This window comes from Alcanivorax sp. IL2, from assembly GCF_047495475.1.
Lineage (GTDB): Bacteria > Pseudomonadota > Gammaproteobacteria > Pseudomonadales > Alcanivoracaceae > Alcanivorax.
The window spans coordinates 1,824,728-1,880,307 of record NZ_CP179932.1 but is presented as its reverse complement, the minus strand read 5'-3'; the positions used below and the strand labels follow the sequence as shown (position 1 = coordinate 1,880,307).

Here is a 55,580-nt window from a genome sequence, read left to right as displayed (position 1 = left end):
GCGAACAAGGCTTCGATACCGAACGTCACCCGGCTGGTGCCGCCCCAGGGCGAGCCGGTGACTCTGCCGCGCAGGTAGATGCCCTGCTCCGGGGGCTGGTGAGCGGGAGTCTGGCCGCGCCAAAGCTCGCCGTCCTGTTCCAGCGGCAGGTAGATCTCATCGCCGGGGCGAAAGCCCGCCGTGGGCAGGGTGCTGAAGTCATAGCCCAGGCGGGCATAGTTGCCGCGGAACAGATCCCGCGGGTCCACCGGGCGGGTTTCCAGGCGAATTTCCTTGCCCAGCCATAGCGGGTAGAAACCATTGACGAATACCCCGGCGAGAATCGCCACCTGCAGGGTAAGTGCGGCCAGCAAGGCCAGACCTAGAGTGCGCTGCTTCATGCCTGCCCCTCCCCGGATGCCTGCCCCGCAAGGCGTTGCTGGCGACGCCAATAGCGCGCCGCGCCGTAAAGCACCGCCGCCGCCACCAGGAACATGGCCGCCGCGCCCAGGTAATCACCGAACAGGTCCAGATAGCGCATCACCGCCAGCACCAGTACCAGGGCAATGCCGCTGTAGAAGAACTGGCTGAGGCCTCGCCGCAAACCCTCCTGAATCAGCACAATGGCCGACAGCAACGCCAGCAGGTTGACCGCCACCGCAAACAAAGCGGCGTCATCGCGGCTCAACAGGCCATGAATGCCCAGCATGGCAAACGGCAACAGCATTACCAGCAACCGCCCACCAGTCTGCCCCAGCCGCCGGAACACCAACAGTGATGACGCCAGCAAGGCGGCCAGCAGCCCCAGCCACAACCCCGGGTCCGTCAAACCGGCCTGTTCATGCAGGTAGCCTTCGGAAAATGCGCTGAAAGTGAACGGTAGCAACAGCAGCAGATAGCCCCGCAGGGTCCATAGTCCGATCAGACTGCCGGCACGTTGCCAGTGCAATGCGCTACGACTGCCCAGCCAGCACACCAGCGCATAGAGCAAGGCCAGCAGGCCCAGATTCAGGGTCAGATGACCGGCCTCGAAATCCGGGCCACGGGGGTAGCCATAGGCCCAGCCCAGCAACAGATTCAGCCAGCTCACCCCCACCGCCGCCAGCACCAGCATCAGCCCGGCGGACCGGGCCTGCACCGCCACGGTCAGCCCCACCGCCATAAACAGTGCCATGGCCCAGGGCGGCGCAAACTGCCCTTCGGCGAACAGCCAGAGCATGGCCACCGCCAGCATCAGCAAGGCGATCACCCGGCTGCGTACCAGCCAGGCCATGGGCGCCACGCCCAGCGCCCAATAAAACAGACCGTCGGGAAAGTGTTCGCCCAGGTGATAGATCTGCGCGATCAGCATGATGGAAGCACCGTAGCTGATGCTGCCGAGAAACAGCCAGCCAATGCCTTCACGGCGCTGCAGGTATTGATAGATCCCCACCCCGTTCAACGCCACGGTGGTGGCAATCAGTCCCAGCATTCGCACCGCCCGGGGAATCGCCTCCCAGTTGGCCGACACCAGTAACAGGATAGCCATGCCGACAAATAACAAGGCCACGGTCACCAGCACCTTGTAGGCCAGTGAGCTGTCCGAATCGTCGTCCAGACGGGTGCCGTAGCGAGCCAGGATCCGGTTGCCCTGGTCTTCACTGATATCGCCGTCATCCACCCACTGGCGACATTCGCTGCGCAGCTCGCGACGCAATAAACCGAGAAGTTGCATGCAGAGTCCCTTGTGCTTTTCTTCGATCAGACCTGACGAGGTGGCGAAAGGCAACGCCAGGGTGTTGCGAGAAATGAGCCAAGCCGTTCAATAGCGGCCCCTGTAGGAGCACCTCTTGAGGTGCGAACCGCGCTTGCGCGGAAATCGCCCGGAGGGCGATCAGGAATATCAGGTCTCGACAGGTTCCAGAAAGAATCTCGGACAACCTGGATTTCTGTTGCCTCGCTACGCGAGGTTCGCACCTCAAGAGGTGCTCCTACATTACTCCTCGCCAATACCCGAATCGTGCCGCCAGCGACGCTCCTACGGAAAGGGCTGGGTCACACCGGCAGGCCGATGCGCTTGGCTTCCATGCGGCGCAGGAACTCCAGCATCACCTGACGGTAGAGGTCCTCACCCAGCCAGGCGTCTTCCACCCCGGCATCGATGTTCGGGTTGTCGTTCACCTCGATCACCACCACCTGATCACCGGACTGTTTCAGGTCCACGCCATAGAGGCCATTACCCATCAGCTTGGCGGCCTTGAGCGCAGCCTTCAGCACCTTGGGCGGCACTTCCTGTACCGGCAGGGTGCGGCTGTTGCCGGATTCGGTCTTGCCGCCGCTCTGGTGGTGATAGATCTGCCAATGCCCCTTGCTCATGAAGTACTGGCAGGCAAACAGCGGCCGGTTGTTGAGCACGCCGATGCGCCAGTCGTAATCCGTGTACATGAAGGCCTGGGCCAGTACCACCGACGACTGCTTCAGATAATCACGCAGGCTGGCGGCCAGCTCTTCGCGGGTCTTCACCTTGCTGATACCACGGGAAAAACTGCCGTCGGGAATCTTCAGCACCATGGGCAGTTTCAGTTCTTCGATCAGCCGGTCGATCTGCTCGTCGTCATCGCTGAACACAAAGGCGGTGGGTGGCACCGGCACCCCATTGGCCTGCATCAACTCCGCCAGGTAGATCTTGTTGGTGCAGCGCAGGATCGAGCCCGGGTCATCCATCACCACCATGCCCTCCTGCTCCGCCTTGCGGGCGAATTGATAGGTATGGTGATCCAGCGCCGTGGTCTCGCGGATAAACAGGCCGTCGTATTCTCCCAGGCGGGTATAGGCATCACGACCAATCTGGTCCACGCGAATACCCAGCTGGCGACCGGCACGGATAAACCGTTTCAGCGCCGCCTTGTCACTGGGCGGCAGCACCTCTTCCTCATTGACCAGCATGGCCAGCTCGTAGCGATCGCTGCGGCGACGGCGCGGGTTGCGCCAGACACGAGCATTGAACTGCTCCAGAGACTGGGCAAAGGCATCTTCTTCCGCGCCTTTCAGCTGCTTCAGGGCCAGCGGTTTCAACGCTTCGATGGTCCACTGCTCACGGCGACGAAAATCCACCTTCAACAACGGGCAAGGCAACTGATCGAAAATCTGCCGACCCAGATCGGCCAGGCCTTCCTGGGTGGTATGGCCGAAGTACAGCATCAGCGAGAAGTGATCACTGCCACTGCCCTTGCGCTTCATGGCCTTGTCCAGCGCCGCCTCGAACTGGCCGAAATGCAGGCCGTAGAGTGCCTTGCGGCTCAGGTCATTCACCGTGCGCACGGATGGCAGCACCCGCTGCCCACGGGCTTCCGCCAGCAGGGAGCAGTAATAGCCCGGGCTCAGGTATTTATAGCTGCGGCACAGGTTGATCACCTGCACTTTCTTGTCGGTACAGACCGATTGCTGTGCCTGCAAATACTCCCGGGCAGAGAGCAGATGGCGGGCGGGATAGTAGGCGGCCCAGTCTGCGGGGTCGTCGACCAGAATAATGACCTGACTCATGAAAAGCCCTGAAAAAGGGAGGCACCGGAGGTGGCGCCGATAACCGCGAATGTAGGGCCAGAGAGGGAGAGGTAGCAAGCGGTTTTATTCAGTTAACAGTGAATAGTGAACAGTTAGCAGCGGCGCGGTCCAGCTCCTGTTCAGCCACAAGCAAAGAGGCCGCGTCCATGGCATGGGCGCGGCCTCTCATCTTGCAAAGCAGGACCAGGCCCACTCGCGAACTGTTCACTGTTAACTATTCACTGTTAACTGCCTTCGCCCCCGGATGCCCGGCCTTTTCCAGCGCATCCTGCACTTCCGGTGGCATGTAGGTTTCATCGTGCTTGGCCAGCACTTCCTCGGCTTCAAAACGGTTGGTGCTGATCAGGGTGCCATTGGCGACGATGCCCTGCCCTTCGCGGAACAGGTCCGGCAGGATGCCCTGGTAGTGCACGGTAAAGCTGCCCTTGCCGTCGGTGAGCACGAACTGCACGTCCAGGGTCTGCTGGTCGCGTACCACACTGCCCTCTTCCACCAGGCCGCCCACGCGCATCTGGGTATCCAGCGGGGCCTCACCGGCCATCACCTGCTGGGGAGTGAAGAACAGATTGATGTTCTGGCGCAGGGCGTAAAACATCAGCCCGCAGGCGATGGCCAGGCCCACCAGAATCGAAATCACCAGGATCAGTCGCTGCTTGCGTACGGCGTTCATTGTTCAGAATCTCCCAGAGTGTCACGGCGCTGTTGCCGTGCCAGACGTTGACGCACCTGTCCCTGAGCGCGAATCGCCAACGCCATGTTGGCGATAATCAGAAGCGCGCTGACTCCATAGGCGCTCCAGACATAAAACCCGTGTTTTCCCATGGCCAGGAAGTCGGCAAAGCTTTCAAAAGCCATCAGCGATTGTCCTCCTTCACCAGTTTGTTCACCCACTTGCTGCGTCGTTCCCGCCAGATGACTTCGGTGCGCGCACGCAGCAACACATTGACCGCATACAGCAACCACAGCCCCAACATGCTCAACAGCAGCGGATACTTCATGGCCGGATCGATGGTGGATTCCCCGAACATCTTCAGGGTGGAACCCTGATGCAGGGTCTGCACCCATTCCACGGAATATTTAACGATCACCACATTGATCACTCCCACCATGGCCAGCAGGCCAGCGGCACGAGCGGCCTGGCGAGGATCACGGATCACCGCCTGCAGGGCAATCACCCCCACATACATGAACAGCAGGATCAGCATGGAAGTCATGCGCGCATCCCACTGCCAATAGGTGCCCCAGGTGGGCTTTCCCCACAGGGCGCCGGTGACCAGGGAAATGGCCGCCAGCGCCGCACCGAAGGGGGCGATAGCCTTGAGCATCACTTCCGCCATCTTCATGCGCCAGACCACCGCCACCAGGCCGGACACGCCCAGGGCCATGTAGCCCATCAGCGCACCGCTGGATGCGGGCACATGGATAAAGATGATCCGGTAGCTGTTGCCCTGTTGGTAATCACTGGGGGCAAACGCCAGCCCCCACACCAGGCCGGCAGCCAGTGTCAGCACGGCAATGGGCACCAGCCAGGGCAATACCCGGGAGCTGAAGGTGTAGAAATAACGCGGTGACCCCAGCATGTGGTACCAGCGCTTCAATGTTTGCCAAACCATTTAATTACCCGAACTGATTTTGAGACCGGCGCTCACCGCCAGCGGTCCCAGACTGATCGTTAATGCCAGCAAGGCACCCAGAATCGCCAGAATGCCATCCACATTGGCGCCACCGGCCGCCGCACTCACCGCCCCGGCGCCAAAAATCAGCACCGGGATATACAGCGGCAGCACCAGCACGGCGAGCAGGATACCACCTCGGTTGAGCCCCACCGTGAGCGCCGCGCCAATGGCACCGACTATGGTCAGCGCCGGGGTGCCCAGCAGCAGGCTCAACATCACTGTCCCCAGGGCCGCATCCGGCAGCTGCAGCATGTGCCCCAACAGCGGCGAAATCAGCACCAGCGGCAGACCGGTCAGCAGCCAGTGGGCCAGCAATTTGGCCAGCACCGGCACCACCGGCATCACCGGCGCGGTAAGCAGCATGTCCAGCACACCGCTTTCCTGGTCCCGGCGGAACAGACCATCCAGCGACAGCATCACTGCCAACAGGGCCGCCACCCAGAGTACGCCCGGTGCCACTGTGGCCAGCAATTCCGGTTTCGGAGAGATTGCCAGCGGAAACAGGCTGATCACCATGACGAAGAAAAACAGCGGATTGATGATCTCCGCCGGGCTACGCCACAGCACCAGCAATTCCCGACCCAGCGCTGCACGAAAGGCATTCATGACAGCACCTCGGCACGGCCATTCTCCAGATGCAGACGCTGCACCCCCTCGCCAACCCGGTGGTGAGAGGTATAAATCACCAGGGAGCCGGCCTCGGCGGCCTGCTGCATCTGCGCGTCCAGTTGCGCCACGCCATCCTGATCGATGGCGGTGTAGGGCTCGTCCAGCACCCACACCGCTTTGCGCTCCAGCCACAACCGCGCCAGGGCAACGCGCCGTTTCTGCCCCGCGGACAGATGCGCTGCCGGCACATCCTCGAAGCCCCGCAACCCCACCGCAGCCAGGGCCGCCATGGGGTCGCCGGCCTGATCACTAAGGGCGCAGGCGTAGCGCAGGTTTTCCAGCGGATTGAGCTCTTCGCGGACACCGGGCTGATGTCCCAGATACAGCAGGTCCTGCTGCCACTGGGGCTTCCACCAGCGGCGCTCGCCCTCGAAGAAACCATGCAGCCCCACCAGAATCCGCAACAGGGTGGTCTTGCCGGCGCCATTGGCACCGGTAATCTGCCAGATTTCCCCGGCGCGGGCGGTCAGGCTCAGGCCACTGAACAGCATGCGATCGTCGCGCTCGCAGCCCAGTTGCACAAGCTCCAGTCTGGTGGATGAATCGGACAAAATTGCCTCCATGGAACAGCGCGGCAGTATAGCATGCCCATTCATGTCAGGCTTGATTCAGGCTAGCCTGTCACTCTACCTAATAAGAGGAAATCTCCATGCGCCTGATACCGGGATTTTTTGCCCTGCTGCTTGCCGGCCTGCTCAGCGCCTGCGGCGCAGATAAACCCCTGGCCACCGTCGACCAGGTGGACCTGGAACGCTACAGCGGTACCTGGTATGAAATCGCCCGGCTGCCCCAGTGGTTCCAGCGCGGCTGCTACAATTCCACCGCCAGCTACTCCCTCAATGAGGACGACACCGTACGCGTGGTGAACCGTTGCCAGCGAGAAGGCAAGGAACCCAGCGAGGCGGAAGGCACCGCCCGGGTGGTCCCCGGCTCCGACAACGCCAAACTCAAGGTGCGTTTCGACAGCTGGATCTCCCGGCTGTTGCCCACCATCACCGAGGGCAATTACTGGATCATCGCCCTGGATCAGGACTACCAGACCGTGGTGATCGGCGAACCGAGCCGGGAATACCTGTGGATTCTGGCACGCACCCCAACACTGCCGGATGATCAATATCAAGCTTTGCTGCAGCTGGCCGAGAACAAGGGCTTTCCGGTGGACGAGCTGCAACGTAACCGCGACCTGCAACCGGAACAGTGATCCATGGAACACCATGTCTATTTTGCGGTGTTCGGCTTTGACCATGATCCCCGCCAACTGGATCTGCTGCTAGGACAAAGTGCCGACGACTACTGGCATGAAGGCGAAACCTTCAGCGAGGCCTTCCCCGAAGCCCGCCGCCGGGAAAATCGCTGGATCCTGTCCAGCCAGCTGGATCACACCGCCAGCCACCGGGACCATTTCGAGAAACTGCTCTACAAGCTCAAGCGCCTGGCCCCGCAGCTACAGACACTGGAGCCGGACTACCGTTTCGGTATCGGCGTGTCACACTACTTCGTGATGGACGACCCGGCGTTCTACCTGCCCGCCGAGATTCTCGACGGCTATGAAACCCTGGGCTTTGCCATCACCTTCGATCAACTGGGACTGGACGGCAGCCATGGCACAGGAAATTGAGCGCAAGTTTCTCATCAGGGACGCAGGCATCGTGGATTCACTGGCCGGCGAGCGACTGACTCAGGGCTATCTCAGCCACGACAAGAACGCCACCGTACGCGTTCGCATTGCCGGCACCACCGGCTGGCTGACCATCAAGGGTAAAACCGTGGGCGCCACCCGCAGTGAATTCGAATACCCGGTGCCTGAGGAAGATGCCCGGCAAATGCTGGATGAGCTGTGCAACGCCGGCGTCATCGACAAGACCCGTTACCGCCTGCCCCAGGGCGAGCTGTGCTGGGAAATTGATGTATTTCATGGTGATAACGATGGCCTGATCGTCGCTGAAATCGAGCTGCCCAGTGAAGACACCCCCTTCGACAAACCCGACTGGCTGGGCGAAGAAGTCACCGGTGATCCCCGCTATTACAACAGCGCGCTGAGCAGCACGCCCTTCAACCAGTGGGCCGATGACTGAGCACCGCTTTACCCTCTGGCGCCAGGACGATAACGGCATCCGGGCGAGAGTGGCTGACTACCCGAGTCGCCAGGCAGCAGAACAGGCCCGCCAGCACTATGAAAACCTGGGGCACAAGCAGCTCTACTGGGTGGAAGAAAACCGTCAACGCGACAACGAGTGAATTCGCAGATTGCCCCAGGACATCACGACGTAGTCATAATGTCCCGACAGACTCAGGAGGAGGACGGAGGGAACCATGGACGAGAACACGCTGGTTGCACGGCTATGCCAGCAGGCCATCCACATCAATGAGCAGGCACTGGCGGATCTGCAGCATCAGCCCCTGCCCGCCAACGCCGTGCATGACTGCCGGGTGGCCGTGAAACGGCTGCGTGCACAGTGGCAACTGCTGCGGCCCTGGCTAAGCCGCGACGACCATCGCACCTTTGATCATGGCATCCGCAGTGCCGCCCGGCTGCTGGCCGGCGCCCGGGACAACCACGTCATGGCCGCCACCTTGCAGAAACTGGCCAGCAAAGCCGACAAACCTCAGCGACACTCCCTGAGCCGGGTGGCAAGCACACTGTTCAGCGACCCGGACCCGCAGCCGGAAACCCTCCACCATCAGGAAGCCATCACCGCCTTCGCCCAGGACCAGCAATATTGGCAGTCACTGGCACTGAGCATCAGCGACCATGAGTTGCTGGTCAGTGGTCTGGCGCGCACCTACAAGCAGTGCCGCAATCGCACCATCAAGGCCCAGGGCGGCAGCGATCCAGAGCCCTGGCATGACCTGCGCAAGTGGGTGAAATATCTGCTCTATCAGCAGCAGGCCCTGGCCGATCAGCACATCCACACACCGTGCCACGATGCGGACCTGGAGCGCCTGGGCAAGACCCTGGGCAAACTCCACGACCTGCACATGCTCCGCGAACATGTGCTGACACACAGCCACGCCATCGAGAAAAAGAAGGACCTGACCCATACGCTGGACGCCATTCACGGGCGGGAAAAGCGCTTGCTGAAGAAATGCCAAAGCCACAGCCAGCACCTGTTCCAGACACCCACCAAAAAATGGATTGCCCGGGTAGCCACCCACTGACCGCTCAGGGGAACTTTTCCTTCCTTGCCCACTTCCAAGGGCTTGATACAATCACCAATCCGGTGCCCGAGGACGACCTCGATCACGGCATCCACGGGCAGGCTGTTGAAAAGCCTGCCAGGGGACGACCCCATGCAGGAGTTTCTCATGGCATGGGTACTGGTTATTCTCGCAGGCATTCTCGAATCCGGCTGGGCACTGGGGCTGAAAGCCAGCCACGGCTTCACCCGCCCGCTTCCTTCCCTGTTAACCGTCATCGGCATGGCCGCCAGCTTCTGGCTATTGGCCAAAGCCATGCAGACCCTGCCCGTGGGCACCACCTACGCGGTGTGGACCGGCATGGGCACCATCGGCACCGTGCTGCTGGGGATTGTGCTGTTCCAGGATGCCGTCAACGCGCCGCGTTTGCTGTGCCTGGGGCTGATTCTGGCCGGCATTATCGGGCTGAAAATCTTCAGCCCGTAAGCCCGGCCCCTCTGAAGCGACACAATAGGGGCGTGTCCCGGTTACCGGTTCCCTGTAACATGGCGGCCACGCCCTCTCTTGTCGCTCACTACAGGTTTTCCATGCTCAATAATGACGTTCTGCGCCGCGCTCGCTATATCTTCGACTTTGACGATAACCGCATGATCGGCGTCTTCGCCGAAGCCGGCGAAACCGTGACCCGGGAACAGATCAGCGACTGGCTGAAAAAAGATGACGATCCGGCCTTCCAGAAGTGCAACGATCGCACCCTGGCCATTTTTCTCAACGGCCTGATCAATGCCCTGCGCGGCAAAAAGCCCGGCCCACAACCGGAACCCGAATCCCGCCTGACCAACAACATGATTTTCATGAAGCTGAAAATCGCACTGAACCTGCAGGCCGAGGATGTGCTGGCTGTGCTGGAGCTGGCCAACTTCCGCATGAGCAAACACGAACTGAGCGCCTTCTTCCGCAAGCCCGGCCACAAGCATTACCGGGAATGCAAAGACCAGATCCTGCGCAATTTCCTGGCAGGCTTGCAGGTACAGTTTCGCGACGGCGAATAAACCCTTACCTGAGAGGTAATGGCGTTACCCAACCATAACGGGTTTCATGGCAGTGACACTGGAGACATGCCATGAAACCCGACCTGCCCCAGAGCCTTTTCCTGCTCAACAGCACCGTCCTGCTCACCCATCAGATCGATGCCGCCTACTGGAACGAATGGAACCTCTTCCACTTACCCGGCGGCAACCAACTCAACCTGATACTGAACCTTCCCATCATCGCCCTGGTATTACTGGCCTTCCTGCAAGTCGCCACACACAGCCCCCATCAACGCCTTTGCCATCAGTTCCTGGCTGGCTTGGGACTACTGACGGTGGCGATTCACAGCGGTTTTTTCCTGGCCGGACATCCTGAGTTTCAGCAGCCCATGTCACTACTACTGCTGGCGGCCACGTTGATCTTGTCTCTTACTCAATGGATGACATTGCCACCTGCAAACCACAGCAACCAAACCTGAGGAAAATTGGGCCGCCAGCGACGTTATTCACTTCGCGAACCACTCCGGGCCGAACGTTTCTAATGTAGGCCTGCCAGCACCTTCAGGTTTTATGTTTTCGCTATTAACTATTCACTATTCACTGTTCACTATTAACCAACCCGGCCTACAGAAACAGTTGTAGGAGCTATGCTTGCATGGCGAGCCTCCTTTACGCCGTGTTCGCCATGCAAGCATAGCTCCTACAGGAAAGGGTTAACTGCCTTTCACCGCCCGCACACCGCTCAATGTCTTGAAACACAATTCCTTGGCGGTTTCCCAGAATTCCTGCATGTACGGGGTGTGATCATCCTCCACCCGCACGGCCGCATACAGCGTGCGCCAGACGCCCTTCTCACCCAGCCGCACGGTTTTCAGCAGGTCGTGCTCGGTGTATTCGGTGAGAGCCCAGTTCGGTAACGCGGCCACGCCACGGCCCGCCGCCACCAGTTGTGCGGTCATGGGGGTGAGCTCGGCGGTGCGGATGGCGGCGGGTTCCGCGTTGGCCGGGTTGAGGAAGGCGGTGAACACGTCCAGCCGCTCCCGCTCCACCGGGTAGGTAATCAGGGTCTGGTCGGTAATATCTTCCGGTTCAATCCACTTGCTTGCCGCCAGCGGCGACTGCCGCGACACCGCCAGCACCAGCTCGTAGCGGAACAGGGGCAGGTATTTCACCGCCTCGTTTTCCACCGGGTCAGAGGTGATCACCATGTCCAGATCACCACGCACCAGCGCCGGTAAGGGCGCAAAGCTGAACGCCGCAGACAGATCCAGCTCCACCTCCGGCCAGTGTTCACGGAACGCATCCAGGGCCGGCATCAGCCACTGGAAGCAGGAGTGGCACTCAATGGCGATGTGCAGGCGCCCGGTCTGGCCAGCTGCCAGCCGTTTCAGCTCCCTTTCAGTTTGCTGCACTCTCGGCAACACCTCCCGCGCCAGGGCCAATACCCGCAAACCGGCAGTCGTGAATCGCACCGGTCGCGTGCGCCGGACCAACAAGGCCGCACCGAGCCTCCCCTCCAGATCCTTGAGCTGATGAGACAGCGCAGACTGGGTCACATGAAGGCGTTCCGCCGCTTCCATCAGAGAACCGGCCTCTTCGATGGCCAGCAGGGTGGTCAGGTGTCGCACTTCCAGCATGAGAATATCTCATATTCATAATTAGATATTTGATTTTGCCTCAAGTGGCATCGCGCACACAATAGCCCCATCGATGTCTGCACGTGGACTCACTCCGGTGTGTCCTCGTGCAGACCTGTTGCGTACAAGCAAACCAAGGATGTCATCATGACCACCCTGCACAACCTGGGATTTCCCCGTATCGGCGCACGCCGGGAACTGAAACAGGCACAGGAAGCCTACTGGGCCGGCGATCTGCAACAGAGCGAGCTGGAGCATGTGGGCAAGAGCCTGCGTGAACGGCACTGGACGCTGCAGGCCGATGCCGGCCTGGATCTGGTGCCGGTGGGCGATTTCGCCTGGTATGACCAGATTCTGGAATTTTCCTGCCTGTTGGGCGTGGTGCCAAACCGCTTCCAGCAGAACAACGACGAACCGGTCAGCCTGGACACCCTGTTCCGCATGGCCCGTGGTCGTGCCCCCACCGGCACGCCGGCGGCAGCCTGTGAAATGACCAAGTGGTTTGATACCAACTACCACTACATCGTGCCGGAACTGGCGGCAGACCAGACCTTCCGCATTGCCCGGGAAAGCCTGTTCGATCAGGTAGAAGACGCCAAAGCCCAAGGCCACGCCCCCAAGCCAGTGATCCCCGGCCCACTCACCTATCTGTACCTGAGCAAGGGCGACAGCTTTGATGGCGCCGACGACAGCAGCAAGCTGGCCCTGCTGGACAGCCTGATCCCCGTGTACCGCCAGATCCTGCAGCGGTTTGCGGATCAGGGCGTGGAATGGGTACAGATCGATGAACCGATCCTGGTGCTGGACCTGCCCGACAGCTGGCAGCGCAGCTACCTGCGTGTCTACGACCAGCTCGCCGCCGCCAGTGACTGCAAGTTGCTGCTGGCCACCTACTTCGGTGGCCTGGAAAACAATCTCTTCACCGCCCTGGAACTGCCCGTGGATGGCCTGCACCTGGACCGGGTGCGCGGCAACGATGATCTTGGTCAGGTGGTGCCGCGACTGGGTGACAAGGTGCTGTCGCTGGGTTACATCAATGGCCGCAATATCTGGCGCACAGATCTGGATGCCGCTCTGGATGCGCTGATTTCCCTGCGCAACGAACTGGGCGATCGCCTGTGGCTGGCGCCCTCCTGTTCCCTGCTGCACAGCCCGGTGGATCTGGATCAGGAAGACAAGCTGGATAGCGAACTGAAAAGCTGGCTGAGCTTCGCCAAACAAAAACTGCAGGAGCTGGCCCTGCTGGGCGGCGCGCTCGATGGCGACAGCAGCGTCAATGCCGGCTTGCAGCGTCAGCGCGAAGCCCTGCAGGCTCGCAGCTTGTCCAACCGCATTCATAACCCGGTAGTCGCCAAACGGCTGGCCGCCGCTGGCGAGATATCCCGCGACCGCCACAGCCCCTTTGCCGAACGCATTGCCAAACAACAGAAGTCGCTGCAATTGCCCGCCTTCCCCACCACCACCATCGGCTCCTTCCCGCAGACCCGGGAGATCCGCACCGCCCGCCGCGACTGGAAAACCGGTCGCCTGGACGACGCCACCTACAACGAGCAGATGAAGCAGGAAATTGCCCGCTGCATTCGTTACCAGGAAGAGGTGGAACTGGATGTGCTGGTGCACGGCGAAGCCGAACGCAACGACATGGTGGAATACTTCGGTGAACTGCTGGATGGTTTTGTCTTCACCCGCTTCGGCTGGGTGCAGAGCTATGGCTCGCGCTGTGTGAAACCGCCGATCATCTTCGGCGACGTGCAACGCCCCGAAGCGATGACCGTGGCCTGGGCGCAATACGCCCAGTCACTCACCGACAAACCGGTAAAAGGCATGCTCACCGGGCCGGTGACCATTTTGCAGTGGTCTTTCGTGCGCGATGACCAGCCTCGCGCCGATACCTGTCGCCAGATCGCCCTGGCCCTGCGCGATGAAGTGCAGGACCTGGAAACCGCCGGCATCAAGGTGATCCAGATTGACGAACCCGCCCTGCGCGAAGGCCTGCCGCTGCGCAAGGCAGACTGGGGCCAGTACCTGGACTGGGCCGTGGACTGTTTCCGCCTGGCCACCGTGGGCGTGGCCGACGACACCCAGATCCACACCCATATGTGTTACTCGGAGTTCAACGACATCATCGAGGCCATCGCCGCTCTGGATGCAGACGTGATCACCATCGAAACGTCCCGCTCCAACATGGAGCTGCTGGATGCCTTCCGGGATTTCCAGTACCCCAACGACATTGGCCCGGGCGTGTACGACATCCACTCCCCCAATGAACCGGATGTGGGCTGGATGGTGCAACTGATGGAAAAAGCCGGCGAGCGACTGCCGAAGGAACGGCTGTGGGTCAACCCGGACTGCGGCCTGAAAACCCGCAAGTGGGAAGAAACCCAGGGCGCGTTGGCCAACATGGTGGATGCGGCCAAGCAGCTGCGCGAAGCGGGTTAAACATCCTCTAACGAAACCGAAACCAACGCCCCCGTTGGAGCCTTGCTCGCAAGGCGAAAGGCAAGAAGCTGGCTCAGTGCCAAACCAAACGCCTTCGCTTTGCGAGCAAAGCTCCAACGGGGCGGGTTCTATTCGGCCGCCCCCTCCTCCGCTTCAATCACTTTCAACAACCGGTCCGGCCCCAGCTCTACCGGCTTGGGTTCGCCGGGTAACTGCCAGTGGCCTGCGTGGCGCTCGTCCGGTTTGCTGTCCATCAATGGCAGGCTGGTGAGGTCCGCCAGGGCGTCGCGGAACAGGTCGGTGCGGTAGCATTGGGCAGCAAAGGTCTGGGTTTCTTCCAGGCTGCACTGACGCCAACGCTGCATTTCTTCCAGCAGGAAACGGGCGTCAGATCGCCAGGGGAAATTGGCGTGGAAACCGGCGAACACATGGAAGTGATGGGCCGGAAACGGTTGTCCGGTCAAGCCACCGGGCAGGCGCTGGCTGAACGGTGCGCGAATGATTTCCGCCGGCACATCCAGCCAGGCCGGATGCGCCAGTAGCGACAGGCTCTCCAGCAAATGCTCGTCGGCATGGCGAGCGGCCTTATAGAGTGCCCGCAACATGGCGCGATGAGGCCCGGGATTACGGGCCACCCAGTCACGGGACACCGCCAGCACTTTTTCCGGTGCGTTTTCCCAGATCTGGTAACCGGAAAGAATGCAGTGCCCGGCGCCGGTTAACGCCGCCAGACTGTTCCAGGGTTCGCCCACACAGAAACCATCGATATGCCCCATGCGCAGGTGATCTACCATCTGCGAGGGCGGCAACACCACCAGCTTCACATCGTGGTCCGGATCCAGCCCGGCGACGCTCAGCCAGTGACGTAATTGATAGGCATGACAGGAAAACGGAAACACCACCGCCAGCACCAGCGGCGACTCGCCACTACTGGCACGGGCCGCCACCAGCTTGTTCATGGCACTGGCCATGTCGTTGGGCGTGGGCCCTTCAGACAAGGCACACAGCCCCTGAAACAACATGGGTGACACGGTAATACCGTTGCCGTTCAGCCCCATGGAGAATGCCGTGGCCAGGGGTTTCTTGATACACCCCAGCCCCAGCGACGTGGCCATCATCATGGGCGCCAGCATGGGGGCTGCATCGAGCTGGCCCACCAGCAAACGATCACGCAGGCTGGCCCAGCTCCACTCCGGCTGCAGCTCCACATCCAACCCTTCCGCCGCGAAGTAGCCCGCTTCCTGGGCCACAACTAACGGCAAGCTGTCGGTGAGCGGCATATAGCCGATACGGATTTTCATGGGGTTGGCTCCGCAAGGGGCTGACGACGAACGCTGGATGCCTGACGCTTGACCACCTGAACACCTTCAGCCGGTGTAGCACGCCATACTTTTTTGCTGGGTGCCTCGATCAGGCTGCGTGATTTTTTCAATGGGCTCACTCTTCTCATGCTCGCTCCGTTTTTTGTGGGGCCAGTCGTTTGCTATGCCCTGCGGGTGCGACCGCGACTCTCAACCGACAAGGGCAAGATAATTCGCGATGGAACCATCACTCCCACAGGGAAAGCTGGCCAATTCCATCACCCCTGCGCTTTCAGCATCTCGGCATAATCCAGCACTGATCTGGCCACCTGGATTAATGGCTGACCGGTATTCATGGCCTGGCGCCGCAGGGTGCTGTAGGCATCCTGCTCATTGAGGCGGCGGCGTTGCATCAGCAGGCCCTTGGCCCGCTCGATGATCTTGCGTTCCGCCAGCGCTTCGCGGGTCTGTTCCAGCTCTTCGCGCAGTGCCTGGTATTCCCGGAAACGGGCGGTGGCCACGCGCATCACGCCACGCACCCGGGCCAGATCGGTTTCCCCGGCCACATAGGCACTGACGCCGGCACGCAGGGCCGCCACGATCAGATCCTCATCGTCCTGGTTGCAGAACATGACCATGGGCCGCGGCATATCCCGCTGCACCAGTGCCATGCTTTCCAGGGTGTCCCGGTCCGGCGCGTCCATGTCCACAATCACCACATCCGGGTTACTGGAATGCACCTTCTCCGCCAGCCCCGCGGCACTGGTCAGGCGACAGAGGATCTCGTGCCCTTCGTCGATCAGGGCACGTTCCAGAATGGCGGCGCGCGGTGGCTGGTCATCCACCAGCATGATTTTCAGGGCCATAGTGTCGGAAGCATCCAGGGATTGAGTGTTACTGGAGTGGTTTGCAACGGTTGTGCCAGTCATGGGTGGTTTAACTCGCTGTTTTTGTTTGCTATTCCTTATTCACCACAACAGCACCCGCAAAGCGCACCATGACAGTGCACTCTGCGGCGCTAAAACGGCGCTGTATTGGTCAGAGCTTCAGTTCGGCCCAGGCCCACAGTTTTTGTGTATCGGCACCGAAATCATCGGCGTTGTAGTCGGCGTATTTCAGGCCCACCACGTAGTGCTTGCCGATGGGCCGTGCCACCAGCAGGTTGGTTTCCGTGCCGTAGTCACTGCTGCCTTCTTCGGCCTGGAAGTCGTGATACACCGCCGCCAGCTTGAACCCGGCCAGTTTGGTGCCGACACTGACAAAGCTGTCTTTCAGACCATCCGCCGGGGTGACCAGGAACTGGTCCGCCCAGCCGTTGAAGGCGTGCTTGGTGGCCAGCGGCGTCTGGAAAGCAATCTGGCCGTCATCAGAGCCCAGCACTTCCTGCGCCATTTTCACGGTGACCCCGGCCATTTCTGCGCCCACTTCGGCGAAGTAGTACTCGGTATCGCCGGCTTCCACCTCTTGCTGGGCGCCTTCCAGGGTGAGAAGCAGCTTTACGGCATCCAAATCGAAGGCACCGGCATACCGCAGGCCGTAGGTGTCGTTATCGGAATCGGGCACGTTATCGGTTTCCAGCAGGTAGCCGTAGGCGGTGAGTGATCCCCCTGGCATTCCCGCCCAGCTGGCGTTAAACAGGGTATTGGACACATTGGCATCGAACTTGGGCGTAATGCCGTTTACCTGGGTGAGATAGGCCGTTGAGAAAGAAAAATCACCGGTCCCGTAATCCAACTTGGCGCCATCAAAGGTCTGCTCGTCCTGGCGCCAGCCCACGTTGCCGACGAAGCGGGCGTTATCGTAAATGATGCGCTGGCGGCCATAGGTGGCCACCAGGCCGTCGAGGGCATCGCTACCGGTATAGCGTACCGCCGCCCGGTTCAGCTCGGTGACTTCCGGATCGGCAATCACCGGGTAACCCGTCATGTGCGGTGCAAAGTTATCGACTTTTCCAACAATGCGGGTGTCTTCAAACTCCCCCAACACATCAAAACCGTGCAGCGTGCCGCTTTGATAGCCCAGCCGGGTGCGCAGGGTGAGTGCCTGGGCGTCTTCCGCGGCACCGTCGCTATCCACTTCCTCATGGCGCAAGCGCAGATTCAGTAGCGGCTTGCCCTCTTTCAACGCAGTGATAAACGCATCGTCTTCGGCGTGAGCCGTCCCCGAAAAGCCGAGCGTGGAAAGGATAACGCCGGCAGCAATGGCAGAATATTTCATGGTCATTTCCTCGATGTAACGTCCCAAAATAAAAAACAGTGATGTGCTGAAATCAGGCACACCTTCCCCCTGCCCGCTTTTCCGTGTGCGAAAAAGCAGGCGAATCAAATCAGTCATGAACGGTTATCAGGCCCGTTTTCGCACGGCGCCAGTCTCAGCGTCAGTACGCTTGGGCAGCGGCTCCACCTTGCGCTGTTTCTCGTACAGGAATTGCAGCACCTGCTGACGACAACGGACGAAGGTGGGATCGTCGGCCAGGGCCAGGCGGTCCCGTGGACGCGGCACCTTCACATCCAGAATCTCGCCGATGGTGGCGGACGGCCCATTGGTCATCATCACAATGCGGTCTGACAGCAACACCGCCTCGTCCACATCGTGGGTAATCATGATCACCGTGGTGCCCAGCTGAGCATGGATCTCCATCAACGAATCCTGCAGGTGGGCCCGGGTCAGGGCATCCAGCGCCCCGAAGGGTTCGTCCATCAGCAACACCTGGGGCTGCATGGCCAGGGCCCGAGCGATGCCCACGCGCTGCTTCATGCCACCGGAAATTTCATCCGGCTTCTTGTGCATGGCATGGGCCATGTGCACCAGCTCCAGGTTGTGCTCCACCCAGTCGCGAATTTCCGCCCGGCTCTTGGTCTTCTTGAAGACCTGCTTCACCGCAAGCTCCACGTTTTCAAACGACGTAAGCCAGGGCAGCAGCGAATGGTTCTGGAACACCACGGCCCGCTCCGGGCCGGGTTCGGTGACTTCCTGCTTGTCCAGAATCACCCCGCCGTCGGTGGAGTGCAGCAGGCCGGCGACGATATTGAGCACCGTGGATTTCCCGCAGCCGGAGTGACCGATCAGGGACACGAACTCACCGTCGGCAATTTTCAGATTCACATCCTTCAGGGCTTCAAAGCTGCCCTTCGGGGTATCGAATTGCATGCCCACGTTGGACAGTTCCAGTAAGGCTTTCATGTTGATTCTCCTTTCAGCTGCTAGCGTTGTGCTGAAGCTTTGTCCCACACCAGCGCGCGCTGCAGCATCAGCATCAGGCGGTCCAGCAGGAAGCCGATCAGGCCGATGACGATCACCGCCACCATGATCCGGCCCAGGGACTGGGAACTGCCGTTCTGGAATTCATCCCAGACGAATTTCCCCAGGCCCGGGTTCTGCGCCAGCATCTCGGCGGCGATCAACACCATCCAGGCGATCCCCAGGCTCAGACGCAGGCCGGTGAACATCATCGGCAGCGCCGACGGCAGCACGATCTTGCGCACATGGCTGAGAGCATTGAGTCGCAGCACTCGGGATACATTGGTCAGATCCTGGCTGACCGAGGTGACCCCCACCGCCGTATTCATGAGCGTGGGCCACAGGCAGCACAGGGAAACCGTGAACATGGAAGTGAGAAAGGATTTGGACACCATCGGGTCATCGCTCACATACAGCGCACTCACCACCATGGTCACCAGCGGCAACCAGGCCAGCGGCGACACCGGCTTGAACAGCTGCACCAGCGGGTTCACCGCTGCATGCACGGTGCTGCTCAGGCCGATGACGATGCCCAGCGGAATGGCGATCATCGACGCCAGCAGAAACCCACTCATCACCGTGATCAGGCTGGTACCGATCTGATCAAAGAAGGTAGGCGCACCGGTGTAATCCCGGGTGACCGGCTCCCAGTCCGGCTGCTGTTGCAGCCGGGCGGCAATGTACTTTTCCTGCCGCTCATAAAACGCCACTTCCCGCTCACGGGACTGCTGGTGTTCACTGACCAGATTGCCCGCCTGCTCCCAGACCTGGGCCGGGCCGGGGAACTGACCCAGCGAGGTATCAATACGCTGGGCCGCGAACTGCCACAGGAGCAGGAACAGGCCTATCCCCAGCACCGGCCACAGCAGCTGGCGCATCAGCGCTTGCCACTGGTCACGGGATACCTTGCCCGTGGCCAGTGCGCGGTAGGGTTCCATCCAGGTCGGAAATGTCAGGGTCACCATGGTTGTCTCCTTCCTCTCGGGTCCCCGGTTACAGGGTGTCGCCGTCTTTCAGGCCGATGGGGAACTTGCTCAGGTACTCGTTGGGCTTGCGGCCGTCATAGGTGACGTTGTCGATGAACTCGCTCTGCGGCGGCTTGAAGCCATCTTCGCTGGCGAAGTCCGGGAATTCATCGGCGCTCATCTTGCCTTCGGCAATCAGTGACTTGGCCGCCTGGGTGTAGATGTCCGGGCGATACACTTTTTTCGCGATATCCATGTACCAGCTGTCCGGCTTGCTCTCGCTGATCTGTCCCCAGCGACGCATTTGCGTCAGGTACCAGATGGCATCGGAGTAGTAGGGATAGGTGGCGTTGTGACGGAAAAACACGTTGAAGTCCGGAATCTCCCGCTTGTCGCCTTTCTCGTACTCGAAGGTGCCGGTCATGGAGTTGGCGATCACGTCATAGTCGGCGCCCACATAGTTGGGGCGGGACAGGATCTTCACTGCTTCCGGGCGGTTGGCGTTGTTGTTTTCGTCCAGCCACTTGGCGGCGCGGATCATCGCCTTGACCACACGGATGTGGGTGTTGGGATATTCCTCCGCCCAGGCCTTGCTGACCCCGAAGACTTTTTCCGGATTGTTTTTCCAGATTTCGTAATCGGTAATCACCGGCACACCGATGCCCTTGAACACGGCTTGCTGGTTCCAGGGCTCACCCACGCAGTAGCCATGAATGGTGCCGGCTTCCAGGGTGGCGGGCATTTGCGGCGGCGGTGTCACTGACAGCAACACGTCTGCCTGCAACTGGCCGCTGGTATCGCCCTTGTGCGGCGCGTAGTAGCCCGGGTTCAGGCCACCGGCGGCGAGCCAGTAACGCAGCTCGTAGTTATGGGTGGACACCGGAAACACCATGCCCATCTTGAAAGACTTGCCGGCGTCCTTGTATTGCTCCACCACCGGCTTAAGGGTGTCGGCCTTGATGGGATGCACCGGTTTGCCATCCTTGCTGGGAATATGCTTTTTCATTTCTTCCCAGACGGAGTTGGAAACGGTAATGCCGTTACCGTTCAGATCCATGCTGAAGGCGGTAATGATATGGGCTTCGGTGCCATACCCGATGGTCGCCCCCAACGGCTGGCCGGCCAGCATGTGAGCGCCATCCAGCTGACCATCAATCACCCGGTCCAGCAGCACCTTCCAGTTGGCCTGGGCTTCCAGGGTCACGAACAGGCCTTCTTCCTCGAAGTAGCCTTTCTCGTAGGCAATGGCCAGCGGCGCCATATCCGTCAGCTTGATAAAACCGAACTTGAGGTCGGCCTTTTCCGGCCAGCCCACCGCATCATCCGCCACGGACGTTGCCGACAGGCCCAGTGTCATCGCGGCCAACACACCACAGAATGTTTTCTTGAAACCTTTCATCATCCTTCCCTCTTCTGCCCGTTTTTTTCGGGCATAAAAAAAGCGCTCAAAGCGTCCCGCCACCATTGGCAGGAATCTTTGAGCGCCTTTGCTCGCATCGGAGTGTGGTCGCCGTTGACCACACAGATGGTTATCTCGCGCACAACGCAGTGGTTGTGCTTACCCTGTCATAAGGCAAATGCTGTGCCAGTTTTGAAAAGGCTGATTTTTCATGACGTTACCGATACCGGGTGCAAGCCGGGCCGGCTTCAGCGCCCGCTTATTGCCCAGCCGGCACCGTTGTGAGTCAGTCCCGCCTCACCAAAATGCATCACGCTTTTGCTGCAACATCACTTTCGTGCCGCAAACCCCGGGTTTTGCCCCGACCTGGTGAAAAAACCACGCACTGCTTGGGAGCCTTTGCGACCAAAGCCGCATTTATCACTGCGGTGAATGATGAACATCATTCGAATGATAAAGCCGACGACGCCATGGCCTGTTAGGCTGCGCGCTGGATTACCGGAGAGACCCGGCACGTCGCCCTGTATTGGTTTTCCCGAGTGCGCCTTCCCATTTGATTACCTGCGAGACACTGCGTGACGACCACCGAAAGAGATCACCTGCTCACCGCCATAGCCGGCGCCTTCAGCCTGGTGATTGCCCTGGGCATTGGCCGCTTCCTGTTCACCCCGGCCCTGCCCGACATGATTGCGGAAAGCACCCTCACCGCCATCAGCGGCGGCTACCTGGCGGCGATCAACTATGGGGGCTACCTGGCCGGCGCCATGCTCGCCATGGCGGTACCCGCCCACCGGGCCCGCACAGCGTTCTGGCTGGCACTGTGGGTGAGCGTAGTCACCAGCCTGCTCATGGGCCTGAGCACCACCTTCACGCCCTGGGCTATCAACCGGTTCCTGGCCGGGGTAGCCAGCGCCATCATCATGGTCAACGGTTCCGCCCTGGTGCTGGGCGCCATGCCCAATCATCTGCGGGCCCGGCTCGGCAATATTCACTATGCCGGCATCGGCCTGGGCATCAGTATCGCCGCCCTCACCGTTGCTTTTATTGAAACCCTGCACGGCAGCTACGCCACCATGTGGCTGGCCTGTGGCGCCCTGGCCCTGGTCCTGCTACCACTGCTGCGCCGCATCCCCGCCCTGCCCCACGCCAAACACAGTCAGCACGAACGGGCGCCGGTGAACCGCTCCGCCCTGGGCTTTCTGATCGCCAGCTACACCTTGGCCGGCTTCGGCTACATCACCAGCACCACCTACCTGCCGGTGATCGCCAAAGCGCAATTGCCGGGCCTGGACAGCGCCGCCTTCTATACCTGGCTGGCCGTGGGCCTGGCCGCCGTGCCCGCCAACCTGCTGTGGGGCAAACTCGCCAGCCACACCAGCGAACGCAACGCACTTATGACCGCACTGGTGGTTCAGGCCCTGGGCGTCAGCGCCCCCGCCTGGCTACCCGGCCTCACCGGGCTGGTCATCAGCGGCCTGCTGGTGGGCGGCACCTTCACCGCCGTGGTCGCCCTGAGCATGTACTGCGGCCGCCAACTGGCCCCCCACGCCGCCAGCGCCGCCCTGGGCGCATTGACGGCCTGCTATGGGGTCGGGCAGATACTGGGGCCGGTGGTGACGGCGCGGTTACTGGAAAGCAGCGGGAGTTTTGCGCCCGGGTTGCTGGGGGCGGCAGTGGCGTTGATTGGGGCGGCGGTGTTGTTGGTGCCGTTGGGGAAGGTGCGGTTTTAGAGCCGGTTCACGGCCTGCTGGCGGACTAACAACGGCATGGCTGCAAACAGCAGCAAAGAAAAGAGATAGGCCATACCGGATACCGGGTCGCGTCCGGCCAGATACTCGCCCAGACTCTGCCCTTGAAACCGCATCACCGCCAACTCGGCACTGAGCATCATCAACAGGGCCGGCAAGCCAGTGCCAATACACTGCATCACCGTCACCAACCCAAATCGCCGCACCAGCCAGCGGGCCACCAGAAAACTGGCCAGCAATATGAAAGGCAATTCAACCAGCTCAGCCCAGCGTTCCCCAAGTCGCGGCACCAGGAAGGGAATGCGGATCATGGCCAGGGCGAAGCCTGTGGCAAAGATCAGGGTGAAGTAGATGAGAGCGGGTTTTATCAGTCGCATTTGGACAACCGTCTTCGTATTACTCTATGCCTTAACAGTGCGACAACAGCATCCAAATAAAAAGTCTAAAATCCCGGTCTCGCCTTTCTCAATCCTGCACTTCTGAAAACGAGTAAAACGGGAAATGGTAGACCTGACCCTAGATCCGCTTGCTGTTGTTGGTGCCGCTGGGAAAGGTGCGGTTTTAGGGTTTTGGGGCAGGAAGAAGGTGTCCGCTAAAGGGGGAGAGGATCAGTCCTTGCTTGAGCGCCTTGTTATAACGCTTTTAATTAAGCTCATAATTAACAAAATTATTCCATTCATCAATGGCATCACTGGCTGCTTCTTGATGCCTCCGAGCGGCTTCGTTTTGCTCATCAACAAAATCTGAAATGCACCGCTTGAAACTTTGAACCTCATCATTGAAATTATCTAACTCCCACTGAGAGTTGAACTGATATGGTTTATAAGGCGTGGAGCAAGAAAGGCTAGGAGTAAACATATCGGCCATAACTGGGAGCGCTATTGCCAACATCGTTGCGCCAATTAGGATCGCTTTATTGATTCTCATGTGTATTGCTCCATTGCGTTATAGTCCGGCTCACCGGGTGAATTTTTGATGGCGGCTTTTGTGCCGTATTCTGCACAAAAGGTGACAGCGGAAATTTATCCGGTCCAGCCGTTTGTTATGTTCACTTCGCACCGATTACATCAAGCGCCTTAAGCATGGAGCCAATATCTTCGCGCATACGGTCAGTGACGGTTAAATCTGAGTAGTACTGTTTTCCCTGGAAGCGAATTATTGCCTCCTTGGAAGAAACGATTTTATCAGCCAAGGCGCGATACTTTTTCTTGCTCAGATCAAGATATGCGGTCTCCCAAGCATTGCCGCCATAGTTATCTCGATTGAATCTCACGGCTGGTGATTGAAACGGAACACCGTCTGTTACTACCTTGAAGCTTTTGGCGAAAAGCCAAGAATCATCGTAGTAGTGAAGTTTAAGAAATACAGTTGCCTTTTCAGGGCGGAGAGTCCCTACCACAGCCACATAAGATTTCTTTGCATATGGCCCGGACATATAGCGGACTGGCTCAAAACGAATGAATCCTTCGACTTTATCGTAGTCAGTTACATGCCGAGTAATGCCCTCAAGGATTGTGTCTCGCTTTTCCGGCGGGAATGAATCTACATATGCCTTCAAGTATCCGTTCCAATCATCACCGCGAAGCAGCCTCTCATTACTGAGCTTCATTTCCGAAGGGTGGTACTTGTAGTTCTCGTCGTAGTTAAGCTCCGCTCCTTCTGTCAGAGACACCCATTTCGGCTCGACGGCTATTGGTGCCGGCGCCGCTTTGGTTACGACATCATGCTTTGCGCTGGTGGTGCCTGTTGCCGCGCAGCCAACCGCAAATGCGGCGGCCGCCGCAATGATTGTTACTTGAAGCTTCACCGCACTCTCCTTAGTGAACATGGCAGCGTATTCAGTCGAACGATTCGACATATCTTTCTTCGACATAATTCTTTTATGAATTCCGGGAGAAACACTTAAATTCGCAAGGCCGTCAAACAAGAACTCTTCTCGTCTGAAAAAACGCGAAGAAGCGGCCTATTTCCTGACTTCCCCCGATATCACCCCGTTCTGAAAACCACTCTATATCAACCGTTTAGCATTTTCTGTAAGCCATATCCTACAAAGATAGGGCTCGTTCTGTTGAGCACGGGATAGTCCGGATACCGGTTTGGAGGGGTACCGCCCAAGTGGGTCTGAATGAACCACTGGGCCCAGCTTACGAAGACGCAGAGGGTTTCGAAGGCACGGCAGTGACTTCAGCCCCTTCGCCTTGCGAGCAAGGCTCCAACGAGGGTTGGGGGGTTGAGGCGTTGAAGAGTGTTGGGGTAAGGGCCGCTTGGGAGCCACTGAACTCAGGGTGTGATGGTGAAGCGCATGACGCCGATGATCTGATTGTCAGCTGTGCGCACTTCCACTCGCCAGCGGCCTTGTGAGGGCACCGGGATATGGCGTTTGTGGGACCAGGTGCGAAAGCCGGATTCGCGGCCGCCGTAGAGCTTGAGGGGAATCCGGTCGACCTGCTCGCCGTTCTGGAACCAGTAATGATAAATCTCCTGACCCAGCCCCAACGGCGCCTTGATGGCGGTGTAGGCATAGAGGCCCGCGGTCACTTCATCGCTGGAGAAGCTGTGCCCGGTCACCAGTGGCTGGCGTTGCTCACGGTTGAAGGACAGCGCCATGGCCCGCTCTTCCAGGGACAGGGTAAGCGGCGGCACCAGCGGTGCCAGCCAGCGCGGTGCGAAGGCGATCAGGCAAGACACTGCCAGCAGCCCCAGCCAGCGAAACCATTTTCGTGGCCCGCCCACGCGCCAGAAACTGGGCAGCGCAAACAAGGCGGTGAGCCAGCCGGCCCAGGTGAGCGCGGCATCGGTGCTCCAGTGGAAGATCAACGGCAGCAGCACCAGCAAGGCCACGAATAACGCCCAGGCGTGAAAGCCGAAGTACAGGGCCCGGTGCCGGGCCAACCAGAAGTACAGCGGGTCGATGATGCTGACCAGGGCGGCACTGATCACCAGGGTAGTGAAGAAGATGTATTCCGCGCCGCCGGACCATTGCAGCAGCACGAACGGCAGGCTGAAGAAGAAGGCCTCCTGGTGAACCGCCTGTAACAGCAGCTTCAGCATGCCCTGGGACATGCCCTCCATGGCGGTGCCGGCCAGGCGTTGTTGCCACAGGCTCTCGGTAATCAGCAGCAACCAGCTGAGGATCAGAAAGCCGGTAAGTACCGCCGCCAGCCAGGGCTGGCGCTCCACCAGAAAATAACTGCTCAGCCCCAGCGCAAAGCTGATCACCGCCCACAGGTGGCGGATCCGGTAGAGCTTGTTGGTGAGGGTTTGGGGGGTGGGTGGCAAGGGTGTGGCTCCGTGGGGGTTTGGCTCTTCGACGTACTATAGGCGTTGGGGTTCCCGATGGCTGTAGATCAGCGGCCCGTTGGTCGCCTCTTGAGGTGCGAATTGCTTAGAGGGAAGCGGAAGAATCGGCTATGCCTGATCGCCCTCCGGTCGATTTCCTTGCTGCGCAAGGTTCGCACCTCAAGAGGTACTCCTACAGCGGCTTCGTAGAAATGCCAAGATCCGAGGAACTCGCCACCCTTTCCCTATCCAATCGAGCGTAGCTCGTAGCGGCGCGGCCTGGGGCCGCGCCGGGTTAGCCTGCGAAGTTGAGGAGGACGCCGGCGGCGACGGCGGAGCCGATGACGCCGGCCACGTTGGGACCCATGGCGTGCATGAGCAGGAAGTTGTGGGGGTTGGCTTCCAGGCCCACCTTGTTGGCCACCCGTGCTGCCATGGGTACGGCGGACACGCCGGCAGCGCCGATAATGGGGTTCACCGGGTGGTGACTGAGGCGGTTGAGCAGCTTGGCCATGAGCACGCCGGTGGCGGTGCCGATCATGAAGGCCACCAGGCCCAGCACCAGGATGCCCAGGGTTTCCATGACCAGGAACTGTTCGGCGCTGAGTTTCGCGCCCACTGCCAGGCCCAGCATGATAGTGACGATATTGATCAGCGCATTGCTGGTGGTGTCCACCAGACGGCTGACCACGCCGGATTCCTTCATCAGGTTACCCAGGCAGAACATGCCCAGCAGCGGCGCCGCATCGGGCAATACCAGCGCCACCAGCACCAGCAACAGGATGGGGAAAAGAATCTTTTCCGTCTGGCTCACCGGGCGCAGCTGCTCCATCTTGATGGTGCGTTCCTTGGCGGTGGTGAGGGCGCGAATGATGGGGGGCTGGATGATCGGCACCAGGGCCATGTAGGAATAGGCCGCCACGGCAATGGCGCCGAGCAGTTCCGGGGCCAGCTTGGTGGTCACGTAAATGGAGGTGGGGCCGTCTGCGCCGCCGATGATGCCGATGGCTGCGGCATCCGCCAGGGAGAATTCCATGCCCAGGAAGTTCAGTGCCAGGGCCCCCAGCAGGGCCGCGAAGATGCCGAACTGGGCTGCGGCGCCCAGCAACAGGGTGCGCGGGTTGGCCAGCAGCGGGCCAAAGTCGGTCATGGCGCCCACGCCCATGAAGATCAGCAGCGGGAAGATGCCGGTCATCAGGCCCACGGTGTAGATCAGGTAGAGGATGCCATCGCCGTAGTTGGCTTTTTGCGCCAGGTGGTGGAGTTGGTCCTGTACTGCTGGCCCGGCGCCTTCAGCGGCTTTATAGAGCGCTTCTCGCCCTGCATCGGCATCCATGCCGAGCACCTGGGCCATGCTGGCGAGCAGATCCTGGCTGCCGAAGTGCATGGCCTGGCTGATGGCGGATTCCGCCAGCCCGGCCACGGGGATGTTGGCCAGCAGGCCGCCGAAGCCGATGGGCAATAATAATAGCGGCTCGAATTTTTTGTTGATGGCCAGCCACAGCAGGCCGAGGCAGACCAGCAGCATGATCAGCTGGCCCCCGGACAGATGAAACAGGCCGGTGCTGTGCCAGAGCGTCTCCAGTTTATCCATGGGCCGGCTCCAGGCTGAGCAGGGTCTGGCCGACGGTGACCGCATCGCCCTCTTTCACCGCCATCTCGGTGACGATGCCCGCTTCCGGGCTGGACACGTCGGTTTCCATTTTCATGGCTTCCAGCACCATGATTTTCTGGCCTTCGGTGACCCGGTCACCGGGCTTCACCAGCACCTTGAAGATGTTGCCCGCCAGGGGCGCGGGGATCGGGGTGCTCTGGGACGGGTTGTGCACCACCGGCGGGTTGGACTGGGCCGCCCCTGCGCTTTCACCCAGGGCCTTGATGCCGGTCACGTCGCCACCGTCGCTGACTTTGACGGTGTACTCCCGGCCATCCACGTCCACGGTATAAACGCCGTCGCTATTGCCGGCAACAGGCAACACCTTGCCGTCGGGGACCGGCTCGAACGCGGAGGGGTCGCCCCGGTGCTCCAGGAACCGCAGGCCGATTTGCGTAAACAGCGCATAGGTGAGCACATCATCAATGCGGCGCTTGCCTTCCGCCAGCGTCAGGCCTTTTTCGCTAGCCAGGGTTTCCACTTCCCGGGTCAGGCTGTCCATTTCGTCGTCGATCAGGTCCGCCGGGCGGCAGGTGATGGGCTCGTCGCCGTCCAGGGCACGGGCCTGCAATTCGCTGTTGAAGGCCGCTGGCGCCGCGCCGTATTCACCGCGCAGTACGCCACGGGTTTCCTTGCTCAACGCCTTGTAGCGTTCGCCGGACAGCACATTGAGCACCGCCTGGGTGCCGACGATCTGGGAGGTGGGCGTGACCAGGGGAATAAAGCCCAGGTCTTCGCGCACGGCGGGAATTTCCTGCAGCACTTCGTCGAAGCGGTCGGTGGCGCCCTGCTCTTTCAGCTGGCTTTCCATATTGGTGAGCATGCCGCCGGGCACCTGGGCCACCAGGATGCGCGCATCCACACCGCGCAGGCTGCCTTCAAACTGGGCGTACTTCTTGCGCACTTCACGGAAGTAGCCGGCGATGCGATTGAGTTTTTTCAGATCCAGGCCGGTATCCCGGTCGGTGCCTTCCAGCATGGCCACCACGGACTCGGTGGGGCTGTGGCCGTAGGTCATGGACATGGACGAGATGGCGGTGTCCACATTATCAATGCCGGCCTCGGCGGCTTTCAGTGCGGTTGCCGTGGAAAGACCGGTGGTGGCGTGGCACTGCATGTGAACCGGAATAGACAGCGTCTGCTTGAGGCGGCTGACCAGCTCAAAGGCCACATTGGGGCGCAGCAGGCCGGCCATGTCCTTGATGGCCACGGAATGGGCGCCCATCTGTTCGATCACCTTGCCCTGCTCTACCCACATATCCAGGGTATGCACCGGGCTGACGGTGTAGGCGATGGTGCCCTGGGCGTGTTTGCCCTGTTTGATGACGGCGGCGATGGCACGCTCGATGTTGCGCATGTCGTTCATGGCATCGAACACCCGGAACACATCCACGCCACTTTCCGCAGCGCGTTCCACAAACGCATCCACCACATCGTCGGCGTAGTGCCGATAGCCGAGCAGGTTCTGGCCGCGCAGCAACATCTGCTGAGGCGTGTTGGGCATGGCCTTTTTCAGCTCGCGGATACGCTCCCAGGGGTCTTCGCCCAGATAACGGATGCAGGCATCAAAGGTGGCGCCGCCCCAGGATTCCAGGGACCAGAAACCGATGTCGTCCAGTTCTGCGGCAATGGGCAACATGTCGTCCAGACGCATGCGCGTGGCAAACAGGGACTGATGGGCGTCGCGCAGCACCACATCGGTGATGCCCAGAGGCTTGTGATCACTCATGGAAAAATTCCGGTTATTGCTGGGACTGCCGGTGCTGACGCACCGCCTTTTCAATGGCCTTGATAACCGCAGGGGACGGCATGTCTCCGGCGGGTGCTGCGGTCGTTGTCGCGGCGCTCACGGCTGGCGCCTGCCCGAAGCGTTTCACCAGCAACGACATTAACGTCGTTACGGCCACGAGAATAATCAGAAAGGAAAAGACCACACCCATGCCGATCAGCATGAGCTCCAGGCCCTGAGCCATCAGTGTGTTCATGGAACACTCCTTTACGGTTCCGGTGGCGGTTTGAGTAACCGCAGGCGAGAGGCGGCGGCCTGCCGTGTCAGCGGGCGTCACGGGAACACTCCCAGGGTTATTGGGAAGCGCTCCAGGTCTCTCTCGTCGATTTCTGGGAATGTAGAGGGATTGTCGACAACCTGCAATGAGGCCAGTGTACAGGGGGGGTGATTGATTTGATCAATTGGCGTGGGCCCAGACGCTGCCGGACCACTGCGAAAGGGAGATGGTGCGGTTTATGTTGTGCCAGCCAGAAACGAAAAAGGGCCCGCTAACTAGCGGGCCCTTTTAGGGATATGGCGCACCGGGGAGGATTCGAACCCCCGACCTACTGGTTCGTAGCCAGTTGCTCTATCCAACTGAGCTACCGGTGCATGTCTCGTTGCTGTATCGCCCCGAGAGGCTGCGCATTATTCCCAAAGCCCCGCCGGGAGTCAAGCGCCGGTCGCTCAAAACTTCAGCAATCAGTCTTCTGCGGTTTCCATTTGTTTTTGCAGGTAATTTTCAATGCCCACCAGCTTGATCAGGCTAAGCTGGGTTTCCAGCCAATCGATGTGCTCTTCCTCGGATTCGAGAATGTTCTTGAGCAGGTTACGGCTGATGTAATCCTGAATGGATTCGCAGTAGGCAATCCCTTCACGCAGATCCGGTACCGCCATTTTTTCCAGCTTGAGATCGCACTCAAGCATCTCTTTGGTGTTTTCACCAATCATCAGCTTGCCCAGATCCTGCAGATTGGGAATGCCTTCAAGAAACAGGATGCGCTCTACCAGCCAGTCCGCGTGTTTCATCTCGTCGATGGACTCGTGGTACTCCTTCTCATAAAGCGCCTGGAGACCCCAGTCCTTGTACATTTTGGCATGCAGGAAGTACTGGTTGATGGCTACGAGTTCGTTGCCGAGTGCCCGGTTCAGGTACTCAATCGCCTTGGCGTCGCCTTTCATGGGGGTGTCTCCGTCCGATGAACTTGGGTCTAAACTTGGGTTAATCCCCATTGTTCAGCAAGCGGATGACAGAGACAAGGCAGGAATGCAAAAAAGCGCTTGCAATACAAGCGCTTATGCAAATGAGAACGATTAGTTATGCGGTTTGCGGCCAGTAGACCACCACACCGTCAGGGGAAGGGTGCGAGAATGAGGGGGCCTCGTTGGCGCTACGGGCTTCACGCATCACTTGGCGGGCATGACGGGCACATTTACCACACTGACTTCCAACCCCAAGTTCCCGACGAAGATCACGCAGGCTGTCGCAGCCGTTGCCGACCGCTTCCCGTATATGGTTGTCAGTAATGCCCTTACAAATGCATACATACATAAGAATGCCATCCCTCAATCTCTAGTGGGCATGCTAACCCTAACGCGAATCATTATCAACTGCTTTCAAGAAAGAAAACATTGGCCTGACAGCACTTCGTCATGGTCAAGCCAGCCACTAGTCACATTTTTGCTTACGCCCACTCCTGCCCTGCCCTATCAACGCGCGCACGGATATAGACAGAGGGAGCAACCAGTCAGTGAGGGTTGTTTTGCCAGGAACAGGAATCAGGGGGTTTGGCGGTGATTCAGGACAAGGCGCCCGGTAGCTGCTCCTGACTGCCACCAATTGCGTAGGGTGCACTGAGCCTGGGGCGAACTGCACCGATCGGGCGGTTGATGGTGCAGTTCGCCCCAGGCTCAGTGCACCCTACGTTTTGGAAAGACGCGGGGTTTTGCGTTTGCGGCCATAAAAAAAGCCCCGCGATTGCGGGGCCTTTTTAAATCAGTCCGGATCGTGAGATCAGGACGTTTTTTTGGCGGCTGGACGCTTGGCTGCCGCTTTTTTCTTGGCCGGGCTCTTGCGAGCGGCGGCTTTCTTGGTGGCTGGCTTGCGCTTGGCTGCGGCTTTCTTGGCAGGAGCCTTACGGGTGGCCGCTTTCTTGGCCGGCGCTTTGCGAGTGGCCGCTTTCTTGCGAGGGGTGGTTTTTTTCTTTACGGCGCGCTTGGCTTTAGCCGCGGCTTTCTTGGCAGCAGCCTTGGCTTTCTGCTCGGCTTTCTTCTGCTCGGCCTTGGCTTTTTTCGCCAGCTTACGCTCGTGTTCACGCAGCTTGGTCTTCAGGTTGCGCTCGGCGGTGCGGAATTTTTTCACCTCGCGAGTGACCACTTTCTTTGCCGCCTGGATTTCTGCACGAATCAGCTTGGCTTCACCACGCAGATCCTGCAGTTTCAAACGAACGGTATTCATGCGACCGCGTGCCGTATCCACTGCACGCTTGGCGGCGGCAGTCGGAGTGGCCTTCGCTTTGTCACGTTTGGCGGCAACATCAGCACGCATTTTGGACAGCTTGCCATTCTCGGTATCGATCTTGGCGCGGTGCTTGTCCAGTTTCGCCTGAGTCTGTTCGACTTTTTTCTGCGCCTGATCCACGGCTTTCTGTTGCAGTTTTACCTTGGATTCAGCGTTAGTGACGGACTTTGGCAGAGCCGGTGCTTTTGCAGCGGTAGCCTTCTTTGCTGCGGGCTTGCGCGCCGCAGTTTTTTTCGCGGCGGCTTTCTTTGCTCGAGCCATGATTGATCTCCTAAGCTATGGCGTTGTCATCAGTACTGCGACAATTCGAAAAATAGCATAAAAAAAAATCAGTTGGTACATTATTTGACCAATTCGTTTTTGTTTTTTTCATTTTCCATGCTCTCGATTTATCCATGCCCCTTTTCTGATTCCTTTTCTGTTTCTGCAAAAACATTTTCAGCGGGGGTTCTGACAGGCTGATGAGCCAGCCTAAAAACCCCAAAGGAATATTTTTCCTGCTGATTTACGTACTTTTGTTAAATAAAACCCGGCACCATCACGTAGAAAAATCATCAAGCGACAGAGGCGGCTGGCGCACGAAGCGCTGCCTTCATTGCATGGCAAAACCCCCCAAAAGAGAACGAACATCCGCCAATGCCAGAACAACAACGACTCCACCCCAAGGCGACACCACAACCCCATGCCCGCTTTCCTGTGTAGAAACGTTACATTTTCGGGCCTTGTTAAAGACACACTGTGCTTGAGAAACACTGCACCAAAATGGGCGCCCCGGCATGACCGCTGACGGCACACACCGATAACAACGTCGTGCCCACAGATCAGGGAAATCCGCGCACAGGGTCAAGCGGCATTAGCGGATCATGCGTGTCCCAGTCATCGTCGCAGCCATCAAGAGGGTAACCGCCACACTTTCGCCCTCCCTTGCGCGTTACCTTTCAGAAAATCAGAAAGCGCAGGCAAAGTGCCGGGCATGGCCGTCGTTTAACAGAACGAGAAAGAAGCAACGCAAGGAAGAAGAGACGACGAGATCGGCAAGGGCGAGTGACGGTTGGCAAAAAATCACTGGCTCGCCAGGTGGCTGGAGAGCCGGCATCCCCCTTCGCAGAACCTCGAAATTATGCAATTTATGTCGCCAGACAACCGCTGAGAGCGACGAGCCGGCACAACTCTCGGCAAAGAAGAAAACCTCTTGCTACCGCAAAGCGTTGTTTGCATCGCCAAGGAAGGGTGTAACGCTGCCCTGAGGCGGCGCGATGCCAGGGAATGCTCAGAGCCTTTCAAGCGCTCCCTGGCGCTGCCAGGGAGGCTGACCGCCTGCTGAAACAGATATTGGCGCCCCGCCAGCGAATTCAGCACAAAAAAAAGGGAAGCCAGTGGCTTCCCTTTCTCTTTATCGCTGTTGTGCAGAGGCTCAGGCTTGCAGAGCTTCCAGCACGCGATTGCGGATATCATCCACCGAGCCAACACCGGCCACTCGCACATAGCGGGGCGCCTTGGCATCGTGCTTTTTCGCCAGGTCCTGATAGAAATCTACCAGCGGGCGGGTCTGGGACTGATACACCTCGAGACGCTTGCGAACGGTTTCTTCCTTGTCGTCATCACGCTGAACCAGCTCTTCACCGGTTTCATCGTCCTTGTCGGCTTCTTTCGGCGGATTGTATTTCACGTGGTAAACCCGGCCGGAAGAGGGATGCACACGACGACCGCTCAAGCGCTCGATAATCTCTTCATCGTCCACATCGATTTCGACCACGAAGTCGATATCCACACCCTGCTCCACCAGCGCTTGCGCCTGGGGAATGGTGCGGGGGAAGCCGTCGAACAGAAAACCGTTGGCGCAGTCGTCTTCGCTGATACGCTCTTTGACCAGGCCCAGAATGATGTCATCGGATACCAGACCGCCAGCATCCATCACTTTCTTGGCTTCCAAACCCAGGGGAGTGCCTGCTTTAACAGCAGCGCGCAGCATGTCACCGGTGGAAATCTGAGGAATATTGAACTGTTCCTTGATGAACTGCGCCTGGGTGCCCTTGCCCGCACCGGGGGCACCAAGCAGGATGACACGCATAGGATTCTCCATCTTTCTGTGGTCGAAAAGGCATCAGAAGGCCAAGTGAAATGCTCTGCCACAAAGAGAGCCGGCCAGAGCGCTCACATCAAGGCAATAAAGCGCTGAATCAGAGACCTGATTCAGGCGTTTCCATGCAGAGCTGGGCACTTTGACGACGCGAATATTGTTGCAGAACCTTCCGTTTGGGCCACTCAGGGGCCTCCGAAGGGGTGCAACTTTACCCTGAGGCCCGGTTCTTCACAAGTAATAGGAGGGTGCTACCTTGGTAGCACCCCGGGGAGTTGGCGGGATCAGGGGCGTTCGAGAACCAGCATGGCAGGGCTGCCCTGGGGCAGTTCCAGGGGTTTGACCGGGGCCATGATGGCAGCCTGGTCCACTGCGCCGCCGGGCGCCGGGGTGTAGCGGGCACCAATGACCAGCGCCGCATTGTCATCCGGATAGCGTTGCAGCCAGTCCTGGGCGGACAACGACACGGTGGCGGGAAAATGGGGCACCACCTGGCGACGGGCAGCGAGAGGCTGGCCGCTACTGCCGGCCTCGCGGAGATAGACAAACACAGTGCCCCCCGCGGGCAGGTCCTCCGCCGTGACGACGGCCTGGATACCGGCAAATTTTTCCTGGCGGGCCTTTTGTTCACGGGCATTTTCCAGGCCGCGACGCAGCAGGTCGCCGGTTTCACCCTGACTGTGCCGGGACAACAGCGCTTGCCAGCCCTGCTCGGCCAGGTCATAGCGCCCGGCCCGGTCCGCAGACATGGCCAGCATCATCCAGGCGCCATCGTGTGTCGGCTCCCTATCCAGTACCCAGCGCAGTTCGGCCAGGGCCGGGTCGGTTAATTTGCCACCGGCTTTCTGGATCAGCGCCCGGGCCAGCAACAGATGCATGGCCGGTTCCTGCGGGCTCTTCGCCACCGCCTTGCGGGCCGCCTCTTCGCTCTGCTCAGGCGCGCCGAGCTGATCGTACAGCGAACCCAGTGCATACCAACCCATGGCTGACGGGTTCTTCACCAGCTCCGCCTGCAATACACGCACCAGGGCGCCGACAGGAACCTCTGACGCCGCCCGCTCCGGCGACTCGCCAGCGATAATGGCTCGGGCCACCGACCGATATTCCTGCTGGTCGTTGAGCCAGTCACTGGTATGTTCATTGTAGCCAACCAGACCATACCCGGCGGCGGCCAACACCAGCATGATCAGGGGAATGCCAATGGCACCCCGCATCACCTTGCCCGCCTTGCGGGCTTCGCGCTGCCACAACAGCCATAACAAGACACCCAGGGCCAGTAGCAGAACCAGCGCAATCACAATCCACATCATTACCGGTCTCCCCCCTGGTTAACGTCGCTCTCATCAGCGGCATCATTGTCATCCACTCTGGCGCTAGCACGGCGCAGAAGAAGGACGATGACCACAGCGCCACTGCCCAGTAATAACAATGGCGCCAGCCAGAGAATGGAAGTGGTGGGCGTTACTGGTGGGCGGTAGCTGACAAAGTCGCCATAGCGGGAGACAAAATAATCGACAATTTCTTCATCGCTTTTGCCTTCCTTGATCATGCTCTCTACCCGAACGCGCATGTCCTGGGCAATGCCGGCATCGGAATCGGCCAGGCTCTGATTCTGACATTTGGGACAACGCAGCTCATCCAGTAATACGCGAAAACGCTGTTCCTGTTCGGGAGTCTCAAACTCATAGAGGTCGGTAGCGGCCATTGCCGACAGGGAAAGGCAAAGCAGAAACACGGTACGCAGGATCATGGTCATGCTCCGCCCTCCTGCGTGCTTTGCTCAAGCAAGGGAGCAAACTTTTCCTGCCAGACGCGCGCATTCAGGTCGCCGGCATGGCGCAACACAATCTCGCCGTCCGGGTTGATCAGGAAAGTTTCCGGGGCGCCGTAAACCCCCAGGTCCAGACCCAGCTGGCCATCGGCATCCACGATCACATGGGTAAAGGGGTTGCCCTGTTCCGCCAGATACTGGCGGGCCGGTGCACTTTCATCCTTGTAGTTCAGGCCGGCAATGGCAACGCCGCGGGCGGCCAGTTCCAGCAGAAAGGGATGCTCTACATAGCAGGTGGGGCACCAGGTAGCCCAGACGTTGAGCAACTGCCAGCGACCTTTCAGAGAGTCCTGGGTGAGCGTTTCGTCGGTCATCAGCGACGGCAGGCTGAAGGTTGGCACCGGTTTGCCCACCAGTGCCGATGGCAATTCCTGCGGATCGCGCCCCAGACCACTGGCCAGCAGCAACGCCAGCAACACAAAGCCGACCAGCGGCAGGAATACCCAGGGAGAATTAGCTTTCATGGGACACTCCTTCTTCGCTGTTCGCAAATCGCTGACGACGGTAGCGCTTGTCAGACAGTGCTACGGCACCACCCATCGCCATCATCAGCGCACCCAGCCAGATCCAGCGAATACCCGGTTTGAAATAGATACGCACGGCCCAGGCGTTGCCGTCTTCCAGCGGTTCGCCCATGGCGACATAAAGGTCGCGCCAGAAGCCGGCATCGATGGCAGCTTCCGTCATGATCTGGCCGCTGGCGTGATAGGTACGTTTTTCCGGATGCATGACCGCTTCCGGCTCTCCCTGATAGGTCACATGAAAGTGGCCACGGGTAGAGTCGAAGTTGGGACCGACATAACTGTCCAGGCTGTCAAAAACAAACGCATAGTCACCGATGGATGCCTGATCCCCGGGCGCCATACGAATATCCCTTTCCACTTCGTGGAAACTCACCAGGGTAATACCTGCCACCATCACCGCCAGGCCACAGTGAGCCATGACCATGCCCCAGTAACCTCGACCCAGCTTGCCCAGGCCATTGAGGAAACCCTGGTTATAGGCTCGGGCCCGACGCACCACGTCATCCATATGAGCAAACACCAGGAACAGGGCCAGCATGATCGCCAACACGCCCTGCCACGGGGATGGCTCGGGGAGCCGCGCGGCAAACCAGCCGGCAATGATCGCCGCCGGGGCCAACAGTGCCATGCGCTTGAGCAGGCCGTTGCCATCCTGACGCTTCCAGTTACTGAATACCCCCGGCACCATCAACAGGATCAGTACCAGCGTCAGTGGCACAAAGAACCCGTTGAAGTACGGACTGCGGATGGAGATTTTCAGGTCCATGGCCTCGAAGAACAGCGGGGCCACGGTGCCCACCAGCACCACAAAGGTAGCAGTGAGGAGAATCAGATTGTTGCCCAGCAAGAAGGCTTCCCGGGACACCGGCTTGAAGCCCTTGTTGTTGGTCAGGGCGGAGGAACGAAACGCAAACAGGGTCAGTGCGCCGCCAGCCACCACGCTCAGGAAAGCCAGAATAAAGGTGCCCCGCTCCGGATCATTGGCGAAGGCATGCACCGAGGTCAGCACCCCGGAACGAACCAGGAAGGTACCCAGCAGGCTCAGTGAGAAAGCAATGATGGCCAGCAACACGGTCCAGGCCCGGAACATGTTGCGTTTTTCCGTTACCGCCAGGGAATGGATCAGGGCAGTGCCCGCCAGCCAGGGCAACAACGAGGCATTCTCCACTGGATCCCAGAACCACCAGCCGCCCCAGCCCAGCTCGTAGTAGGCCCACCAGGAGCCCAGGGCGATACCCACGGTGAGAAAGCTCCAGGCGACGGTGGTCCAGGGCCGGGCCCAACGCGCCCAGGCCGGGTCCATATTGCCTGCCAGCAGACCGGCCACGGCAAAAGCAAAGGCCACAGAAAAGCCCACATAACCCATGTACAACATGGGCGGGTGAATGATCAGGCCCGGGTCCTGCAACAGCGGATTCAGATCCGCCCCGTCCAGCGGGAACCAGGGCAAGATTCGATCGAAGGGATTGGATGTGAGCAGCATGAACAACAGAAAGCCCACCGAGATCATGCCCATCACGGACAACACCCGGGCCACCATGTGCAGGGGAACACTGCGACTCAACACCCCGACCATGGCCGCCCAGCCGCCCAGCATCCAGCCCCACAGCAGCAGCGAGCCCTCGTGCCCACCCCATATGGCGGACAGCCGATAGGCCAGCGGCAACGCGGAGTTGCTGTGATTGGCCACATAGGCCACAGAGAAGTCGTTAATGTAGAAGCTGTAGCCCAGGCAGACCATGGAAAGAGTCAGTGCCAGCCACTGCACCCAGGCCAGTGGGCGGGCATACCATTGCAGGGCAAGAATGTTACGATGCACCCCGATCAACGGGAATACTGATAAACACAGGGCTGCAGCCAGTGCCAACCACAGGGATAGATGCCCGATTTCTGCCGCCACGAGAGCTCCTCAATCCGCTTTTTACTGTCCGATGCCTGTCAAACCGCCGTTACGCGCGGTCCGGCGCGCATAGCATCGGTACATGGTCCGGCAATTGCAAGTCCGTGGCGTGGGGGGAGTGGCTGAACCACATATAATGAATTTCAGCCGTTCCCGAGCCGCAATTGATTGTCACAGATCATAGACAAGGGTCTTTATTGTCCGTTCATCGGTCATTTTCGGTAAAGCCATCCTTTCGACATATTTTGAGACGCTTGCTATTCGTATGCTTTCACTTGGCTTTGCTAGTATGCGTTCGATCATGACACCGTAGGATCGTCATAACGGTGAAGATAAAACGTCATAAATCATCCATATACTCGGAATGTGCCATCGGGCCTTCACGGAGTAAGACTTTGAGCACTACAACAGAACAGAAATCCTCCTACGAACGCGAGGACCTGCTTGCCTGCGCACACGGCGAGCTTTTCGGGCCCGGCAATGCCCGCCTGCCCCTGCCCAACATGCTGATGATGGATCGTATCACCCATATCAGTGATCAGGGCGGCAAGTACGGTAAAGGCGAAATTATCGCCGAGCTGGATATTCGCCCGGACTTGTGGTTTTTCGAATGCCACTTCGAAAGTGATCCGGTAATGCCCGGCTGCCTGGGCCTGGATGCCACCTGGCAACTGCTGGGCTTTTTGCTGGGCTGGCTCGGCCACCCGGGCCGCGGCCGCGCCCTGGGCGTGGGGAGTGTGAAATTCTCCGGGCAGATTCTGCCAACGGCCAAGAAGGTAACGTACAAACTGGACGTGAAACGGGTCATTTCCCGCAAGCTGATTCTGGGCATCGCCGATGCAACGGTGAGCGTGGACGGCAAGGAGATCTATCTTGCCGAAGACCTGCGCGTAGGCCTGTTCACTTCCACCGACGGATTTTAGGAGCCAATCATGCGCCGCGTAGTCATCACAGGAATGGGCATTGTCTCCTGCCTGGGCAACGATACCGATAGCGTCACCCGGTCCTTGCGCGAGGGCCGTTCCGGCATTCGCTTCAAGGAAGACTACAAAGAGCTGGGCATGCGCAGCCACGTTGCCGGCACCCCGGAAATCGCACTGGAAGACTTCATCGACCGTAAACCCCGCCGTTTCATGGGTGATGCGGCGGCCTATGCCTACATCGCCATGCAACAGGCGATCACCGATGCGGGCCTGGAAGAAGATCAGGTCAGTCACGAGCGAACCGGTCTGGTCGCTGGCTCCGGTGGCCACTCCTCCTTTAATCAGGTGGAAGCTGCCGACATTGCCCGCAATCGCGGCGTAAAACGCGTTGGCCCCTACATGGTGCCCCGGGTGATGGCCTCTACCGTTTCTGCTTGCCTGGCCACGCCGTTCAAGATCAAGGGTATCAACTACTCCATTGCATCGGCCTGCGCCACCAGCGCCCACTGTATTGGTAACGCGGTGGAACAGATTCAACTGGGCAAACAGGATGTCGTGTTTGCCGGCGGCGGCGAAGAAGAGCATTGGACCCTGAGCTGTCTGTTCGACGGCATGGGCGCCTTGTCCAGCAAGTACAACGACACACCGCAAACCGCCTCCCGGGCGTACGATGCCAACCGTGATGGCTTTGTCATTGCAGGCGGTGGCGGCATGGTCGTCGTTGAAGAGCTGGAACATGCCAAAGCCCGTGGCGCAAAAATTTATGCCGAAGTGATCGGCTATGGCGCCACCAGTGATGGCCATGACATGGTCGCGCCCAATGGCGAAGGCGCTGCGCGCTGCATGCGCCAGGCACTGGCCACCATGGATGGTAACGTGGATTACATTAATGCCCACGGCACCAGCACCCCGGTAGGGGATGTGGCCGAGCTGAAAGCCATTCGTGAAGTGTTTGGCGACAATTGCCCGGACATCGGCTCCACCAAGAGCCTGTCCGGTCACAGCCTGGGCGCAGCCGGGGTTCACGAAGCCATCTACAGCCTGCTGATGATGCAGCATGACTTCACCGCCCTGAGCGCCAATATCGAAACCCTGGATGAAAAGGCCGAAGGACTGCCGATTCTGGTGCAGGGCAAGGATAGCGGCCCGACCACCGTGCTGAGCAACAGCTTCGGTTTTGGTGGCACCAATGCCAGCCTGGTACTGCGCAAGTGGGAAGGGTGAAAAAGGCAGTGAATAGTTAACAATTAATAGTTAACAGCGAAAAGAGCTCGGCATTGCCGGGCTTTTTTATGGTCGCAAACCCCGTAGCTTCTCGAAACGTAGGGTGCACTGAGCCTAAGGCGAACTGCACCGTTCCGGCGTTTGATGGTGCAGTTCGCCTTAGGCTCAGTGCACCCTACGCAATTAGCGGTGGCAGTCAGCGATTCTGGATTAAGGTTATTTCATCCAGAAGGACGCCCCAGGGTAAAAGAATTTTTCAGAGACTCCCTGACAAAAAAGCAAAAAAAAGCCTCCACAGAGGAGGCTTGAAAATACCGTCATAGCTATTCCTGCCTTGGCAGGTCCCGAGCCTGATGACGATAGGCACACAATGTTGCGCAATCAGAACCAGCGATTGTCCATGTTGATAAAGGTATCGTCGGCATCAATCAGCCGTTGCGCGTCCAGTTCCACACGGGGCAACTCCCAGTGGAAAAAGTACTGCGCTGCCTGCAATTTACCCTGAGCAAAATCCGTATCTTCAGGGGCATCCAGTGCCGCTGCCGCATTGGCCTGGCGCAACCACATCCAGGCGGCCACGGTATGCCCCATCAGTTGCAGGTACGCATTGGCGTTGGATAGCGCCATGCGCGGCCCCTGCTCCGCCATCAGCTTGCCTGCGGCTGTGGTGGCGGCTTCAACGCGCGGCAACATGGCTTTCAGTGCCTGAGCAAACGGCTGGCAGCGATCATCGGTGGTGCGTTCCACATCCGCCAGGATGCGCCGGGCCAACAGTTGCAGACCCTTGCCGTTGGCCATCCATACCTTGCGGCCCAGCAGGTCCATACCCTGCACACCGGTGGTACCTTCGTGAATGGGATTGAGGCGGTTGTCACGCCACACCTGTTCCACCGGGTATTCGCGGGTATAACCGGCACCACCAAACACCTGAATGGCCATGTCGTTGGCTTTGACACCGAACTCCGAGGGCCAGCTTTTCAGTACCGGCGTAAGCAGGTCCAGAAGCAGATGGGCATCCTTCGCTGCCGCCTCATCACCGGTCTCGATGTCATCCACCAGACGATAGCCATACAGGCTCATGGCGATGGCCGCTTCCGCGTAGGCTTTCTGGGTCAGCAGCAGACGCTTCACATCCGCGTGTTCGATGATGGGTACCTGCGGTTTGCTGAAATCCGCCTGATCCGGATGACGCCCCTGCAAACGATCGCGAGCGTAGTCCAGTGCGTAGCGATAGCCCCGATAGCCGAGCACCGCCGCGCCAAAGCCCACTCCCACTCGCGCTTCATTCATCATCTGGAACATGTAGCGCAAGCCCTGATGGGCTTCGCCGACCAAATAGCCATGGCAATCATCGTTATCGCCAAAGGTCAGCGCGGTACTGGTGGTGCCACGGTAACCGAGCTTGTGGATCAGACCGGCCAGCACCACGTCGTTACGCTCACCCGAGTTGCCCTGCGCATCGAGACGGTATTTGGGCACCACAAACAGGGAGATCCCCTTCACCCCTTCCGGGCCACCGGGAATCTTGGCCAGCACCAAGTGAACAATATTATCCGCCAGCTCGTTATCACCGCCGGAGATGTAGATCTTGTTGCCCTTGAGGCGATAGCTACCGTCTTCCTGAGGCACCGCGCGGGTGCGAATGTCGGCCAGGGAAGAACCGGCGTGGGGCTCGGTGAGCGCCATGGTGCCGGTAAAACGCCCTGCCATCATCGGTTCGAGAAACTGTGATTTCAGCGTGTCACTGGCGAAATTGCGGATCACATTGGCCGCCGCTGCGGTCAAAAAGGCGTACGCGGTAGAACTGGGGTTCACGCAGGTGAACATGCCCTTGCAGGCCGCCGCCGCGATTTCCGGCAACTGCATACCGCCCTCTTCAAAACTGGCACGTGACGAGAGAAAACCGGCATTGATATAGGCATCGAAGGCGGTTTTCACTTCCCCGAGCATGGCCACTTTGCCGTCCACAAAGGTCGGCTCGTTCTTGTCCGCCAGGCTGTTGTGATTGGCGAATTTTTCCCGGGCCAGTTTCTCTGCCGTATCCAGTGCTGCCTCGATGGTCTCCCGGCTGTGCTCCGCAAAACGGGGGCGCTGGAACAGGGCGTCGGTGTCCAGTACTTCGAACAGCTGAAAACTGAGATCACGACGATCGAGAATCACATCACTCACGGTTTGGCTCCGGTTGGTTTGAACCTGAATTCCTGGCTGCCCATGGATTCAGGTTGAACAGCTTGCCATCCCCCCTTCCGGTCTGGCATTGTCGCCTATGACTTATTCATGGTGGAATACGACACGATGTACCGAGTAGCCGTATTAGCCTTCGATGGCGTTTTTGCTTCTGCCCTTACCGGGGTGGTGGATTTGTTCAACCTGACCGGGGTGACCTGGAACCGCATCCACGACCAGCCGCTGGACCGGCAGTTCGAGGTGCGCGTTGTCTCCCGGGGCGGCAACCCGGTGCGCTGTACCAACGGCATTCGCATGGCCGTGGACTGCTCCCTGGAACAACTGGATCAGGCAGACCTGGTGATCGTGCCAACCATCGGCGGCAAGCTGGAAACCGTACTGGCCCAGGAGCAGGACGTTCTGCCCTGGCTGCGCTTTCTGCATCAAGGGGGAGCGGACCTGGCCAGCAACTGCACCGGCGCCTTCCTGCTGGCCGAAGCCGGTCTGCTGGACGGCAAGACCGCCACCACCCACTGGGGCTTCAGCCAGCAGTTTCGTCATCACTATCCGCAGGTAAAACTCAACGAACGCGAACTGATTACCCGCGATGGCAATATCTTCTGCGCCGGCGGCGGTACCGCCTGGCGGGACCTGACCATCCTGCTGGTAGAGCGTTACTGCGGCGCCGACCTGGCCAGGGAACTGGCCAGGGCCTTTGTCATTGATGTGCGCAACGACCTGCAAAGTATTTATGCCGGCCTGCCCGCCCACAGCTATCACCAGGACGACCAGGTACAGACCATCCAGGCGTGGATTCATGAGCACTACAAGGAAAGCACCAGCCTTGGCCAACTGGCGGAAATGGTTCACCTGAGCCCACGCCAACTGCAGCGACGCTTTACCACCACCCTGGGCGAACCACCGTTGCAATACCTGCAGCGGGTACGCATTGAAGCAGCGCGCAAGATGCTGGAGCGAGGCACCAACAACCTGGCACGGCTCTCAGAACAGGTGGGCTACCAGGACGTGAGCAGTTTTTCGCGCCTGTTCAAACGCCATACCGGGCTGTCGCCAAGCCACTACCGGCAGCGCTTTGCCCGCACCGGAACGCTCACTGACTGACAAAACCACTGCGGCGACGAACGTGAAGAACCTTGACGGGTTATTGACGACTCGGGCCTGATGATAGCCATAATCAAAAAAAGGAGAGCGCCCGTGGAAAACCTGTCCATCATACTCGTGGAAGACCATCGCCAACTGGCCCAGACCGTGGTGGAATTTCTGGAACAGGAAGGTGCCACGGTGGACTATGCCGGCAACACCAGCCTGGCCCGGGAACTGGTTCAGGAGCATCATTACGACCTGATGCTGCTGGATGTGATGCTGCCCGGCGAAGACGGCTACAGCTTCTGCCAGTACCTGCGCAAGGATCTGGCCCTGGACCTGCCGGTAATCTTCATGACTGCCCGTGACCAGTTGGAAGACAAGCTGGAAGGTTTCGACCGCGGTGGTGACGATTACATCGTCAAACCCTTTGCCCTGCCGGAACTGGCAGCCCGTGTCTCCGCCCTGATTCGCCGCCAGCGCAAGGAAGTCACCGCCAACACCTTGCAGGTGGCAGATCTGGAACTGGACCCGGCCCGTCAGGAAGTGCGCCGCGATGGCCAGCTACTGAAGCTTTCTCCCACCGCCTTCCGTATTCTGCGCATCCTGATGCGCGAATCTCCCCGGGTTGTCAGCCGCGAACAGCTTGAGCATGAGCTGTGGGGTGATCTGGTGCCGGACTCCGATGCCCTGCGCAGTCACCTGTACAATCTGCGCAAGGCGGTGGACAAGCCCTTCGAGAATGCGTTGCTCAATACCCTGCCCGGTGTCGGCTTCAGCATTCAAGCGGACCGCCCTACTGCTGTATAGTTGGCTTCTGGAAAACGCCCTGTGTCCCGCAGGGCTTGCACTGTGTGCCTCAAGGGCCTGACAATGTGCAAAAATAACAATATGCCTAGCCTTTATGCCAGCCGACGTGATTCCTCTACCGACCTATACCACCTGCCAATCCCTGCTTGATGCACATCTGGCGGAGCTGCAAAACCGCTTCGGCATGGCCACCTGGATGATTACCCGCCTGACCGGTGAAGATTTGATCCTGTTACGAGTGCGTGATGGCCATTACGGTCTGCAGCGAGGCGAACGACTGCAATGGCAGAACAGCTACTGTGTTCGTATGGTGGAAGTGGGTGAACCCCGTATCACCACGGATGTGAGCACGGACCCGGACGACCAGTTCGCCTCACTGAACCACTCTCTGGATATCGGTGCCTACATCGGTTTGCCGCTGGTAGACAGTGACAACCGCCTGTTTGGCACACTGTGCGCCATGGACCCGCAGGCCCAGCCGGCCGATCTTGCCAACGCCCTTCCCTCTCTGACCCACGAAGCCGCCCTGATCAGTTTCCTGCTCAACAATGCGGTGCGCGAAGCCAGGGAAAAACGGCTGACTACCTTTGTGGAACACCCGGACCGCTGTGACGATACCGGGCTGCCGGGCCGTAAGGGCTGGGAGGATATTTGTCGACAGGAGGCCAGCAATTGCCGGGATTTTGGTCTGCAGGCATCGCTTCTTTATCTACAGGCACCGGAAGACGGCAACAGCCTGACCATTGCCGACTCCCTGGCCGCACTGCTTCGCGAACAGGACAGCATTGCCCACCTGGGAAATAACCGTTTCGGTATTCTTCTTGCCGACACCGACGAGGAAAAATCCCGCCGCGTGGCAGATCGGATCCGTGATGCGCTGAATGCCAAGCAATTGTTGGTGCGTATCGATCAGGAAATGCTGGTTAGCGGCTGATCCTTAGGAAAAACGGATCGCCACTTCGGTACCGCGACCAGGGGCACTGGTTACCATCAGGTGCCAGTGATAGCGCTCACACAGCCGTTGCACGATGGCCAGCCCCAGGCCATGGCCCGCTTCCTGGCTTTGCCCACGTTCGAAGGGTTTCAGAATGCGCGCCAACTCATCCGCATCCATACCGGCCCCGTAATCCACCACGTGCACCATCTTTTCCGCCACCAGGATGGTGACGTCGCCAGAGCCGCTGTAGTTGATGGCATTGCGCACCAGATTGGTCAGCACAATGGTCAGCGCCACTTCCGGGCTATGGACCGTCAACAGGGCCGTCTGCCGTACTTGCAGGCGAATCTGCTTACGGTCTGCCAGCGGGCTGAGACGCTCCATCAGGTTGACCGCCAGGTCGTTGACGATCACGTCCTCGCTATCGGGCTGACGCTGCTCCGTACGCGCCAGCATCAGCAACGTTTCCAGCGTCGCTTCCATGTCCTCCACGGTATCTTCCATGCGGCGGATCAACGGGCGATCACCGATCTGGCTGACCAGCAATTCCAGGTTGGCACGGAACACGGCCAGTGGCGTGCGCAGCTCGTGACTGGCATCACGGGTAAACTGTCGTTCGCGCTCCACAAAGCTCACCAGCCTGTCCGCATAGGCATCCAGTGCCGACACCAGCACCGCCACCTCACTGTCGGTATCCGCATCAATACCACTGAGATCCGGCCGTGCAATACTGGGGTCTTCCACCGGTGTGTGCCGTAGCCGGTCAGCCAACTGCACTAATGGCGACAACAGATCGCGGGATTTTTTCCAGCCCAGAAACGAGTTGATATAGATCACCAGCAACACCCCGGTGAGCGGCAAAATGCCAAACAGAAAGGCCAGTACCGACACCCGCTTTTCATCGAAAATCAGATACAGCCGGGCATCTCCTTTGCGCTCCAGATAAACGATCGGACGCTCGCCGGCCAGGTCCGCCCGCTGGTAACCGTCGGGTAAGGACTGCAGCACCTGCGGGATGTCATCGTTGACCTTTTCGCTGGTCAACAATCCCAGCAGGTGACGCGTGTTGGGGCGAGGTTGCTTCGGGTTGTCATCCAGCAGGGTCCAGTAGTGCTCGGCTTCCTTGATCAGTGCCTGCTTCACCAGAACCTGTTCGATAATGTTGGCCGTGGCCCACACGCCCAGCACCGTAGCCAGACTGATCAGCAACAACTGAAGCAGGTAGACGCGGGTTATACGATGCTGGACGCCGGTTTTCTTCATGCAAGATGCTCAACGGTTTCAGCCGGCAGTATTCGCCGGACGGGAAAACAGATAATGGGCCACGAACCATTCTTCCCCGTCACGATAATCAAACAACTCCGCGCAGGCCATGAAAAACATGCGCCAGCGTTGCAGCCATACCTTGCCGTTGCCCTTGCCATAGACTTCATCCAGCAAGGGGATCAGCCGGGATTGCTTCTGGTCCGCCAGTTCCAGCCAGCCTTCCAGCGTCCGCGCGTAATGGGTTCCATTAACGGCCCAGCGCTGTTCTTCCTCCAGTTTGCCCGCACAGTGGGGCAACCAGTCATAGGAGGGCATCATGCCGCCGGTAAAGAAATACCGTGCCATCCAGTCGCTGCTGCCCTCGTCTTCAAACAGGTAGGTCAGATTGAGATGGCAAAACACATGAATGAACAGCTTCCCGCCCGGTTTCAACCAATCATGAATCCGTGACATCAGGGCACTGTGGTTGCGCATGTGCTCGAACATCTCCACGGAGACGACCCGGTCAAAGGGCTGATCAGGCTGAAACAACGACGCGTCTGCCGTTATCACTCGCACATTGGTGAGGCCCTTTTCCTTGGCCCGCCCCATGATGAAGGCTTTCTGGGATGCCGAGTTGGAAATGGCGGTAATACGGCTGCCCGGGTAGTGTTCTGCCATCCACAGGGTCAGTGACCCCCAGCCACACCCCATTTCCAGGATATCCTGGCCGTCTTCCAGTTCGGCACGCTCACAGGTCATCGCCAGCATGGCGCGCTCGGCCTCCGCCAGGTCGTTAACCCCGTCCGGCCAGTAGGCGCTGGAATACTTCAGATAGGGGCCGAGGACCTGTTCATAAAAACGCGAATCCACCTCGTAATGCTGCTCGTTGGCTTCATTCTGGCCCACTGCCACCGGGCCCTGCTTCAGCGCGCTTTCCAGGTCATCGCGATTGTGCTTCTGTCGCTCCTGTTCAAGCCGCTTTCCCAGCAAACGCCGGATACCGAAACGTACCAGGGCATCCGGCAACAGGCCGGACTCCGCCATTTGAATCATCATGATTTGGGTCTCCAGGGAAAGAACGCACTGGTAGTGCGCTGATAGTCTCGATAATCGTCGCCACGGGATTTCAGTGCCTGCTTTTCCGTATAAGGAATGCCGGTGACGAACCAGAGGAAAACGAACATGGCCAGCGGCAGACACCACAGCCAGGCCCCCTGACTGGCGCCAATGGCAATCAGCGGGTAGCTGCACCAGTGCAACCATTCAAAGAAATAATTGGGATGGCGGGAATAGCGCCACAACCCCTCACGGCAAGTGCGCCCGGCACTGTCGGGCTTGTGCTTGAAGCGCGACAACTGCCTGTCGGCCAGGCTCTCGCCGGCAATGGCCAGTACGCCAAGACAGGCGCCCAATACGACCGTAATGCCGTAACTGTGTTGCTGACTGCCAATCACCCAGAATGTGAGGGCAAAGCCCCATGCCAGCAGAGCCTGGCCCCAGTAGAAGAGCAGAAATACCGGCTGCGTTTTTTCCTGCAGGGCTTCGCGCATGGCCGCGTAGCGACCGTCTTCGTGGGACTCACTGGCCACCCGCCGAAAAATATGGCTGCCCAGGCGCACGGACCAGAGCAACAGCAATGCACCGGCCACCCAGCGCGGCAGGGAGTCGCCACTGCCCATCACCAGAAAAATCAGCCCGACCACACCCACTGACCAGGACCAGAACACATCCACCCAGCCCGCATTACGAGTCTGCAACTGCTGCAACCACAACACCGAGGCCACAATCAGCAGGGCGATGAGTAGCAAATAGTGAATCTCAGGCATGATGATGTTCCCTTTCACCGGTGAGTTGTGCTCCGTAGGCCAGCAGCGGCACCGCCAACGCCCAGACCACACCATAGGTCACTGCGATCGGCAGCCAGTCGAGCGGCGCGCTGGCCGCCCCCAGTCTGATGCCCATGGTGACGGAAAAGATACCACCTACGGCGCCAAAGGCGGCACCCAGCCAGGGCCTGCCACATAACCAGCGCAGGCTGTAGTGAAAGCTCACGGCAAATCCCAACCACAATGCCCAGATCCATCCCGGTGCCAGCCAGGGATGATCCCAGCTGGTATAAGCCAATAAACCGCTACTCAGCCAGATCGGCTCAAGCAAAAGACACAGCACAAGGCCCCATAGCAGCATGGACGTATTCTTGAACCAGCGGGGGTCAAACCACCACTGCCCTGCCAGCATCACTGCCAGCACAGCCCAGGACGGCCAGGACATGTCCCTGGCACCGCCAAACACAGCCGCCGCCCACAACAACTGGAAGCCGACAAAATTGATAATCAAAGGGGCGGGTAATCGTTTCATTCGCGAACAGTGCGCCACCACTCGTCAATGGCCTGTGAAATTCCTTCACAGGCGAATCACCCACCTGGGGGCACAGTTGACTGATGAAATCATTACTGATGACAAGCGTCCTCCTCGTGCCGCTGCTGCTAACAGGCTGCAGCACGGCACCACTTGGCCCCTATGGCTACACAGACCATTACCTTGAGCGCAGCAGTGATGCTACCCAGGATGCTGTGCTACCTGACGACGAGACCCTGTCCCGCTTTATCAGTTTCTACAATCCCCTGGACCGGGATCAGATTGCCGACAGCGTGGATAAGATCTACGCCGAGGACCTGTACTTCAATGACACCCTGGTCACTCTCCTCGAGCGTAATGCGCTTCAGGAGCATCTGCTGGCTACCGCCGACCGGTTGAGTCAGATGTCACTGCAGCCGGTGAATGTGATCCGCGACGATAACCAGGTTTATCTGGTCTGGGTGATGGAAGCACGCTTCTCCTTGCTGGGCAGAGAGCGCCTGTCGCGGACCATCGGCATCAGCCAGCTACGGTTCAACCGTAACGGACAGGTTTTCTTCCACCAGGATTTCTGGGACAGCAGCCAGGGCCTGGACCAACATCTGCCACTATTAGGACCGATGACACGATGGCTACGCGATCACTGACACGCCCTCTTCTGCTTTCACTGGCCTGCCTGCTGGGTAACACAGCCCACGCGAGCGACTGGCAGCTATGCCACCGCAGCGATGTAAAAGCATTGCGCTTTATCACCGTGGGAGAAGCCCGCCTGCTTCGTCAGGACTGTAATGTCGATGATCTGCTGGCAGCGCCAATGAGACTGGAATTCAGTTACCACCGTGAGGTTCCCGGCGATGCCTTTGCCAAGGCGGCCATGAACTTTCTGGAGAAAAACCTCAACGACAGCGATTTTGAGCAACTGAAACCGCGATTTGAACGTTTCAACAGCCATTACCGGGATATTGGCGATGGCGACACCTATGCCATGGTCTACCAGGATCAGCAGCTGCAGCTGATGCTCAATGACGAGCCCCTCACGGATGAACAGGGAGATCGTTTCGCCAAGGCCTACCTGCGAATCTGGTTCGGAGAGAGACCCTACTCAAACAACCTCAAGCAGGCCCTGCTGGGTAACCCCTGACTGTGCTTCCACTATTGCGCCTGGGCAGGGCAATCGGGATACTGATTAGATAAAAATCAATATCTTGTTTGGGGATATCACAGCATGTCCAAGCTGTTCCATGTGGTGGCCTCTTCTGCTAGGCAGACCAGTCGGCACGACCGTGCCTCCTCGCTGAAGGGCACCCTGCTGATTACGCTCAGTGCCGTGCTACTTTCTCTGGTGCTTACCAGCATCGCCATTCTTGTGGTTGGCGAAAGGGACTGGCTTTCCGCTCTGGTACTGGCCACTCTGCTACCGCTGCTGCTGCTGCCGCCCCCTCTCTACCTGGTAGGCAGCCGGTTGATGTCTCTGGATCGACAGAACCACCAGCTGCAACAGCTTGCCCGGGAAGACCATCTCACTGGTCTGTTTAACCGCCCTCACCTGCTCAGCATGCTGGAAAGAGAACTGGCGCTGAGTCAGAGACACAACTACACCGTGTCCATCCTGCTGCTCGAGATCAACGACTTCACCCAGTTGCTGGATGAGTACGGACGTCACACTGGCGAGAAGGCGCTGCGCCTGTTTGCCGACTGTATTCGTGAAAAAATTCGCGAAAGCGACCTGTTCGGGCGCTTCGACGGTGCCCAGTTCCTGCTGGTACTCCCGCACACCAGCTATGACGATGCCGCGCGCATGGGCGAAGGTCTGCGCGCTCTCACCGCCGGCATCAGGCTTACCAGCGAGCAACCTGAAGACATGCAACAGGAAAATGTCAAAATAAGCGCAAAAATCGGCGTTGCCAGTACAGAAAACAGTGGTCGCAGTATCAACCCGCTACTAAACGAAGCCGACTACGCGCTTTATCAAAACCGAAACGAAGGACGCGACCGTTCTGATCCGCCAAGAAACAACCTTTAAAGCTTACCCAAAAAATAGAAAGTAATGCTTTTACACTAGATAATTACAAAATAAAGACCTCCCGCTACCAAACAATTTCCATATTTGTAAATTTTTTTATTAATCTGTCATGTGAGGATTTACATGGGAGACAGGCTGCACAACACTGACCCCGTGTTTGTACTGCCTATTTGGACAAAACAAGGAAGGAGCTTATGAACGCTAAACATTTTTTGGCGGCTAGTATTGCTTGCGCATCCGTCACTGCGACCACTGCGGTCACTGCTGACGAAATCCCCGAGCGTTATTTCTACTTTGGTGGCCACATCAGTGAAAACTTTTTAGACCTGGGTGATCACATTAATGGTGACACCAGCGACAACTCTGTCACTTTGCCGGGTGCCCAGATGGGTTACCGCTTCAACCGTGACTGGTCTGTTCAGGGTTGGTGGGAGCGTAACAACTCCAACACTGCACTGCTCGGCGAGGCAGACATCAACATCGCTCACGGCACGCTGCGTAAGCACTTTGCCGGCAACTCCGCGTTCGAACCCTATGTGGGTATTGGTGCCGGTGAGTTCCGCACCGAGCCGACCAGCGACAGCTCCAATGATTTCAAGGAAACCATCGGTACTCTGGAAACCGGTTTCCAGACCATGCTGCACCCGCACTTCATGCTGGACGTGGGCGCTCGTCCCTACTACAGCTTCCGTACCGAACGTTGGGACGCTGAAGTCTATGCTGGCCTGAACTTCCTGATCGGTGCATCCGAGAAAGAAGAAGAACCCGCTCCGGTCGTTGAGAACGTGGTAACCGACAGCGACGGTGATGGCGTGCCTGATGATCGTGATCAGTGTGCCAACACTCCTGCAGGTGCCCAGGTTGATGCAACTGGCTGCGAACTGGACGACGACGGTGACGGCGTAGTTAACAGTGCCGACGAATGCCCGGACACCCCGGCTGGTGCACTGGTAGACGACAAAGGCTGTCAGCAGTATCTGGAAAAAGACGTTAAGGAAACCCTGTACGTTGAGTTCGGCCTGGACAAGGCTGAGGTCCGTCAGACTTCCTACCCCGAGCTGGAGCGTCTGGCTGAAGAGATGCGCAAGTATCCCTCTGCCAACCTGGTACTCGAAGGTCACACCGACAGCACTGGTGCAGCGAGCTACAACAAGTCGCTCTCCAAGAAGCGTGCTGATGCAGTGAAGAAAGTTCTGGTGGAAGAGTTCACCATCAGCACTGACCGCATCACCACTGAAGGCTACGGTGAAGAGAAGCCGATCGCCGACAACGGCACCAGTGAAGGCCGCGCGGAAAACCGTCGCGTAGAAGCCATCATGAAGGCCACTACCCAGGAAGCTCAGTACCAATAAGAGCCTTTCCTGAATAAAAAAGGGCCGGCATTTGCCGGCCCTTTTTTTATGCTCAAAAACTCTCAAGCCTGTCCGAAACCGTAGGGTGCACTGAGCCTAAGCGAACTGCACCACCCCGGCGTTTGAATGGTGCAGTTCGCCTGAGGCTCAGTGCACCCTACACACAGCTCACCCCTTGCGGCGAGCAGCAAAAAACGCCTTCAGCATGGCGGCACTCTCAGCCTCCATCACACCCCCCTCTACCAGCAATTTGTGGTTGTAAAAATCCACTTGCGGTAACTGCAACTGACTCTCGCAGACACCCGCACGGGGCTCTTTGGCCGCATAGACCAGGCGAGCAACACGGGCATGTACCAGCGCGCCGAAACACATGGTGCACGGCTCCAGGGTCACGTACAGCGTGCTTCCCGGTAAGCGGTAATTCTGCTCGGCATCGGCGGCGGCGCGTAATGCCACCACCTCGGCATGGGCGGTGGGGTCATGGCCGGTGATGGGTTGATTGAAGCCTTCTCCCAGTACCTGATCCTCGCGAACCAGCACCGCGCCCACTGGCACTTCACCTACCTCGGCGCCCTGCCGGGCCAACTCCAGTGCCCGCTGCATCCAAATGTCGTCGTTCATGGCTCTATCCTGATGGTCGCGCGGCAATGGTATGTCCCAGCAAGCCCTAGCCCGGATTTCTCACCCAAACGCTCCTCAATTCGGGTTTGGCACTACTATACAAGACAGAAAGCCATTTTAGAGTAGATTCCATTTGGTATCTCACGCTTGCCATGCATTAGACGAGCGCTAAAGCACCGCCAGCGCGCCCAGACAGCTTGAAAAGGCATCCAGCCTGTCGCTGCGCTGGCTGAACGCACTGGCGGCACTTTATCACTCGCCTACTACATGGCATTGGATGAAAAGTCCGGGCTAGCACCAACACCCCATTTCGTTACAATCATGCCATTAATCGCATTGAGAGCTGTTATGACATCCATCGGAACGCCTTTTACCGACAACGCCACCCGCGTCATGCTGCTGGGCAGCGGCGAATTGGGCCGGGAAGTGGCCATCGAACTGATCCGTTATGGCTGCGAAGTGATCGCCGTGGACCGCTATGATCACGCTCCTGCCATGCAGGTGGCCCAGCGTAGCCATGTCATCAACATGCTCGACGGTGCTGCCCTGCGCCAGTTGGTGGAACAGGAGAAGCCAACGCTGATCGTGCCGGAGATCGAAGCTATCGCCACCGACGAACTGGTACAACTGGAAAGCGAAGGCTTTACCGTAGTGCCCACTGCCCGGGCGGCAAAGCTGACCATGAATCGCGAAGGTATTCGCCGGCTGGCGGCAGAGGAATTATCCCTGCCCACCTCCCCCTACCGCTTTGCAGAAACCCTGGAAGACTACCAGCAGGCCGTTGCCGACATCGGCCTGCCCTGCGTGGTCAAACCGGTGATGAGTTCCTCCGGCAAGGGCCAGAGCACAGTGAAAACACAAACGGATATCCAGACCGCCTGGGACTACGCCCAATCCGGTGGCCGCGCCGGAGAGGGTCGGGTGATCGTGGAAGGCTTTGTGGATTTCGATTATGAAATCAACCTGCTAACCGTGCGCCACCGGGATGGCACCCGCTATGCCACCACTTACTGCGCACCCATCGGCCATCGCCAGGAAAACGGCGATTATCAGGAATCCTGGCAACCACAGCCCATGAGCGAAAAAGCACTGCAGGCCTCGAAAGAGGTCGCCGGTGCCATCACCGAAGCCCTGGGCGGCATGGGCATTTTTGGTGTAGAGCTGTTTATCAAGGGTGATCAGGTCTACTTCAGCGAAGTCTCTCCCCGCCCCCATGACACCGGGCTGGTGACCTTGCTGTCGCAAAACCTGTCAGAATTCGCGCTTCATGCCCGTGCTATTCTTGGTCTGCCGATTCCGTATATCGAACAACGCGGCCCCAGCGCGTCCTCGGTACTGTTGGTGCAAGGGGAATCCACAGAGATGCGTTACAGTGGGCTGGACAAGGCCCTGGCCCAACCGGAAACAGAAGTTCGCTTGTTCAGCAAACCGGAAGTCAAAGGCAGCCGCCGCCTGGGTGTTGCCCTGGCGCGGGGAGAATCCATCCAGGAAGCGCGTGACAAGGCCAATGCCGCCAGTGCGGCTCTGAAAGTCGACCTTTAAGGGGATAAGAAAAATGCAAAATCAGGACACGCACAGCAAGGTGATCGGCTATCTGCTGTGGATTTTCGGTTTCATGGGCGCCCATCGCTTTTACTATGGTCGCCAGATCACCGGCACTATCTGGTTCTTTACCCTGGGCCTGTTTTTCATCGGCTGGATCATCGATCTGTTCCTGATCCCGGGGATGGATGATGCGGCGGACGAACGCTACGAACCCGGTAGCATCGACTACAACATCGGCTGGGTTCTGCTCACCTTCCTGGGCATCTTCGGCATCCACCGTTTCTACATGGGTAAGGTGATCACCGGCATCATCTATCTGCTTACCGCCGGGCTGTTCGGGCTGGGCATTCTCTACGATTTCTGGACCTTGAACGGCCAGATCACCGAAAAGAACCGCCTGGCCTGAGCCCGGCATACGCCGCGCCCATCACGGGCGTGGCGTCAACGCATCACAAACCCCGCAAACAACACCGCGAAGCCACCTACCTCGGCCACGATCAACGACACCATGAATGTGGACATGGCCAACTCCGGCACACTGCCGCCGCCCAGCCGGTGGGGCCGTTGCAACTGGTTACGGGTGTCCTGCAGAAAACCGTGGAGAATATAACTGCCAATGGCCAGGCCGAAGAACAGCAGGCTCGCCAGAACGGCCAACGTATTGATCCAGTCGTCCCAGACGCTAAGTAACGCAAACCGCTCCAGCACCAGACAGGCAAAGGCGTACATCAGGCTGGCCCGGTGCGCCACATCCACGTAGTAATGGGCACGCCCCTTTTCACTGGTAGCCACCTGCGAGTACTTCCACACCCCGGTCAGCAGGCCGGTCAGAAAGTAAATCCCACAGCCCCACAACGCCCACTGGTCTGCTGTCATTCTGCTCTCTCCTTATAATTCGAAAAAATGCGCCAGGGTAGCCAGCATTTGCGGTTGGGCATGGCAATAAC

Annotated in this window: 59 protein-coding genes and 1 tRNA gene (2 of these 60 running past the window's edge); 21 read left to right on the top strand and 39 right to left on the bottom strand. The window is 59.0% G+C overall.

The genetic code is table 11. The features are described 5' to 3' along the window. From ACMG4N_RS08810 to ccmA, 8 genes are all read right to left on the bottom strand, one after another. Nucleotides 1-380, bottom strand: partial view of a GDYXXLXY domain-containing protein gene (locus ACMG4N_RS08810; protein ID WP_297766670.1) — the 5' portion only. It extends 127 nt beyond the left edge of the window; only the first 380 of its 507 coding nucleotides appear in the window; its start codon is at nt 378-380; its stop codon lies off the left edge, out of view. After that, nucleotides 377-1,693, bottom strand: coding sequence for a DUF2157 domain-containing protein (locus ACMG4N_RS08805; RefSeq protein WP_297766668.1), 1,317 nt, complete (start codon nt 1,691-1,693; stop codon nt 377-379). Before ACMG4N_RS08805 ends, ACMG4N_RS08810 begins: the two co-directional genes overlap by 4 nt. 320 nt (nt 1,694-2,013) lie before the next feature. After that, nucleotides 2,014-3,501 (bottom strand): RimK family protein, encoded by a 1,488-nt coding sequence (locus ACMG4N_RS08800; RefSeq protein WP_297766666.1) that lies wholly within the window; start codon nt 3,499-3,501, stop codon nt 2,014-2,016. A 235-nt stretch (nt 3,502-3,736) separates the two neighbouring features. Then, nucleotides 3,737-4,192: a cytochrome c maturation protein CcmE gene (ccmE, locus tag ACMG4N_RS08795; RefSeq protein ID WP_297766664.1), complete on the bottom strand. Its 456-nt coding sequence runs from the start codon at nt 4,190-4,192 to the stop codon at nt 3,737-3,739. Further along, entirely contained in the window at nt 4,189-4,377 is a 189-nt protein-coding gene (ccmD, locus tag ACMG4N_RS08790; RefSeq protein WP_035246784.1) for a heme exporter protein CcmD, read from the bottom strand. The genes ccmE and ccmD overlap by 4 nt, the downstream gene beginning before the upstream one ends. Beyond that, nucleotides 4,377-5,135, bottom strand: coding sequence for a heme ABC transporter permease CcmC (gene ccmC / locus ACMG4N_RS08785; RefSeq protein WP_297766661.1), 759 nt, complete (start codon nt 5,133-5,135; stop codon nt 4,377-4,379). Before ccmC ends, ccmD begins: the two co-directional genes overlap by 1 nt. Next, nucleotides 5,136-5,804 carry a heme exporter protein CcmB gene (gene ccmB / locus ACMG4N_RS08780; protein ID WP_035246779.1) on the bottom strand — a complete coding sequence of 223 codons (669 nt, stop codon included), beginning with the start codon at nt 5,802-5,804 and terminating at the stop codon, nt 5,136-5,138. Beyond that, complete coding sequence (gene ccmA, locus ACMG4N_RS08775) at nt 5,801-6,430, bottom strand: cytochrome c biogenesis heme-transporting ATPase CcmA (RefSeq protein WP_414431286.1); 630 nt, start codon at nt 6,428-6,430, stop codon at nt 5,801-5,803. The genes ccmB and ccmA overlap by 4 nt, the downstream gene beginning before the upstream one ends. Before the next feature lie 86 nt (nt 6,431-6,516). Between ccmA and ACMG4N_RS08770 the strand changes: the two genes are divergently transcribed. From ACMG4N_RS08770 to ACMG4N_RS08735, 8 genes are all read left to right on the top strand, one after another. Beyond that, nucleotides 6,517-7,068, top strand: coding sequence for a lipocalin family protein (locus ACMG4N_RS08770; protein WP_297766658.1), 552 nt, complete (start codon nt 6,517-6,519; stop codon nt 7,066-7,068). A gap of 3 nt (nt 7,069-7,071) precedes the next feature. Further along, nucleotides 7,072-7,485, top strand: a complete 414-nt coding sequence (locus tag ACMG4N_RS08765) for a DUF4279 domain-containing protein (RefSeq protein WP_297766657.1) — start codon at nt 7,072-7,074, stop codon at nt 7,483-7,485. Next, nucleotides 7,469-7,942, top strand: a complete 474-nt coding sequence (locus tag ACMG4N_RS08760; RefSeq protein WP_414431284.1) for a CYTH domain-containing protein — start codon at nt 7,469-7,471, stop codon at nt 7,940-7,942. The genes ACMG4N_RS08765 and ACMG4N_RS08760 overlap by 17 nt, the downstream gene beginning before the upstream one ends. After that, nucleotides 7,935-8,105, top strand: coding sequence for a hypothetical protein (locus ACMG4N_RS08755; RefSeq protein WP_297766654.1), 171 nt, complete (start codon nt 7,935-7,937; stop codon nt 8,103-8,105). Before ACMG4N_RS08760 ends, ACMG4N_RS08755 begins: the two co-directional genes overlap by 8 nt. 75 nt (nt 8,106-8,180) lie before the next feature. After that, nucleotides 8,181-9,026: a CHAD domain-containing protein gene (locus tag ACMG4N_RS08750; RefSeq protein ID WP_414431282.1), complete on the top strand. Its 846-nt coding sequence runs from the start codon at nt 8,181-8,183 to the stop codon at nt 9,024-9,026. Between the two features lie 147 nt (nt 9,027-9,173). Then, entirely contained in the window at nt 9,174-9,491 is a 318-nt protein-coding gene (locus ACMG4N_RS08745; RefSeq protein ID WP_297766652.1) for a DMT family transporter, read from the top strand. Between the two features lie 101 nt (nt 9,492-9,592). Further along, on the top strand, nt 9,593-10,057 hold the full coding sequence (locus ACMG4N_RS08740) for a DUF1456 family protein (protein ID WP_035246765.1): 465 nt from the start codon (nt 9,593-9,595) through the stop codon (nt 10,055-10,057). Nucleotides 10,058-10,128: 71 nt separating this feature from the next. Then, the gene (locus ACMG4N_RS08735) at nt 10,129-10,515 is read left to right on the top strand and encodes a DUF6713 family protein (RefSeq protein ID WP_297766649.1); all 387 of its coding nucleotides are present in this window, start codon (nt 10,129-10,131) and stop codon (nt 10,513-10,515) included. Nucleotides 10,516-10,749: 234 nt separating this feature from the next. On the opposite strand, the gene ACMG4N_RS08730 is transcribed toward ACMG4N_RS08735, so the two are convergent. Next, entirely contained in the window at nt 10,750-11,673 is a 924-nt protein-coding gene (locus ACMG4N_RS08730; protein WP_297766648.1) for a LysR family transcriptional regulator, read from the bottom strand. A gap of 147 nt (nt 11,674-11,820) precedes the next feature. Between ACMG4N_RS08730 and metE the strand changes: the two genes are divergently transcribed. After that, entirely contained in the window at nt 11,821-14,112 is a 2,292-nt protein-coding gene (gene metE, locus ACMG4N_RS08725) for a 5-methyltetrahydropteroyltriglutamate--homocysteine S-methyltransferase (RefSeq protein ID WP_297766647.1), read from the top strand. 128 nt (nt 14,113-14,240) lie between these two features. Here metE and ACMG4N_RS08720 read toward each other — a convergent pair whose 3' ends face one another. The 6 genes from ACMG4N_RS08720 to ACMG4N_RS08695 all read right to left on the bottom strand — a co-directional run bounded on the left by ACMG4N_RS08720 (nt 14,241) and on the right by ACMG4N_RS08695 (nt 20,975). Then, nucleotides 14,241-15,413, bottom strand: a complete 1,173-nt coding sequence (locus ACMG4N_RS08720) for a CmpA/NrtA family ABC transporter substrate-binding protein (RefSeq protein WP_297766645.1) — start codon at nt 15,411-15,413, stop codon at nt 14,241-14,243. A gap of 278 nt (nt 15,414-15,691) precedes the next feature. Continuing rightward, complete coding sequence (locus ACMG4N_RS08715; RefSeq protein ID WP_297766644.1) at nt 15,692-16,342, bottom strand: ANTAR domain-containing response regulator; 651 nt, start codon at nt 16,340-16,342, stop codon at nt 15,692-15,694. A 109-nt stretch (nt 16,343-16,451) separates the two neighbouring features. Then, the gene (locus ACMG4N_RS08710; RefSeq protein WP_297766643.1) at nt 16,452-17,630 is read right to left on the bottom strand and encodes an alginate export family protein; all 1,179 of its coding nucleotides are present in this window, start codon (nt 17,628-17,630) and stop codon (nt 16,452-16,454) included. A gap of 126 nt (nt 17,631-17,756) precedes the next feature. Further along, nucleotides 17,757-18,596 carry an ABC transporter ATP-binding protein gene (locus tag ACMG4N_RS08705; protein WP_297766641.1) on the bottom strand — a complete coding sequence of 280 codons (840 nt, stop codon included), beginning with the start codon at nt 18,594-18,596 and terminating at the stop codon, nt 17,757-17,759. 20 nt (nt 18,597-18,616) lie between these two features. Beyond that, nucleotides 18,617-19,618: an ABC transporter permease gene (locus ACMG4N_RS08700; protein ID WP_297766638.1), complete on the bottom strand. Its 1,002-nt coding sequence runs from the start codon at nt 19,616-19,618 to the stop codon at nt 18,617-18,619. Between the two features lie 28 nt (nt 19,619-19,646). Beyond that, entirely contained in the window at nt 19,647-20,975 is a 1,329-nt protein-coding gene (locus ACMG4N_RS08695; RefSeq protein WP_297766720.1) for a CmpA/NrtA family ABC transporter substrate-binding protein, read from the bottom strand. 617 nt (nt 20,976-21,592) lie between these two features. On the opposite strand from ACMG4N_RS08695, the gene ACMG4N_RS08690 reads away from it, so the two are divergent. After that, nucleotides 21,593-22,747, top strand: coding sequence for a YbfB/YjiJ family MFS transporter (locus tag ACMG4N_RS08690; protein ID WP_297766635.1), 1,155 nt, complete (start codon nt 21,593-21,595; stop codon nt 22,745-22,747). On the opposite strand, the gene ACMG4N_RS08685 is transcribed toward ACMG4N_RS08690, so the two are convergent. From ACMG4N_RS08685 to ACMG4N_RS08610, 16 genes are all read right to left on the bottom strand, one after another. After that, nucleotides 22,744-23,142: a hypothetical protein gene (locus ACMG4N_RS08685; protein ID WP_297766632.1), complete on the bottom strand. Its 399-nt coding sequence runs from the start codon at nt 23,140-23,142 to the stop codon at nt 22,744-22,746. The two genes, ACMG4N_RS08690 and ACMG4N_RS08685, sit on opposite strands and share 4 nt — an antisense overlap. Before the next feature lie 265 nt (nt 23,143-23,407). After that, entirely contained in the window at nt 23,408-23,692 is a 285-nt protein-coding gene (locus ACMG4N_RS08680) for a hypothetical protein (RefSeq protein ID WP_297766628.1), read from the bottom strand. A 121-nt stretch (nt 23,693-23,813) separates the two neighbouring features. After that, nucleotides 23,814-24,692 (bottom strand): hypothetical protein, encoded by an 879-nt coding sequence (locus ACMG4N_RS08675; RefSeq protein WP_297766625.1) that lies wholly within the window; start codon nt 24,690-24,692, stop codon nt 23,814-23,816. 353 nt (nt 24,693-25,045) lie between these two features. Further along, nucleotides 25,046-26,044: a DUF5924 family protein gene (locus tag ACMG4N_RS08670; RefSeq protein ID WP_414431278.1), complete on the bottom strand. Its 999-nt coding sequence runs from the start codon at nt 26,042-26,044 to the stop codon at nt 25,046-25,048. 295 nt (nt 26,045-26,339) lie between these two features. Then, the gene (locus ACMG4N_RS08665; RefSeq protein WP_035246732.1) at nt 26,340-27,638 is read right to left on the bottom strand and encodes a sodium ion-translocating decarboxylase subunit beta; all 1,299 of its coding nucleotides are present in this window, start codon (nt 27,636-27,638) and stop codon (nt 26,340-26,342) included. Next, entirely contained in the window at nt 27,631-29,427 is a 1,797-nt protein-coding gene (gene oadA, locus ACMG4N_RS08660; RefSeq protein WP_414431276.1) for a sodium-extruding oxaloacetate decarboxylase subunit alpha, read from the bottom strand. The genes ACMG4N_RS08665 and oadA overlap by 8 nt, the downstream gene beginning before the upstream one ends. A gap of 13 nt (nt 29,428-29,440) precedes the next feature. Next, nucleotides 29,441-29,683, bottom strand: a complete 243-nt coding sequence (locus ACMG4N_RS08655; RefSeq protein WP_052042634.1) for an OadG family protein — start codon at nt 29,681-29,683, stop codon at nt 29,441-29,443. Nucleotides 29,684-30,001: 318 nt separating this feature from the next. Then, nucleotides 30,002-30,078, bottom strand: a tRNA-Arg gene (locus ACMG4N_RS08650). A 90-nt stretch (nt 30,079-30,168) separates the two neighbouring features. Beyond that, nucleotides 30,169-30,648, bottom strand: coding sequence for a bacterioferritin (gene bfr / locus ACMG4N_RS08645; RefSeq protein ID WP_297766611.1), 480 nt, complete (start codon nt 30,646-30,648; stop codon nt 30,169-30,171). Nucleotides 30,649-30,784: 136 nt separating this feature from the next. Further along, nucleotides 30,785-31,018: a bacterioferritin-associated ferredoxin gene (locus ACMG4N_RS08640; protein ID WP_297766609.1), complete on the bottom strand. Its 234-nt coding sequence runs from the start codon at nt 31,016-31,018 to the stop codon at nt 30,785-30,787. A 462-nt stretch (nt 31,019-31,480) separates the two neighbouring features. Further along, nucleotides 31,481-32,248, bottom strand: a complete 768-nt coding sequence (locus ACMG4N_RS08635; protein ID WP_414431275.1) for a hypothetical protein — start codon at nt 32,246-32,248, stop codon at nt 31,481-31,483. 1,153 nt (nt 32,249-33,401) lie between these two features. Further along, complete coding sequence (gene adk, locus ACMG4N_RS08630) at nt 33,402-34,058, bottom strand: adenylate kinase (protein ID WP_339841878.1); 657 nt, start codon at nt 34,056-34,058, stop codon at nt 33,402-33,404. Between the two features lie 293 nt (nt 34,059-34,351). Further along, entirely contained in the window at nt 34,352-35,377 is a 1,026-nt protein-coding gene (locus ACMG4N_RS08625) for a tetratricopeptide repeat protein (protein ID WP_414431272.1), read from the bottom strand. Next, a complete protein-coding gene (locus tag ACMG4N_RS08620; RefSeq protein WP_272974738.1) occupies nt 35,377-35,823 on the bottom strand; it encodes a cytochrome c-type biogenesis protein in 447 nt (148 codons plus the stop codon). Before ACMG4N_RS08620 ends, ACMG4N_RS08625 begins: the two co-directional genes overlap by 1 nt. Then, a complete protein-coding gene (locus ACMG4N_RS08615; RefSeq protein WP_297766592.1) occupies nt 35,820-36,362 on the bottom strand; it encodes a DsbE family thiol:disulfide interchange protein in 543 nt (180 codons plus the stop codon). Before ACMG4N_RS08615 ends, ACMG4N_RS08620 begins: the two co-directional genes overlap by 4 nt. After that, the gene (locus ACMG4N_RS08610) at nt 36,352-38,322 is read right to left on the bottom strand and encodes a heme lyase CcmF/NrfE family subunit (protein WP_297766589.1); all 1,971 of its coding nucleotides are present in this window, start codon (nt 38,320-38,322) and stop codon (nt 36,352-36,354) included. The genes ACMG4N_RS08615 and ACMG4N_RS08610 overlap by 11 nt, the downstream gene beginning before the upstream one ends. A gap of 395 nt (nt 38,323-38,717) precedes the next feature. Between ACMG4N_RS08610 and fabA the strand changes: the two genes are divergently transcribed. Together fabA and fabB are read left to right on the top strand one after the other, a co-directional pair. Next, nucleotides 38,718-39,245 (top strand): 3-hydroxyacyl-[acyl-carrier-protein] dehydratase FabA, encoded by a 528-nt coding sequence (gene fabA, locus ACMG4N_RS08605; RefSeq protein WP_272974742.1) that lies wholly within the window; start codon nt 38,718-38,720, stop codon nt 39,243-39,245. A gap of 9 nt (nt 39,246-39,254) precedes the next feature. After that, nucleotides 39,255-40,469: a beta-ketoacyl-ACP synthase I gene (fabB, locus tag ACMG4N_RS08600; RefSeq protein WP_414431270.1), complete on the top strand. Its 1,215-nt coding sequence runs from the start codon at nt 39,255-39,257 to the stop codon at nt 40,467-40,469. A gap of 381 nt (nt 40,470-40,850) precedes the next feature. Here the strand turns inward: fabB and ACMG4N_RS08595 are convergent, their stop codons facing one another. Beyond that, entirely contained in the window at nt 40,851-42,638 is a 1,788-nt protein-coding gene (locus ACMG4N_RS08595; protein ID WP_414431268.1) for an acyl-CoA dehydrogenase, read from the bottom strand. A 126-nt stretch (nt 42,639-42,764) separates the two neighbouring features. Between ACMG4N_RS08595 and ACMG4N_RS08590 the strand changes: the two genes are divergently transcribed. From ACMG4N_RS08590 to ACMG4N_RS08580, 3 genes are all read left to right on the top strand, one after another. Then, nucleotides 42,765-43,757 (top strand): GlxA family transcriptional regulator, encoded by a 993-nt coding sequence (locus ACMG4N_RS08590; RefSeq protein WP_297766580.1) that lies wholly within the window; start codon nt 42,765-42,767, stop codon nt 43,755-43,757. 93 nt (nt 43,758-43,850) lie between these two features. After that, nucleotides 43,851-44,549: a response regulator transcription factor gene (locus ACMG4N_RS08585; protein ID WP_414430080.1), complete on the top strand. Its 699-nt coding sequence runs from the start codon at nt 43,851-43,853 to the stop codon at nt 44,547-44,549. Between the two features lie 94 nt (nt 44,550-44,643). After that, on the top strand, nt 44,644-45,483 hold the full coding sequence (locus ACMG4N_RS08580; protein ID WP_414431266.1) for a GAF domain-containing protein: 840 nt from the start codon (nt 44,644-44,646) through the stop codon (nt 45,481-45,483). 3 nt (nt 45,484-45,486) lie between these two features. On the opposite strand, the gene ACMG4N_RS08575 is transcribed toward ACMG4N_RS08580, so the two are convergent. From ACMG4N_RS08575 to ACMG4N_RS08560, 4 genes are read right to left on the bottom strand one after another with little or no spacing between them, the layout of a single operon-like run. Further along, nucleotides 45,487-46,749: a sensor histidine kinase gene (locus ACMG4N_RS08575; RefSeq protein ID WP_414431264.1), complete on the bottom strand. Its 1,263-nt coding sequence runs from the start codon at nt 46,747-46,749 to the stop codon at nt 45,487-45,489. Between the two features lie 18 nt (nt 46,750-46,767). Further along, nucleotides 46,768-47,790: a class I SAM-dependent methyltransferase gene (locus ACMG4N_RS08570; protein WP_414431263.1), complete on the bottom strand. Its 1,023-nt coding sequence runs from the start codon at nt 47,788-47,790 to the stop codon at nt 46,768-46,770. Continuing rightward, complete coding sequence (locus ACMG4N_RS08565; RefSeq protein WP_297766566.1) at nt 47,787-48,560, bottom strand: DUF1295 domain-containing protein; 774 nt, start codon at nt 48,558-48,560, stop codon at nt 47,787-47,789. Before ACMG4N_RS08565 ends, ACMG4N_RS08570 begins: the two co-directional genes overlap by 4 nt. Further along, nucleotides 48,553-49,092 carry a DUF2878 domain-containing protein gene (locus tag ACMG4N_RS08560; protein WP_414431262.1) on the bottom strand — a complete coding sequence of 180 codons (540 nt, stop codon included), beginning with the start codon at nt 49,090-49,092 and terminating at the stop codon, nt 48,553-48,555. The genes ACMG4N_RS08565 and ACMG4N_RS08560 overlap by 8 nt, the downstream gene beginning before the upstream one ends. Before the next feature lie 98 nt (nt 49,093-49,190). Between ACMG4N_RS08560 and ACMG4N_RS08555 the strand changes: the two genes are divergently transcribed. The 4 genes from ACMG4N_RS08555 to ACMG4N_RS08540 all read left to right on the top strand — a co-directional run bounded on the left by ACMG4N_RS08555 (nt 49,191) and on the right by ACMG4N_RS08540 (nt 52,467). After that, nucleotides 49,191-49,739, top strand: coding sequence for a nuclear transport factor 2 family protein (locus ACMG4N_RS08555; protein WP_272974459.1), 549 nt, complete (start codon nt 49,191-49,193; stop codon nt 49,737-49,739). Next, the gene (locus tag ACMG4N_RS08550; protein WP_272974460.1) at nt 49,721-50,233 is read left to right on the top strand and encodes a chalcone isomerase family protein; all 513 of its coding nucleotides are present in this window, start codon (nt 49,721-49,723) and stop codon (nt 50,231-50,233) included. Before ACMG4N_RS08555 ends, ACMG4N_RS08550 begins: the two co-directional genes overlap by 19 nt. An 84-nt stretch (nt 50,234-50,317) precedes the next feature. Further along, nucleotides 50,318-51,115, top strand: coding sequence for a GGDEF domain-containing protein (locus ACMG4N_RS08545; RefSeq protein ID WP_297766558.1), 798 nt, complete (start codon nt 50,318-50,320; stop codon nt 51,113-51,115). 194 nt (nt 51,116-51,309) lie between these two features. Next, nucleotides 51,310-52,467 carry an OmpA family protein gene (locus ACMG4N_RS08540; RefSeq protein WP_414431259.1) on the top strand — a complete coding sequence of 386 codons (1,158 nt, stop codon included), beginning with the start codon at nt 51,310-51,312 and terminating at the stop codon, nt 52,465-52,467. 168 nt (nt 52,468-52,635) lie between these two features. Here ACMG4N_RS08540 and tadA read toward each other — a convergent pair whose 3' ends face one another. Then, nucleotides 52,636-53,088 carry a tRNA adenosine(34) deaminase TadA gene (gene tadA / locus ACMG4N_RS08535; protein ID WP_297766550.1) on the bottom strand — a complete coding sequence of 151 codons (453 nt, stop codon included), beginning with the start codon at nt 53,086-53,088 and terminating at the stop codon, nt 52,636-52,638. Between the two features lie 348 nt (nt 53,089-53,436). On the opposite strand from tadA, the gene purT reads away from it, so the two are divergent. Together purT and ACMG4N_RS08525 are read left to right on the top strand one after the other, a co-directional pair. Further along, entirely contained in the window at nt 53,437-54,630 is a 1,194-nt protein-coding gene (gene purT / locus ACMG4N_RS08530; RefSeq protein ID WP_414431258.1) for a formate-dependent phosphoribosylglycinamide formyltransferase, read from the top strand. A 13-nt stretch (nt 54,631-54,643) separates the two neighbouring features. Further along, nucleotides 54,644-55,039 (top strand): NINE protein, encoded by a 396-nt coding sequence (locus ACMG4N_RS08525; RefSeq protein WP_035246668.1) that lies wholly within the window; start codon nt 54,644-54,646, stop codon nt 55,037-55,039. A gap of 35 nt (nt 55,040-55,074) precedes the next feature. Here ACMG4N_RS08525 and ACMG4N_RS08520 read toward each other — a convergent pair whose 3' ends face one another. Beyond that, nucleotides 55,075-55,509, bottom strand: a complete 435-nt coding sequence (locus ACMG4N_RS08520) for a hypothetical protein (protein ID WP_414431256.1) — start codon at nt 55,507-55,509, stop codon at nt 55,075-55,077. A 12-nt stretch (nt 55,510-55,521) separates the two neighbouring features. Continuing rightward, nucleotides 55,522-55,580, bottom strand: partial view of an ArsR/SmtB family transcription factor gene (locus tag ACMG4N_RS08515; RefSeq protein WP_297766538.1) — the end only. It continues 277 nt past the right edge of the window; only the last 59 of its 336 coding nucleotides appear in the window; the start codon falls outside the window, past its right edge; it ends in the stop codon at nt 55,522-55,524.

Bases quoted from the DNA above. Each gene is read 5' to 3' on its own strand.
- fabB (WP_414431270.1), top strand. From the start codon at position 39,255: ATGCGCCGCGTAGTCATCACAGGAATGGGCATTGTCTCCTGCCTGGGC.
- ACMG4N_RS08735 (WP_297766649.1), top strand. From the start codon at position 10,129: ATGAAACCCGACCTGCCCCAGAGCCTTTTCCTGCTCAACAGCACCGTC.
- oadA (WP_414431276.1), bottom strand. From the start codon at position 29,427: ATGAGTGATCACAAGCCTCTGGGCATCACCGATGTGGTGCTGCGCGAC.
- ACMG4N_RS08540 (WP_414431259.1), top strand. From the start codon at position 51,310: ATGAACGCTAAACATTTTTTGGCGGCTAGTATTGCTTGCGCATCCGTC.
- ACMG4N_RS08740 (WP_035246765.1), top strand. From the start codon at position 9,593: ATGCTCAATAATGACGTTCTGCGCCGCGCTCGCTATATCTTCGACTTT.
- ACMG4N_RS08640 (WP_297766609.1), bottom strand. From the start codon at position 31,018: ATGTATGTATGCATTTGTAAGGGCATTACTGACAACCATATACGGGAA.
- ACMG4N_RS08655 (WP_052042634.1), bottom strand. From the start codon at position 29,683: ATGAACACACTGATGGCTCAGGGCCTGGAGCTCATGCTGATCGGCATG.
- ACMG4N_RS08545 (WP_297766558.1), top strand. From the start codon at position 50,318: ATGTCCAAGCTGTTCCATGTGGTGGCCTCTTCTGCTAGGCAGACCAGT.
- bfr (WP_297766611.1), bottom strand. From the start codon at position 30,648: ATGAAAGGCGACGCCAAGGCGATTGAGTACCTGAACCGGGCACTCGGC.
- ACMG4N_RS08635 (WP_414431275.1), bottom strand. From the start codon at position 32,248: ATGGCTCGAGCAAAGAAAGCCGCCGCGAAAAAAACTGCGGCGCGCAAG.
- ccmC (WP_297766661.1), bottom strand. From the start codon at position 5,135: ATGGTTTGGCAAACATTGAAGCGCTGGTACCACATGCTGGGGTCACCG.
- ACMG4N_RS08760 (WP_414431284.1), top strand. From the start codon at position 7,469: ATGGCACAGGAAATTGAGCGCAAGTTTCTCATCAGGGACGCAGGCATC.
- ACMG4N_RS08710 (WP_297766643.1), bottom strand. From the start codon at position 17,630: ATGAAATATTCTGCCATTGCTGCCGGCGTTATCCTTTCCACGCTCGGC.
- ACMG4N_RS08755 (WP_297766654.1), top strand. From the start codon at position 7,935: ATGACTGAGCACCGCTTTACCCTCTGGCGCCAGGACGATAACGGCATC.
- ccmB (WP_035246779.1), bottom strand. From the start codon at position 5,804: ATGAATGCCTTTCGTGCAGCGCTGGGTCGGGAATTGCTGGTGCTGTGG.
- ACMG4N_RS08580 (WP_414431266.1), top strand. From the start codon at position 44,644: ATGCCAGCCGACGTGATTCCTCTACCGACCTATACCACCTGCCAATCC.
- ccmA (WP_414431286.1), bottom strand. From the start codon at position 6,430: ATGGAGGCAATTTTGTCCGATTCATCCACCAGACTGGAGCTTGTGCAA.
- ACMG4N_RS08520 (WP_414431256.1), bottom strand. From the start codon at position 55,509: ATGACAGCAGACCAGTGGGCGTTGTGGGGCTGTGGGATTTACTTTCTG.
- ACMG4N_RS08615 (WP_297766592.1), bottom strand. From the start codon at position 36,362: ATGAAAGCTAATTCTCCCTGGGTATTCCTGCCGCTGGTCGGCTTTGTG.
- ACMG4N_RS08625 (WP_414431272.1), bottom strand. From the start codon at position 35,377: ATGATGTGGATTGTGATTGCGCTGGTTCTGCTACTGGCCCTGGGTGTC.
- ACMG4N_RS08705 (WP_297766641.1), bottom strand. From the start codon at position 18,596: ATGAAAGCCTTACTGGAACTGTCCAACGTGGGCATGCAATTCGATACC.
- ACMG4N_RS08665 (WP_035246732.1), bottom strand. From the start codon at position 27,638: ATGGATAAACTGGAGACGCTCTGGCACAGCACCGGCCTGTTTCATCTG.
- ccmE (WP_297766664.1), bottom strand. From the start codon at position 4,192: ATGAACGCCGTACGCAAGCAGCGACTGATCCTGGTGATTTCGATTCTG.
- ACMG4N_RS08680 (WP_297766628.1), bottom strand. From the start codon at position 23,692: ATGAGAATCAATAAAGCGATCCTAATTGGCGCAACGATGTTGGCAATA.
- ACMG4N_RS08570 (WP_414431263.1), bottom strand. From the start codon at position 47,790: ATGATGATTCAAATGGCGGAGTCCGGCCTGTTGCCGGATGCCCTGGTA.
- ACMG4N_RS08555 (WP_272974459.1), top strand. From the start codon at position 49,191: ATGACAAGCGTCCTCCTCGTGCCGCTGCTGCTAACAGGCTGCAGCACG.
- tadA (WP_297766550.1), bottom strand. From the start codon at position 53,088: ATGAACGACGACATTTGGATGCAGCGGGCACTGGAGTTGGCCCGGCAG.
- ACMG4N_RS08620 (WP_272974738.1), bottom strand. From the start codon at position 35,823: ATGACCATGATCCTGCGTACCGTGTTTCTGCTTTGCCTTTCCCTGTCG.
- ACMG4N_RS08525 (WP_035246668.1), top strand. From the start codon at position 54,644: ATGCAAAATCAGGACACGCACAGCAAGGTGATCGGCTATCTGCTGTGG.
- ACMG4N_RS08685 (WP_297766632.1), bottom strand. From the start codon at position 23,142: ATGCGACTGATAAAACCCGCTCTCATCTACTTCACCCTGATCTTTGCC.
- ACMG4N_RS08745 (WP_297766652.1), top strand. From the start codon at position 9,174: ATGGCATGGGTACTGGTTATTCTCGCAGGCATTCTCGAATCCGGCTGG.
- ACMG4N_RS08805 (WP_297766668.1), bottom strand. From the start codon at position 1,693: ATGCAACTTCTCGGTTTATTGCGTCGCGAGCTGCGCAGCGAATGTCGC.
- ACMG4N_RS08575 (WP_414431264.1), bottom strand. From the start codon at position 46,749: ATGAAGAAAACCGGCGTCCAGCATCGTATAACCCGCGTCTACCTGCTT.
- adk (WP_339841878.1), bottom strand. From the start codon at position 34,058: ATGCGTGTCATCCTGCTTGGTGCCCCCGGTGCGGGCAAGGGCACCCAG.
- ACMG4N_RS08560 (WP_414431262.1), bottom strand. From the start codon at position 49,092: ATGAAACGATTACCCGCCCCTTTGATTATCAATTTTGTCGGCTTCCAG.
- ACMG4N_RS08590 (WP_297766580.1), top strand. From the start codon at position 42,765: ATGTACCGAGTAGCCGTATTAGCCTTCGATGGCGTTTTTGCTTCTGCC.
- ACMG4N_RS08800 (WP_297766666.1), bottom strand. From the start codon at position 3,501: ATGAGTCAGGTCATTATTCTGGTCGACGACCCCGCAGACTGGGCCGCC.
- ACMG4N_RS08695 (WP_297766720.1), bottom strand. From the start codon at position 20,975: ATGACACTGGGCCTGTCGGCAACGTCCGTGGCGGATGATGCGGTGGGC.
- ccmD (WP_035246784.1), bottom strand. From the start codon at position 4,377: ATGGCTTTTGAAAGCTTTGCCGACTTCCTGGCCATGGGAAAACACGGG.
- metE (WP_297766647.1), top strand. From the start codon at position 11,821: ATGACCACCCTGCACAACCTGGGATTTCCCCGTATCGGCGCACGCCGG.
- ACMG4N_RS08700 (WP_297766638.1), bottom strand. From the start codon at position 19,618: ATGGTGACCCTGACATTTCCGACCTGGATGGAACCCTACCGCGCACTG.
- ACMG4N_RS08765 (WP_297766657.1), top strand. From the start codon at position 7,072: ATGGAACACCATGTCTATTTTGCGGTGTTCGGCTTTGACCATGATCCC.
- ACMG4N_RS08550 (WP_272974460.1), top strand. From the start codon at position 49,721: ATGGCTACGCGATCACTGACACGCCCTCTTCTGCTTTCACTGGCCTGC.
- ACMG4N_RS08750 (WP_414431282.1), top strand. From the start codon at position 8,181: ATGGACGAGAACACGCTGGTTGCACGGCTATGCCAGCAGGCCATCCAC.
- ACMG4N_RS08715 (WP_297766644.1), bottom strand. From the start codon at position 16,342: ATGACTGGCACAACCGTTGCAAACCACTCCAGTAACACTCAATCCCTG.
- ACMG4N_RS08730 (WP_297766648.1), bottom strand. From the start codon at position 11,673: ATGCTGGAAGTGCGACACCTGACCACCCTGCTGGCCATCGAAGAGGCC.
- purT (WP_414431258.1), top strand. From the start codon at position 53,437: ATGACATCCATCGGAACGCCTTTTACCGACAACGCCACCCGCGTCATG.
- ACMG4N_RS08565 (WP_297766566.1), bottom strand. From the start codon at position 48,560: ATGCCTGAGATTCACTATTTGCTACTCATCGCCCTGCTGATTGTGGCC.
- ACMG4N_RS08720 (WP_297766645.1), bottom strand. From the start codon at position 15,413: ATGAAAATCCGTATCGGCTATATGCCGCTCACCGACAGCTTGCCGTTA.
- ACMG4N_RS08770 (WP_297766658.1), top strand. From the start codon at position 6,517: ATGCGCCTGATACCGGGATTTTTTGCCCTGCTGCTTGCCGGCCTGCTC.